Origin of the sequence: Streptomyces tyrfis (assembly GCF_037034285.1) — a bacterium.
GTDB lineage: Bacteria > Actinomycetota > Actinomycetes > Streptomycetales > Streptomycetaceae > Streptomyces.
On sequence record NZ_JBAGJZ010000041.1, the window covers coordinates 1 to 57,671 of the forward strand.

Below are 57,671 nucleotides of genomic sequence, written 5' to 3' on the forward strand. Positions count from 1 at the left end.
GACCTCGGACGGAGGCGACACCGGAGGCGGTGTCCCACCGGGCGGCGTGCCCGTCGCCGTGGCCGAGTTCTTGATCGAACCCGCGTCGACATCTGCCTGCGTCACCTCGTAGGAGGCCGTGCACGTCACACTCGCACCAGGGGCGAGGGAAGCGGTGCCAGCGGGGCAGACGACATCGGACAGCTTCCCGGACCCGGTGAACTCGCCCTCGTCCACCTTCACGTCCTTCAGCGTGACATTGCCGGTGTTCGTCACCACGAAGGCGTACTCGACCTTCTCACCGACGACCAGCTTGTCCGGCTGGCTGCTGGTGGCGGACTTCTTGACCGACACCGAAGGTGCTGGAGTCTGCGTAGGCACGGTCGCGGTCGAGGAAGCAGGTGGGCTGGTCGCACCGGTGTCGTTGGTCCCGGTCGCGGTCGCGGTATTCCTCACCGAACCGCCGTCCACATCCGCCTGAGTGACCGTGTGGGTCGCTGTGGACGTGCACGTGACCGAGGCACCTGGAGCCAGGCCCGGCGCCGGCGGCTTCGGGCAGGTCACGGTACCGAGCGCCGGATCGTTGACCGCGACCGACACAAGCGGTGTCGACCCGGTGTTGGTGACCGCGAACGAGTAGGCGATCGTGTCACCGAGTTTCGCTTGCTCCTGGTCGGCGGCCGGGGTAACCGTCGCGGTCTTCTTCAGCGACACCGAAGGTGCTGGGCACAGCACGCTCGGCCGAACCTGCGCGTCGAAACCTTCCGCTCCCGCACCGGACTTGACCTGCACGTCGATCGTGTTCAGGCCGGGCTGCCAGTTGTTCTTCAGCGTCGTCTTCGCGGCGTTCGCCGTCGTGAAGCCCGCGTAGTAATACATGCCGGTCTTCTGCCCGACGGGCGGCGGACCGGTCAACGTGGTTTGCGGCAGCCCTGTCGTCTGCTTGGACTGGGCGACACCGTTGACATACACCTCGGCCACGGCATTGTCGGCGAGGAAGTCCATGGACAGCGCGAACGCGGATGGACTGACAGACGGGGCGAGGTCGAACTGGTAGCGGTAGTACCAGTCACCGTTCTCGACGCCTTGGTCCGGTTTGGCCTTGGTCTGTTGTGAGATCCATTGCGCGTTGTTGTAGGGGCTGGGAGACCATATGGCTGGTGCCAGGCTGCCCACGTTGGCCGGGGCGAACGCTGCACCCGCAGGCGGAGGGGAGACCGAAGCAGTCGCTGGGAAGGGCCCAGCGACCTGCCAGTTCGCGTCCTTCGCGTTGTCAGCAAGGACGCCCCCGGTCGCAGCGTCGTAACCCGTGTTGAAGATATTCGGGTTTGTTGTACACGTGACAGTCGGCACCGCTGCCTGCGCAGGCGTCGGAGTCAACGCGGCGACGGTCAGGCCGAGCGCCGACGCCGTCAGCGCCAGCGCGCCCACTGCCGCTCCCGACCGGAGCCGCCGCGCCCGGTGTCGACCCGAGCGTCGAACTATTGCGGTCATTCAGCACCCCCCGGCGTCAGCCGCGATATGCCGCGGAGCGCGTGCGCACGTTGTGAAAGAGCCTTCTTCCGCCCCAGCGGTCCAGTGCCTGATCTGCGCGACGAAGACCGTCGGGTCGGCCGGGTCGAAGGGGTCACTGGCCGCCGCGTACGAGGCGGGGCGGTGAGCAGCGGGGGCGCGGCGGCGCTGAATCCCGTCAGCGTCGCCATGCCCACGAGTCCGGTGAGCGAGCGGCGCTTCCCGTGCTGCCCCCGGCGTACGGGTTTCACGTCCCGTGCGGGTTTGATGGCCATTCAGAATCCTCCCGGCTTCCGTCTGGGGCCGGGACGTCCATCCCCGTGCGCGCCCGCCGTCGTACCGGGCCTCGCATCGCCGTACGTCCCGGGGCGCGACGACGGCCACCGGGGTCGCCCAGCTCCCCGGGGCCCGCTCGTAACGACACGGAGCCGCCTGAGTCCATCCATTCCTGGCTACCTCTCCATATGAGACATCGAGCCATTCAATCCGTCAGATCCCCAGGGACACGGCACATGTGACGGTATGGGTACCTAAACCTAAGAAAGGAGTAAAGCACTCAACCAGCCATTCCGTACTAGTTGTCTTTTTCTGGGCAAATGCACTTCCTCGACCGCATTGGGCGCGGTCCGAGGTCACACGACCGGCGACGGGCCATCCGGGGAGGAGCTCTCGTAGACGGGCCGGTGACAGCCAGGACACGGCCGGCAGTCCTCGGGCTCATCCGTCGACGGCGCGTCGGGGCCGAGCAGCGGCACAATCCGGCTGAGGTTCTCCCCGGCTTCGGCCCACAGCGCCATCGGCCGCTCCGCGCGGCGCTCGAAGGCGACTTCCGGGTTGGCCCGCCCGCCACGAGACGGCGCCCGGCATAACCGCCGTCTTTCTCCTGCTCGCAGCCGTCGACCGGCCTCCCTCGAATGAGGTGACCCGTAGTGCCCGAGGTAGCAGTTGAAGGCCCAGACTCGAACCCGATCGGGGCACGGCCGCGCTCGCCTTCGCCGCGTTCCGGGAGTAGGGGCCTGAGGCCTCGACGTCCGCGACGAGGACATCGCCTGCCTCTCGCCGTTCGTCCGCCACCACATCAACGTGCTGGGCCGGGACTCCTGCCAACTTCCCGCCCTGTCCGGCGGTTGGCGTCCCCTGCGCGACCCGGACGCCACCGACGACAACGTGACGGTGGGGCAGGAGACTGGTCCGGTTTCCAGGGCTTTCCGGGGCATGTCCGCAGGTGCCGGCCCGCCCAGGAGCGCCGACGAAGACGGGTAGCACGACCCCTGCCCGTCTGCGACGGGTAGTTCCGGCCCCACCAGAACGCCGAGAAGTGGCTCCGCCAGGCGTTCGAGTGCCGGGCCGGTGGGTGGTCCGCGTACAAGCGCAGCCGGCGAGAAGAGGCCGTCAGAGGCTCGGGTGAACGGTCGTCCGCCCGTTCGGAGGGTGGGGCCAGAACTTTCCGTTCCTCCGGGGCCTGGACCCCGTTCAAGACACCCTGCCCAAGGCGAGAATGGCCAGTCCGCAGCAGAGGCGGTCGGGCCGGCACCCACGACTACGAGGTGGCCTCCGCGACGACGACATACAGCGTCACCGCGGCGAAGAAGGATCCCGTAGCGAGATGGTCAAGCCACCTCTGCGATGCCAGGGCGGGCAGGTAGCCCGCGGACACGGCGCGTTCGGTGTTGCGCTGAAGGCCGAGGACCTGGTCTGCGGCCTGGACATCGCGAAAGATCGAGGTGATCGGGACGACGGCCGGCACGGCGAATCCCGCATTCACCGCGAGCCCGGCCAGCTGACGGCCAATGATGCCGTTGCGTACGACCTTGTCCGTCACGTGGCGGGTGTAAGCACGTGAGACCTCGAGGTCGGGGTAGTCGATGGCCAGCGAATCCCAGTCGGGTTCGCCCATGACGAGTCTGCCGCCTGGGCGCAGGACACGCCGGGCCTCTGCAAGTGCCTGGGCCGGGTCCGCCACGTGCTGGAGCACGCGGTCGGTCCGGGCACGGTCGATGCTGCCGTCCTCGAACGGGAGCGTGTGGACGTCGCCCACCTCTACCTCGACCGCGGACAGATTTTCCGTACGCCTGCGTGCTTGCTCAACCATCTCCTGGCTGGAGTCGATGCCGATCACCCTGCCCGACGGGCTGACCGCCTTGGCGAGGGTGCTGAGATCTGTGCCCGGTCCGCAGCCCAGATCGAGTGCGGTCTCACCGGGCCGGGCATCCAGTGCGTCGAGCATGACGCTCTTGTAAGAACGCGCCGCTTCTGTCGCGGCCAGTTGGTCGAGGTAGCTGACCTCGTCAGGAACAGCGCTCTCGAACACGCGCCCGGACAGGCGGGCCATGGAGTGCGCCTCTCGCTCAAGCAGCTCCCGCCCGGCGGACGTGAGGCAGAACGGGCGTTGGCGGCCCCTTTTCTCCAAGGGCTTCACCAGCTGCTTCTCCTCCAGACGGGCCAAGGCTCCATAGAGGCTCCCGGGCCCGAGGCGGTGACCGGAGACCTGCTCGATGGCCGCGTTGATGGCGTACCCGTGCAGCGGTCCGTCGGTCAGCGCGCACAGCACGAGCATCTGGGCGTCGTTGGTGCGCATGGCTTCTCCAGCTGTGGTCGGCCTCCGGAATGCGTCCCCATAATGCTACACGGCGCGTAGTACGTGCAGCGTAGTATTCCGTAGCGGTGAAAACGACGGACGCCAACTGCGCGAGTGCCCGGCCTGGTTCCTTCGGTCCGGTACCACGGACGACGTCGGAGACCGCGACGGACCCAGCGGCGGACGTTCTCCGGCTTCTTGTGCCGGGGCTTCGCCAGCAGCACCAGCAGACTCGCGCCTTGCTCGCCGAGGTGGGTCAGAGCGGAGCGGCGGTACTCGTGCGCCGACGCCTCCCGCACCGCAGCCCTACGCCGCGCCCGAGCGGAACGCGCGGCGCGTGAGGCCGGAACGGCGGCCGCGGTCCCGCAGCCGGCGCCGCTGGGGAGGACCGCACGAGGGTGTGCGGGGTGTCAGGGGCGGCGGGCGAGGACGTCGTCGATGCGGGAGGCGTCGGCGACCCACGTTGCGGCGGCCGGTGCCATGAAGCCGAGCACGGTCTGGATGTCGTCCCGGCGCGCCGCGAGCGGCGGCGCCATCTGATAAGGAATCTGATAAGGAAGTGACATGCCGAAGTCGCGGAAGCGCCGCACAGCACGGCCCCGGGATCTGCGTAAGGATCTTCGCCGCCGCCTCGCGGACCCTTGAGCGAGCCGCGACCGAAGCGCCCCGGCTACGGACAGGTCTGGCCCGACGACGTCCTGATCGACGAGTTCGGTGAGGAAGGCGCAGCCTGGCTGCGGACCGAGCGTGGACTTGAGCGCGGCACCTGTCGCCGTTCGGGCATTCCAGCTGTCACCACCCTGGGGTTTTTTCGCTCTGGTTATTCACCAGCTTCTTATTCGCCAGCTTCGCTGGACCGGGGCTGCGACGGTGATCTCCGTGAGGCGGCTCCCGGGGGCGGGCTCCTTTTTGGGGCGCGGAGGAGATACGCGCGAAAGGGGACACTCCGTGACGCTGCGCTAAGGCCTGTTGCAGTGTGCTACAGGCAACGTGGCTGACCGTAGTTGGCCTGTGGAGGGAGATACGCCGGTAACTGACTCGCCGGAAGCAACTTTCGCGCCGAAACCCACGTCTGCCAGTGAGAACGGGACCGAACCCCACCGACCCATACATGAACGGAGCTTTCGGTGCTCATAGGACTGCTCACCGCCGTGGCAGCATCGATCTGTTATGGCACGGGCTCCGTCCTTCAGGCCGTCGGATCACGGAAGTCAGCCCGCCGGGAGGCCGCCGGGGGCAGCGTGACCCAGCACGGTGGCCCGAGCCTGTCGTCCACTGCGAAGGCGGCGATGACCTGGGAGTTCATCGTCGGGACCATCCTGGACTTCGTCGGCTTCGGGCTCGGCGCGCTGGCGGCGCGCCTCCTGCCGCTGTTCCTGTCGCAGACCGTGATCAGCGCCAACTTGGTGATCACGGCGGTGCTGAGCATCAAGCTTCTCGGCATCCGGCTCAACCGCGCCGAGTGGACCTCGATCGCTGTGGTCTGCTCCGCGCTGGTGCTTCTGGCGACGGCGGCGGGTCCGGAAGGCAGCGGCGACACCCCGATCTCCACACACTGGTGGCTGCTGGGGATCTCGCTGCTCCTGATCGTGGGCGGCACCGTGGTCGTACGCCTACTGGGGGCGCGCGCCGCGATCCTGGCCGGCCTGCTGTCCGGACTGGGCTTCGGCGCCCTCGGTGTCGGGGTCCGTGTGCTGAACGGCATCGACCCTTTCGACCTGGGAGCGCTGCTCTGCGACCCGGCGCTCTACGCGATCCTGGTGGCAGGCATCGGCGGCATGTACCTGCACACGGTCGCCCTGCAGATCGGCTCGGTCAACGGCGCCACCGCCGCGCTGGTCGTCGGCGAGACCGTCCTGCCGGGCATCATCGGCGTGCTGTGGCTCGGCGATGCCTCCCGTCCCGGCTTCGCCTGGGCGGCGATCACCGGGTTCGTGCTCGCCGTATCGGGCGCGGTGGCAGTGGCCTGGTTCGGGTCCCCGAAAGCGCACGGCAGCGGCCCTGCGGCGGCGCCCGTGACACCTGCCGAGGACGCCCGGACGCCCTCGGGGGCCTGACCCGGCACCAAATGCGCGAACTGCGCAGTCGCTTTCAGACGGTGCTGGTCGGTGCTGGGTTCTCGGGGAGTTGCCAGTTGCCGCCGCGGTCCTCCTTCGAGAGGCGCGCGGCGAGTTCGGGGATGTGCAGGAAGCAGGCCAGCGCAGTGGTGGCTTGGAAGGTGTCGATCGCGCGCTGGGTCATCGGCATGCCCAGGCGCAGCAGACGCGGGTTGACTTCGCCCTGGTCTCGTTGACGAAGGGACGCAGCATGCGGTCGTAGTTCGCCAGTGCGGTCGGCCGGTCGCCCGGGCGTCGGTTGATTTCCCCGGCCAGGACGTGGGCGCCGACCAGGTCGCCGGAGACGCCCATGCCGCTGTAGGGGGAGGCGCAGCGCCGACGCCCGGCGACGATTGGCACGACTGGTTCGCGGACAACACGCGCAGCTTCAGGCGCACCCTGCTGATGCGCCGGGACGGCGCACGGCTCCACGCCGGCAGCACCCCCACCGGCGACCTCGAACGGATCCGCCGCAAGATGGATTTCCTCGTGGCTTCCGGCGTCCCTGAGCGGGACGCGCAGATGGCGATGCTGGCCGCCGGCCGCTTCACGGTGGGCAGCGTCCTGGAAGAGCAGGCGGACACCGGCCCCGGTGACAGCGCGGATCTACCGGTCGACATGCCGGTGATCGATCACGAGTCGGCGTTCGAGGCGGGCCTCGCCCTCATCCTGAACGGCCTGGTGCACCGTACCGAGATGTAGAGAGTCGACTGGTCCCGCGGGTCAGGCGCCAGATGGGTGGGGAGATCCACCAACGGCTGTCCGATGCTGGAGAACACGGGGCCGGATATGCCGAGGCGGGCCCGTACGCGGAGGGCGGACGTGCCGCGTCCAAGGAGCCGGTTTTTGTTGAATGCGGCCCGCGCGTAGGTGAGTTTGGGCTTGTCGGCCGGGGGTTGCGGCGCTAACCCCCGGCCGTCGCATCGTGTGGCCCGACACCCGGACCCCCGTGCGTCAAGTCCTCGCGAATCCTCCTCCGCCCGCCCGCTGGCCGTCCCCGGCAGAGCGCGGGACGGAAATTCGCGAGAGCTCGACCAAGGCGCCTGCGGACCCGAATGTGTCTCCCCGTCACCACGCAACGCCTACAGAGGAGACGAGACACATGACCACCACGACGACCACGACGACCACAACGCCTACCGCCACCACGACGACCACGACCACGACCACGACGACTACGGACACACCGCCCGCCCCGTCCGTTCCCGGGACCCCGGCGACGCGGCGGTCCGACCGGGCCCTGCGGGCCGTGGTGCTCCTGCTTGGTGTGGGCTGCGTCGCCTGCGCGGTGCGCGAGCACCCGACGCTCACCGACCCGGTGACGACCGCGGCCGCGGTCGGTGCGGCGGCAATCGCAGCGGTCACGTGGCTGCGCCCTTCGTGACCCCGGCGGCCCGCCCGGCCTCGGGGGCCGGGCGGGCAGGCTCGGCTCCTCTCCGTCCCGGGCAGCCCTGAACTCAGTCCGGGCGAAGGCGGGGACGAACGTCGGCGCGTACGACATGTACGAATCCGTGCCGGGGCCCGTGCCGCGCCTCCCGCGCCCGCCCCGCGCTCCGCACCGCCGGGGAATACTCCTGCGCGAGCGCGGACAGCAGTACCACCACTGTCAGCTCGCCGAACAGCAGCGAGACCCGTCTGGAACTGCCACTCGGCTGGCCCACCACAGGCAACGCGACCGCGCGCACAACGAGTGGCCACCTCTGACCAACAACGACCCCAGTCCCTCCAAGAGCGGAACGCTCGAAGGCCGAGTCGGACACTGACCAACCTCAACAACCGGCGCCCGAAGAACAGGGGGCGGCCCCCTCGACGAGGCCGTGCTGCCCCACAGCCTCGCAGGCCGTATCCGTGGCGGGTGCCCGACTTCCCCCAGGGACCGGCCACCGCTTGACGGTTTGACTGCACGAGGCGTCTTCCCACCAGTCGGCGCACGCCGACAGGCGGTCCATGAGGTGCTGCTGTGCCGGGGCGAGTGGTGACCGGCTCTCCATGGCAAGTGGTAGACCCTCACCAGCCGCCCCGCCCTTCCCCGGCGCGGGGCGGCCGACGGAGTCAGGACCCTGCGGATGCCCTGCGGCAGTCATGGCCTTGCAGCCACAGGCTGCCCTCGGCCCAGCCGTTCCAGGAACCGACCCGGACCGGGCGGGCGGGGGTGTCGGGTACGCGAGCGCCCCGAAGGAGTCGCGGTGGTCGGTGCGCGTGAGCGGTGTCCCGCACGATCTCCCGGTCGTCCTCTGCTCGGTCAACGTGCAAACCCTTTGGTCGGAAGTCGCGGCGGTGCCGCTGTGGGCAAACCTGCGGCACCGCCCTGTCATCGTCAAGAGTGACCACGTCACTCACCGTCGCGTTCGCGTCAGTGTGGCTTGAGCGCGTCGTGCGTGTTTCTGTGCTGGATGGCGTTCCCGCAGCCCAGTGGTACATACCAAGTCGCGCGTGGGAGTCCTCACCGCCCTCTTCCGGACGAAATCTCCTCGTGTCGCGCGGGTCCGGGATCAGCTGGGTAGGGAGGAATCCGGTCGCTGACCCCACATGCCCCGACGAACCCGCACGGAGGAATCCGATGGCACTGCGCATACCCGGCCGGTACCTGGTCCTGGGATCCCTCCTCCTGCTCACGGCTGCGGGGTGCAGTTCCGGCGGCACCGACGCCTCCGGCGATCGAGGAGGAGACGAACTGACGGTGTGGCTGGCGGTCGACGCCAAGGAGAGCTGGCCGAAGCTGGTCGCCTCCGCCAACAGCCGGTTCGAGAAGGAGCACCCGGGGGTAGAGGTCGACGTCCAGTACCAGCAGTGGACGACGAAGAACCAGAAGCTCGATGCGGTCCTCGCCGGCCGGAACGTGCCCGACGTGGTGGAGATGGGCAACAGCGAGACCACCAACTACATCGTCAACGACACCTTCGCCCCGCTGGACCCGAAGGACTTCGAGCATTCCGGGGAGTGGCTGCCGGCGCTCGCCGACGCCTGCCGTCACGACGGCCGGACCTACTGTGTGCCGTACTACGCGGGCGCGCGGGTCGGCGTCTACCGCACCGACTACTTCCAGCAGGCGGGCATCACCCGGGCCCCGCGCACCTATCCCGAACTGATCGCGGGTCTCGACCGGTTGAAGGAGAAGTTCGGCCCGAAGGACCCCGGGTTCTCGGCGTTCTACATACCCGGGCGCTACTGGTCCGCCGCCATGGCCTTCGTCAAGGACGCCGGCGGCGAGATGGCGGTCGAGAAGGACGGCCGCTGGTACGGCGCCCTCTCCTCGCCGAAGTCGGTCGCCGGGCTCACCGTCTGGAAGAAGCTCCTGGACGACTACTACGTGGGGGACCGCGCCAAGGACAACGGTGACCAGCCGGCCGTCGTCGGGCAGGGCAAGGTCGGCGTCTTCTACGGAAACACCTGGGAGGCTCAGGCGGCCACCGACCCCAGGTCCGGCGGAGACCCCGGACTGAAGGGGAAGTTCGCCACCTTCGCCTTCCCCGGCCCGTCCGGGAAGCTGCTCCCGCCCTTCCTCGGCGGAAGCACCCTGGCCGTGCCCGCCAAGTCGGCGAACAAGGACCTCGCCACGGACTGGATCCGCATCTTCACCGACGAGAAGTCCCAGCGGCAGCTGATCGCCGCCAACACCCTGCCCAACAACACCCCCCAGCTCACCGAGGTCGCCGCCGACGGCGTCAACGGCCCGGCGGCCCAGGCGGCCACCCGTGGCTGGGTCACGCCCCTCGCCCCCGGCTGGACCTCGGTGGAGAAGTCCAACATCCTGCCGGAGATGCTGGAGCGCATCGCCACCGGCAAGGCGTCCGTCCAGGACGCCACGCGGGAGGCGGACCACCGGATCGACGCCGTGATCAATGAGCGCTGAGCCGGCCCGGCGCCGACTTCGCCCCCTGCTGCCCTACCTGCTGATCGCGCCGACGCTGCTGGCACTTCTGGTGGTCCTCGGCTATCCGCTGGTCGACATGACGACCCTGGCCTTCCAGGACATGACCCGCAGGGAATTGTTCAGCGGTGCGACGCCGCCCTGGGCCGGGCTGCGGCAGTTCCGGACGATCCTCGGCGACGAGTTCTTCTGGACGGTGGTGGCCCGCACCGTGCTGTTCACCGTTGTCTGCGTGACCCTGACGATGGCGCTCGGTCTGTTCACGGCCTTGCTGATGCGGCGGGCGTCGCCGTGGGTGCGGGCGGTGCTGGCCGGCATGCTCGTCGCCGTGTGGGCGATGCCGGTGATGGTGGCGTCGGCGATCTTCCGCTGGCTCTTCGACGCGGACTACGGCGTGGTCAACTGGCTGCTGTCGCAACTGCCCGGCGTGGACCTCGCCCGGCACAACTGGTTCACCGACCCCTGGCAGGGCTTCGCCGTGATCACCGCGGTCGTCGTCTGGGGTGCGCTGCCGTTCGCCGCCGTCACCCTGCAGGCGGCGCTCGCCCAGATCCCCCCGGAGATGGAGGAGGCGGCCCTTATCGACGGCGCGCGTCCCTCCCAGGTCCTGCGCCACATCACCTTGCCGGTCGTCAAGCCGGTGCTCGTGGTGGTCACCACCCTGATGGCCATCTGGGACTTCGGCGTCTTCAACCAGGTCTGGCTGATGCGCGGCGGGCAGCCCGAGCGTGAGTACTACTTGCTCGGCGTGTACTCGTTCATCGAGTCGTTCGCAGCCAACCGTTACAGCACCGGCGCGGCCATCGCCGTGGTCACCGTCGTCCTGCTGCTCGTCGGGGCCGTGGTCTACCTGCGGCAGATGCTGAAGCTGGGAGAGGCCGAATGAGAACGGGACAGCGACGAAGAACCCCGGCGGGACGGACCCGTCGCCGCTACGACGTCCTCGGTCTGGCCATGGCCGCCGTCGTCGGGTTCCCCGTCTACTGGATGGTCCTCACCGCGTTCCGGCCCGCGACCGAGATCCTCAGCCTGCCACCCGAGTTCTGGCCCCGGAATCCCACCCTCGCCAACTTCGCGCGGGCGATGGGCACGGAGACCTTCTGGCCCAACGTCCGTTCCAGTGTCGTCATCGGCGTCGGCACCGTCCTGGCCTCCCTGCTGGTCGGCACCCTCGCCGCATTCGCCCTGGCCCGTTTCCGCTTCGCCGGCCGCAAGGCGTTCGTCGTGGTCATCCTCACGGTCCAGATGATCCCGCTCGCGGCCCTCATCATCCCCGTCTACCTGCTGCTGAACGAAGCGGGCCTCACCGACAGCCTCGCCGGCGTCGTCCTCACCTACCTCGTCTTCACCCTGCCGTTCACGGTGTGGATGCTGCGTGGTTTCGTCGCGGCGGTCCCGGTGGAGCTCGAGGAGGCGGCGATGGTCGACGGCTGCGGAAGGATCGGCGCGTTCGTCCGCATCGTCCTGCCGCTGCTCGCCCCCGGTCTGGTGGCCACCTCGGTCTTCGCGATGGTCCAGGCGTGGAACGAGTACGTCCTCGTCTATGTCCTGCTGTCCACTCCGGAGAAACAGACCCTCAGCATCTGGCTGGTCTCCTTCCAGACCAGCTTCGGCACCGACTACGGCGGGCTGATGGCCGGAGCCACGCTCACCGCCCTGCCCGTCGTGGTCTTCTTCCTCGTGCTCCAGCGCAAGATCGCCGCAGGGCTGGCCACCGGAGCGGTCAAGGGCTGAGCCCCGGACCGCCCCCGGACGAGTTGCACCAGGGGTTGCATCCGCCGTTGGCCGCACCGGGGAGCCGGAGGGCGCACCGCCGGTACTGCCGGAGGCGTGAACCCCCTTTCCGCCGGTTCGCTCCGGGCGGCGCGGCGGTTCTGCCCGCCGTCCTGACTCCAGCACGTCCTTCAGGCGTCTTACCACCCCTTGTGCTGACGTCCAGTCACAAATATCCGGTATACGGCCTGTCCGCAGGACAGCACGGAGACCAGCATCAGGACGTCCGGTGCGCGGCGGCCCTTCCCCGACTACGTCCCGCGTCTGGAAGCCGCCCTCGCTACCGGTTGAAGGCCGCCCACCGGAACCCACTTGGACACCGACTCCGGCAAGGAGAACAACGACATGACCCGTCCCACCCGCAAGCGCCTCATCGCCGCCGTTCTCGCCACCGCCACCGCCACCGCCGCCGTCCTCGCGATCCCCACGGCCGCGGCGCACGCCACCACCACGGCCGAGGGCGTTGTCACGTTGGCTGACCGGCCTGGGATGGTCTTGGAGTTAGTCGTGCTGGGGAGGGGTTCGCTCGTGTCGTCCGCGCCGCCGTCGTACAAGGGGCACCGGTACCCGGTCGAGGTCATCGCGCACTGCGTGTGGTTGTGCTTCCGCTTCCCGCTCAGCTTCCGCGAGGTCGAGGAACTGATGCTCGAGCGCGGTGTGCTCGTCTCCCACGAGACCGTCCGCCGCTGGTGCGTGAAGTTCGGCCAGGCCTAGCCAAGGGCCTGCGCCGCCGGCGACCCCGGCCCGGCGACAAGTGGCATCTGGACGAGGTGGCAGGGACTCAAGAGGGAGACACTGCACGAGAGGTCGTTCTCGACGATGCGTCAGGCAAGGCTGGAGATCTTCCAGTGGCTGACCTACTACAACGCCCGCAGGCGACACAGCGCACTCAACTACCTCTCACCGGTGGACTTCGAACAACAGCATCTGCGAGCGGCTGAACTCTCAATCGCGGCATGAGCCCTTGTGTCCGCACTCCGGGGGACGCCTCAGCCGGGTGTGACACCCATGTGGCGGTCCGGGTTCAGGCTCAGGTTGGCTCATCAAGGTCCGGCTCTTCACTGAGCCGCTCGACGAGGAGCCAGGTCCGGATCCTTCCTTCACGACTGTCTTTGAGGGGCCGATCTCGTTGGCTGACGGACAGCTGGTCATCGGTGATCCAGTACCAAGATCCTGTCGACCACCCAGGTGGGCAGGCCGAGTAGGCCGCCGACGGCGGCGGCCTACTCGGGGTTGAGGCGTCCGACGTGGTCATCATGACCCGGCGCAACGACGGCGAACTGCAGCAGGTGCTCGACATGGCCGCCGAACTCGGCGTGCCGCGGGCCGGAACTGGCGCTGCCGTCGTACTCGGCACGCACCTCGTGGGGAACGTGGGGCGCTGCTTACGCGTGGTGCAGAGCCGAAAAACTCTCTGAAGGGAAAGTTGTCTTCTGGTCACCCAGCGTAAGAGCTCTGTAGGTCGCGGTTGCGGCCTCCTCAAGGTTCATGATGCGGCGGAACGCCATGCCGATGTCCTTGGCGTGCGCGGAGCAGCCGTGGTGGGACTGGATGACGCAGTTGTGCGTCTTCGCCTGCTCAGCTGTGGTGTCCGCGAGTTCGTCCGAACCGTTGGGGTTGTAGGGGACGGTGCCGATGGAGCGCACGTAGTACGCGTGGTCGAGGGACACGAGCCGGATCTTGTGACCGAGGGCATCGAGAAGGACGGTGTGTTGGGGATGGAGGTGTATCACGGCATTGACGTCCGGACGCTCCTGGTAGGTGCGCTGGTGCAGCTTCCATTCGCTGGAAGGGCGTTCGGCCCCGCCTGTGACGTCCCCGGCCAGGGTCATGCTCGTGAAGTCGTCCTTGCCGAGCCGGTCCAGCCAGGTGCCGGCGCCGGTGACGACGAAGGTGCCGCTGCCGGGCAGGCGCGCGGAGAGGTTGCCGCCGCTGGCCAGCACGAAGCCGCGTTCCACGGCCAGACGGCCTACCTCTGCGAGTTGGGTGAACAGGCCCTCGACTGTGGTGGGGTGTTTCATCGTTTTCCTCTGAGTATTTCAGGCCGTCACGGGTCTGGCGACGGGGCGGGTGAGGAGGGAGCGAGCGCTGTCGATGTCAGTTACCACGATGTTGACGAGCCCCGTCTCCAGCGCGGTGAACAAGGGAATGTGTTTCTCGATGCCGCCTGCGATCCCCACTCGGGTGGGGATCGCCCGCATGTGTTCCAAGGTCAGTCCGATGACACGCTTGTCGATCGGTCCGTCGACAGCTTCACCGTTCGCGTCGAAGAAGCGGGCGGAGGCGTCTCCGACAGCGCCGAGCTCCCGGAGAGTCGCGAACTCGGTCTCGGTGACCGAGCGGCGAAGAGCCTGGGCGACGCGGGCCGTGCTGCCGATGCCCACGACGAGAGCGTCGGCTGCGGCTGCGGCATCGAGAGTGCCCTGGACCTCGTCGAGCCCGCGGATGGCGGCGGCTGCCTCGGGGGTCGTCGCCAGTAGCGGGGCGGGTAGGTGGTATGCCGTGCCGCCGACGACGCGGGCGAGAGTGGTAGCCACCTCGTGTGGATTGGCTTCACTGGAGCGCCCGCCGCGGCTTCCCGCCAAGGGCACGACCTCGACGGCGCTGTCGGACTGATAACGCAGATGGGCGACGCTGGCCGCGACAGCCGTACTCATGCCGACCGCGACTCGCTGGACGTGCGGGAGGACCGAGGCGAGGGCCTCCGCCCCGGTCACGCCCAGCGACGAAGGTGACCGCTCCTCACCGGGCCCGAGGCTGGGGCACACCCACGCGCTCTGCAGGCCGAACCGGCGTACGAGGGCTGCCTCGATGTCGGCGAAGGGACGCTCGTCACTGTGAACGGTGATCTCAACGATGCCGGCGCGTCGGGCCTCGGCAAGGACTCTGGTCACCTTCACCCGGGACAGGCTGAGAAGCTCACCGATCTCGGCTTGGGTGAGACCGTGGTCGTAGTAGAGCCGGGCCGCCTTGCCGAGCAACGGATCGTGAGCATTTGTTCGCACGACTGCACCTCCGTTCATCATGATGCCCGGCCGCACTGCGGAGCGCAAGGCTGTCCGATGGATCTTCGATGGAGCACGGGCCGTTGCTGCCGCAAATCAGGAGGCTCTGCGCGAAGCCGGGAGAGTTGCCCGGCCCAGCCGCCCCGACGATGCACGAGACCGGTACTGCAGAGCCGCGCTCCGTGGGCGCCGGCGCCGGTGGTGCGCCGATGAATACGGGCGATGACGGAGCGGGCCGGCGCAAGCCGGTCGACTCCAAGGTGTGCGCCGTCACCCCCCGGGCGGCGTTCCCGGTCGCGGCCCACGACCCCTTCACCGGTACGGGTTGCCGCCTGTAAGCGTTCGCACCCGGCTGCGACGAAGGGGCACCACTCGCAATTTGGACATACTTGTCGAATACCGACAGGTGGTCGCCATACTCGCATCATGAAAGCGAAAGAAGCACCTTGACAGCGCGGGCGGCGGAGTCATGATGTTTGAGCACCGGTTCACCGAGTGTACAAATGTTCAGGCTCAAGGAGGAGTCTATGACGACGCAGGACGGCGTCGCGCAGCCGCAGAGCCGGTGGACGCATGCCCTTACGAACCAAGGAATCTCCCGGGTCCTGCTCTGGGGTTTCATCGCCCTCATGCTGTTCATGGTCGGCGACGGGATCGAACTCAGCTTCCTGTCGACCTACCTGGAGGAACGCGGGTTCAGTGGTGGTCAGGTCGCAGGGCTGTTCAGCGCTTACGGCATCGTCGTGGCGGTCGCCGCCTGGCTGGCCGGCGCACTGGCCGAGGCCTGGGGCCCGCGAAGGGTGATGCTCATCGGCGCGTGCCTGTGGATCGTGCTGGAACTCGCGTTCCTGACCCTCGGCGTCATGCAGGAGAACTACCCGGTGATGATCGCGACCTACGCGATTCGTGCCATCGGTTACCCGTTCTTCGCCTACGGATTTCTTGTCTGGGTCACCATGGAGACGCCCGATGCGGTCATGGGCAAAGCCGTCGGCTGGTACTGGTTCTTCAACGCCATGGGCCTGGGGGTCATCAGCGGGTACTTCGTGGCCGTCGCTGTCGAACCGCTGGGGGAACTGGCCACCCTGTGGTCGTCGCTGGTATTCGTCGCGGTCGCTGCCCTCATGATCGCAGTGCTGGTGAAGTCCCGGGCCGGCGCGCGCAGAGTCACCCGTGCGGAGACCATCGAGGGGCTCAAGCGCGGCATCACCATCATGAAGGAACGCCCGAAGGTCGGTGTCGGCGGCGCTGTCCGCCTCATCAACACGATCTCGTACTACTCGTTCGCCGTGTTCCTCAACGTGTACATGGTCAAGACGGTCGGCTTCAGCCAGTCGCAGTGGTCCTCGATCTGGGGCACCATGCTTGCGGCGAACGTGGCCGCGAACCTCATCTCCGGTTACGCCTCCGACCGGTTCGGCCGCATCAATGTCATCGCCTGGGGCGGCGGAGCTGCCACAGCGATCACCGTTCTCGGGTTCTACTACCTGCCGCAGGCGGTCGGTGCGAACTACGTCGTCGTCATGGCCCTGGGCATCGTCTACGGTCTCGCGCTGGGCATGTACGTCCCGCTGTCAGCCGTCGTCCCGCTCCTGGCTCCGCAGCACAAGGCGGCCGCAGTCGCGGTCCTGAATCTCGGTGCCGGCCTCAGCAACTTCGGGGGCCCGGCCGTGGCGGCGCTGGTCGGGCCGCTGGGTGTCGGGCCGGTTGTCTGGATTCTCGCGGCGCTCTACATCGTCGGGATCTTCCTCACCTTCCTCTTGCGTGAGGCGGGCGTCGAAGCCCCGGGGTACGGTCCACAGGTCGATCCAGCTCCCCCGGTGGCCACTCGGGTCGTCTCTGAATAACCCACGCAGACTGATCCGCTGGAGAACCCGAACGGGGAGAGTAGGTATCGATGAGAAGCCGAGTCCAGGCCGTGCTGGGCATCGACGCCGGCACGACGTCGGTGAAGTCCGTCGTCATCAGCACGACGGGTGACGTGCTCGGGGCCGCCAGATCGACGGTCCGTATCCGGCGGCCGCAACCGCACTACGCCGAGCAGGACATGGACGAGGTCTGGTCCGCTGTCGGGCAGACAGTCAGCGAGGCACTGGCCGAAGCCGGTGATGTCGAGCTGCTCGGGCTCAGCGTGACGGGCCAGGGCGACGGTGCGTGGCTCGTGGACGCCGGCGGACGTCCCGCCGGTCCAGCCGTACTGTGGCTGGACGGCAGAGCTGCCGAGCGGGTGGCTCGATGGGAGGCCGACGGGCGCGGGGAACTGGTCCGCTGCACGACGGGTTCGGCCCTGTTCCCGGGGGCCCTGCCCGTTCTCCTGGAAGAACTGCAGGACAGTGATCCCGGACTCCTCACCCGCGCGGCGACGCAGCTCAACTGCAAGGACTGGATCCGTTTCCAACTTACGGGAGTTGTGGGAACGGAGGCTTCCGAGGCCTCGCGCACCTACCTGGACGTTGCCACGGGGCGCTACTCTGAGGAGCTCATCGAAGGCCTGGGCCACGGCGGTTTCCGCCGGTTGTTGCCGCCCCTGTTCCCACCCGATGCGGTATGCGGCCGAGTGACGGAGAAAGCAGCGCGAGAGACCGGCCTGCCCGTCGGTCTGCCCGTCGCCACCGGCCTGGTCGACACACTGGCCGGCGGCGTCGGCCTGGGGGTCGTCGGGCCGGGCGAGGCGTACGCGATCCTCGGCACCACCGCGTTCGTCGGCGCCGTACAGGAGCAGGTCAGCGCGCCCGTCGACGTCCCGGTCATCACCCTCAACCTGGGGCAGGGCACGCAGGTCCTCGAATGCCTCGCCCCGATGAACGGCACCCCCAACCTCGACTGGGCGCGCGAGGCCACGGGCCTGGCCGGGCTGGAATGGTCACAGATCGAGGAACTCGTCACCGCCGTTCCGGCCGGGGCCGGGGGGGTGCTCTACCTGCCCTACGGGGGCGTAAGCGGTGAGCGAGCGCCCTTCGTGGACACCGCGGCCTCGGCGGCATGGCTGAACATCACCGTGCGCACCAGCCCGGGAGAACTGCTGCGCGCCGTGTACGAGGGCATCGCCCTGTCCCTGGGCGAATGCATGGACGTGCTGGGCATCAAGGCCGACGCGACGGTCCGGCTCTGCGGCGGTGGGGCGCAGTCGCCGGTCGTCTGTCAGATCGTCGCCGACGTGACCGGTCGCCGTATCGTCCGCTCCACTTTCGCCGAACTCGGCGCCCGCGGTGCGGGCGCGCTGGCCCTCGTTGCTGTCGGCGCGGCACCCGACCTTCCCGCCGCGCTGGCCCAGTTCGGCGACGACGCTCAGATCTTCGAGGCAGATCCCCGTCTGCGAGCCCTGCACGACGCCCAGGCCCGGGTGTTCCGCGACGTCCGCGACGCCGTGCGACGCCACTGGCCGGACCTGCGGGCGGTGCAGGCGGCCGCACACGCCGCCGACGCGAGCCCCGCGTCCGAACCCACGGCCGCCCTCCCCGCGGACGCACCCTCCGTAACCACCACCTGATCCCTGACTACGAAATCAAGGAAAATTCATGTCGAACCAGACCACCCACAGCGCCCGCCCGCTCCTGCTGGTCACCGCGCCCTTCGACCGAGCTCGAGCCGAGCTGCTCGAGGACGTCTTCGACGTCGAACTCGTCGAGCCCTCCCTGGCCGGCACATCGCTGGCGACCAGGGGACTCGACGAGCAGCTCGCCCGCGCGACCGCACTCGTGTGCGAGGTCGACGTCGTCGACGAAGCCACCTTGGACAAGGCACCTGAGCTGCGGGTCGTCGTGTCCTGCCGTGCAAACCCGGTCAACGTCGACGTGGAAGCGTGTACTGCACGCGAGATCGCCGTCCTGACTACCCCGGCCCGCAATGCCGACGTCACCGCGGATCTCGCCTTCACACTGCTTCTCATGACCGTTCGGCACACCGGCCGGGCCGAACGCTGGCTGCGCAGCGGTGCATGGAAGTCCGAGGACGTGTTCGAGCCCTACTCGACCTTTCGCGGGCTCGGGCTGTCCGGACGCACCCTCGGCATCCTCGGTGGTGGCGCCATCGGGCGCCGGATGATGCAGCGGGCCCGGGCCTTCGGCATGGATGTCGTCGTCTACGACCCGTTCCTCCCGTCCGACGCGTTCGGCGACCAGGCGCGCATCGTCGAACTCGACGAGGTGCTGTCCACGGCCGACATCGTCACCGTCCACGTCCCGCTGGCCGAGTCCACCATCGGGCTGATCGGTGACCGGGAGCTGCGGCTCATGCGTCCGGATGCCTACTTGGTGAATGCAGGGCGCGCCGCGGTGGTGGAGGAGGAAGCGCTCGTCAACGCGCTCGCCGAGGGGCGGATCGCCGGAGCCGGGCTCGACGTGTTCTGGACCGAGCCGGTCCCCGCCGACCATCCGCTGCTCAGCCTCGACAATGTCACCGTCACCCCTCACATCGGCGGCGCCTCCGACGACGTCGTGACCGAGCACTCCAAGATCGCCGAACGCGGCCTGCGCGCGTGGGTGGCGGGTGAGCGGCCCCCCGCGATCGCCAACCCCGCCGTGCTCGAGCCGACCACCGCACGCTAAGGCGCCCGCACCCGCTCACTTGCCGCAACGCAATGCCTCAGGAGGGCCAGACATGAGCGTCATCGAAGACGCCGGCACGACACCCGACCTCAGCCCGGCCGTTTCGGCTCTGCTCCAGGCCCCACCGCGGCTCCTCATCAACGGCGAGATGGTACCGGCTGACAAGGGCGGCACCATCCCCGTACTGAACCCCGCCACGGGCCGGCAGATCGCGACCGCAGCCGCGGCAGGAGTCACCGACGTGGACCGCGCCGTGCGGGCCGCGGCTGCCGCGATGGAACCCGGTTCGCCGTGGCGACGGATGTCCGCCCTCGACCGCGGCCGGATCATCGAGCGCTTCGCCGCTCTGCTCGAGGCCCACGCCGAAGAACTCGCCGACCTCGAGGCACTCGACGGCGGTAAGGTGCGCAGCTCCGCCCGCCAGAACGACGTGGAACTATCCATCAAGCACTTCGCGTACTTCGCGGGCTGGCCCAGCAAGATCGAGGGAAACACCATTCCGGTGTCCGTGCCCGACACCATGGTGCGGACCGAGCGGGAACCCGTTGGTGTCGTCGCGCAGATCATTCCGTGGAACTTCCCTCTTCTCATGGCGGCTTGGAAGATCGCGCCCGCCTTGGCCGCCGGGTGCGCGATCGTCCTCAAGCCTGCCGAGAACACCCCGCTCGTCGCGATCCGCCTGGGCCAACTGGGCCTCGAAGCCGGACTGCCCAACGGCGTTCTCAACATCCTCCCCGGCTACGGACCGGAAGCAGGCGAGGCACTCGTCGAACACCCACTCGTGGACAAGATCGCCTTCACGGGTTCCACCCGTGTCGGGATCCACCTGGCGCAGAAGGCGGCCGCACAGGTCAAGCGCGTAACGCTGGAACTCGGCGGGAAGAGTCCGAACATCATCTTCGCCGATTCTCCTGTCGAGGAGGCAGTGGCCGGCGCTGCATCGGCGATCTTCTCGAACTCCGGCCAGTCGTGCAGTGCCGGTTCACGCCTCTACGTCGAACGCTCCCGCTTCGACGACGTCGTGGGCGCCCTGTCCGAAAGGGCTGACAGCATGCGCGTCGGACCGGGGCTCGATCCGAGCACCGACCTCGGTCCGCTCATCAGTCGAACCCAGCTCGACCGAGTCCGCGGCTACATCGACGGCGCGCTCACCGGTGGCGCGACTGCCGCCGCCGGTGCAGTAGCCCTGGCTGGCGTCGACGCGGACGGATACTTCCTGCGTCCCACCGTTCTGACCGATGTCGACGACACAATGGCAGCGGTACGCGAGGAGATCTTCGGTCCCGTCGTCGTGGCCCAGCCCTTCGACTCCCTCGAGGAGATCGCGGCGCGCGGCAACGACTCACCCTACGGTCTCGCGGCCGGCATCTGGACACGTGACATCGCCCGCGCGAACCGCCTGGCGAAACTCCTCAGGGCGGGCACCGTCTACATCAACATGTACGGTGCCACTGATGCCGCAGCACCGTTCGGTGGATTCAAGACCTCAGGCTACGGCCGTGAGATGGGCCACGCGAACCTCGAATCATACCTCGAGACGAAGACGGTATGGACAAGCCTGTCGATGTGAGCGGCAACGTGCGGTCGACCCGGGTGCCGACCATGGTCCTCATGGACGACCGGCTGCGCCCTGGAGCCGTCGCACTGAACGTCACTCTCGGGGCGCTCGTCCAGGTGCTGGCACTGAGCACGTGGTACGCGACGTCAGCGGTGGCGCCGCAGCTGGCGCGGCACTGGAACCTCGACTCAGGCGAAGTCTCGTGGCTGACGAGCTGCGTCCTGCTCGGGTTCGCGGCCGGAGCGCTGGGACTGGGGCTGCTGCGCGTCGCCGACCGGGTACGCCCGGGCGTACTCCTGCCGCTGGGCTCGCTGATCGCTGCCGCGTGCACGGCGCTGCCTGCGGTTCTACCCATCGGATTCGCGCCGACCCTTGCTCTGCGCGTCCTCACGGGAATCGCTCTTGCGGCGGTGTATCCGCCGGGGATGAAGGCCGTCGCCTCATGGACCCTGGCCCGCCGCGGGTCGGCAGTCGCGCTGGTCGTGGCTTCCTTGACGTTGGGCAGCGCTCTTCCGCACGCACTCCGCACGCTGCCGTTGCCGGGCTGGCGAAGTGTCCTCCTCATCTCGGCGGTTGCCGCGACACTGGCAGCCGGGCTGGCGACGACGACTCGGACCGGCCCGCACACAAGCGAGACCGACACACTACGGATCGGTGCCGCCTGGCAGCTCTTCCGCAACAGGCGACAGCGGCTCGTCACCTTGGCGTATCTGGGCCATATGTGGGAGGTCTACGGCCTGTGGACATGGTCGGTCGCGTTGCTCGCCGCGTTGCCCGGTTCGGGGGGCCCTGTCCTCGGTGTCCCGGGATGGGGCCCGTTCCTGCTGATCGGCGTAGCCGGGGCCATCGGCTGCTTCGGCGCAGGTTCCGCAGCCGATCGGTGGGGCAGAGTCCATGTCACGACCGTAGTCGTCACCATCTCGGCCTGTTGCTGCCTCCTCGCACCAGCGTTGCCACTTCTTCCCGACATAGTGACTGCGGTGATGTTGATCGTTTGGGGGGCATCGGTGATCGGGGATTCACCGATGTACTCAGCGTTGCTTGCTGACTCCTCCGACCCGACCGCCGTGGGGACGGCCCTGACCGTGCAGATGGCGCTCGGATACTCTCTCGCGGCGGTACCGGTACTCCTGCTGCCGCACCTGGCCGCGCACGTCGGATGGCCCTGGGCCTTGCTCTCACTGGCGCCCGGACCACTGGCCAGTGCCTTGAGTCTCCGGAGACTGCAGAGGCTTGACCGGACCAGTTGAGGCCGGTGTGGTGTCTTGCCGTCCCCGCCGTCGGCCAGGACCGCGCCGTTCCACGGCGGAGGCGCTGATGCCCAGGTGAGCGGCGACCTCCGGATATCCCCAGAGCTGCTGGTCGTCGGCCATCGTGTCCTCCTCGTTCGTCGCTGATGAGCGTACGCAAGATCCGGATGGGCGGGCGTACGCCAAGACCGCCCCTGCCGGTCGGCGCGGGGCAGCCTTCTGCGGTTGCGGTCAGACCTCGGCGAGGCGGTTGGAGAGGTCGACCGCGACGAAAAGCTCCACCGGCTCGAAGCCGCGCACCGGTGCGCGCACGGCGACGTGCGCGCACCGGTGAACTCAGCCTCTGCGCACCGGAGCGCACCTCCCGCCCGGCCGCGATGCGGCGGGCACCCACCGGCCGCCCCTGAACCCGTTTCATGTGATCTGTCGCACATGCAGGGACCGTATAGCGCGCATTTAGGACTTCGGAGTGACCGTGGTCAAGGGGGCGCGTGATATGGGAGCGCGGCTCCGTCCAGCCCTCCCGGCGGCGGGACCGCACCCCGCACCGGGCCGCACCGCATGCCGCGAAGCGCACCACCAGGAGCGCGCGGCGCACCGCACCCCGCCGGATGGTGCGCGCACCGACCGCACCGGCGGCGCGCACCGCACCGGGTGCGCACCACCGCACCGGCGAAGCGCACCGAGCGCACCATGGCCGCGCACCACCGCACCGGAGTGGAGTCCACCGTGCGGAGTGGGCTCCACTCGGTGGACTCCACCGCACCCGGTGGCCGGACGGGGTGGACTCCACTCGATCCAGGGCACCGGGTGGGAGTGGATGGCGTCGCGGTGGGGGAGTGGACGCCATCCGGTCCACCGCCTACGGCGGGCCGTGCACCCCCCTTGTCCACCTCGCCACCTCCGACATCACTACCGAAAACGGGCGGCGCCCGGGGAGGAGAGATCTCCGTCCCTGGGCGGCGCCCCGGCCGGTCCGGATCAGGCCGCGACCGCCGGCCGCCCGGCGTAGGCGTCACCGTGGACGTCGGCGAGGAACTGGTGGACCTGGTCGACCTCCTGCACACACTCGATCAGGAACCCCGCCGCGATCCACGCGGAGGCGGTGCCGCCGCATGTGGCGCTGGTCACGGACAAACCCGCACGACAGGGGCCTAGTCGCGGAGGAATCGGACACCGGGTGTCGCTGACGGCTAGACGGAAGACAAGGGGGTGCTTCCGACGGTGGCTCCGACCCGTGCGCACATCCGCGTACGGGCCGGACGTTCACCGACCCGGCCCGCAGGCCGGGGGAAACCGAGGACACCGTGCCCGCTGATCTCACACTCGACCCCGCCCGCGAGCACCACGCCGCCCGTGACCGCCGGCCTTCCGAGGACGTCGAACAGGTCCCGCAGGCCCCCTCCATCGCCCCCTCCTCGGCTACTTCGCCCGCCGGGCGTATCTCCGCAGGTCAGCCTGAAGTCAAGGTCCGCCGACGCGTTCGACAACCCTCCTAGGTCGACACAGGTCTGGAAGCCGACCGGAGTGCGACGCAAGGAAGTGCTGAGGGCTCTGGGGATCTTCCAGCGGGCTACCGCCGATCAGCTCTGGCGGATGCTGCGCCCCGCCGACCGGCACGACCGGTGCACCAGGGACACCCTGAACGCGTTGAAGAAGACGGGCCTGGTCCGGGTGGAGACGCGACTGGAGTCGGGACACCAGCTGTGGGTGCTCACGGAGAAGGGCCACAAGGAAGCCAAGCTGCTGCTGCCGAAGAACGTGCGGATCTCCGCGCTGCGCAAGCTCCGGGTCGATGCCAAGGGCCGGCCGGTGAAGGACGACGGCTACGACGAACACGCCGCCGCCGTCACCTCGACCGCCGCGGTACTCACTGGGGCCGGGTACGGCACCCCGCTGTCCTGGCAGACGGAGATCGCCCACAAGCTCCCGTACGGGTACACCCAGTACGCCGATCTGACGATGCGCGCCCCGGGCGCCGGGGTGCCCGCGATGCTCCTGGAGGTCGACCGCGTCAACGAGCCCGTCGACGACCTGGTGGACAAGCTGCGCCGCTACACCGACTGGTTCGAGCTCCTGGCGCCAAAGGCCGACCCGATCAAGGAGAAGGCGGCCCGGGGAGCTGCGGTGCACGACTTCAGGCTGTGGTCGCGGATCTACCCGGCGATCGGGTGGGAGGGCTACCTGCCAGTGGCGTTCGTGTTCACGGGGAAGACCGCCGCGCAGCGCGAGAGCCGGATGCAGCGCCTGGAGCAGAGCGCCCGCCGCTACTTCGCCGGCACCCCGTACCCGTGGGCTCAGTTCACGGCCGTCGACTACCACCAGGCGGTGCCCGTGGTGGTCACCGAGCTGGAGCGGATCACCGCCGACCCGGCCGGGGCCGGGGGCAGGGTGTGGCGGCGGCTGGGCCGACAGGAGTGGCAGACGCTGAGCGAGGCCCTGGACAATCCCGACGGCGAGCGGCTGTACTAGGTTCAGCTCCGGGAGGCCCGTCGGCGGCAGGCGCAGCGCGAGGCCGCTCACCGGGAGGCGCAGCGGCCGGTGTGCACGCGGTGCGGCAACAAGTTCACCGTCGACCGCTGGCAGGAGACCGCACGGTTCTCGTGGCCCGGCGAGTGGGACCGGCTGTGCGGGCCGCGCGCGAAGGAGGTCACCGACCGCGCGGAGGCTGAGCGCGTCGCGCGCCGACAGGCGGAGGAAGCCGAACGCGCGGCGGGCGAAGCGGCGGCGGTGAAGCCGCGCAGCCGGTTCGGCATCGGGCGCCGCCGGTGGCCAGCCCCCCTCGGGCCGGGGTGGTTGTCGGTGGCGGCTGCGAGGCTGGCCGGATGAACGCCGATGACGAGCAGCCGCTGCGCGGCCGGGTGTACGGCTGTGACCACGACGACCCCCATCCCCACCCCGGGCCCGCTGCCGCACCAGACGTACGCCGCGCTTGTCGGCTGTCCGCTGGACGGGCTGCTGCTCGACATCACGGGCTGGCGGCCGGAAGTGATAGGCGACGGCGTCGCCCTGATGACCGAGCTGGGGCGGTGGCCCGGCGGCCGGGCGCTGTACGACCCGCGCCCTGACGACCCGCGCCCATCGGGCGGCCTGGGTGTGGTGTGCCGCTTCTACTACTCCGGCGACACGCCCTGACCCCGGCCGCCGGCCCCGGCGTCCGCCTGCCCTCGGTCAGTTGGCTGGCGGCCGCGAGGACCCGCAGGTCCTTCTGCAGTCCCTGCCGCTTGGTCGTGTCCATGGCATGGATCACGTCGTCAGTGATGTCATCGGCTCGGATAGCGTGCTGATGGAGGGCTTCGCAGAGACGGAAGTCGAGCTGTGCCCGGACTGCAGGGCGGGCCCGAGCCGGGAGAACGCCTGCGTCGGGGTCGGCCAGCCGATCCAGATGTGGCACACACCCGACTGCCCGCAGTGGCCCATCATGCAGATCGACTGGAAGGCAGGCTCCCAGCGCATCAAGGAGCAGGATGCGTGGGCCAAGGACGTCTTCCCGGCCGCGCATGAATGCCTGAAGCAGGCCGCCGCCGCGATGCCGCCGGACACTGCTGCCCAGCCGTTCGTCGCCGCGCTGACCGAGCCGGTCCAGGCGCAGGCCAACACCACCGGCTTCGTCGTCCTCCACGAGTGGGTGGAGATCCTGGAGCGGCACTTCCCGCCCCGACTGCCCGACCCCGACGACGTCGTCGAATAGCCCACGCCCTCACCACAAGGCAGCCTGCGGCCGTTGTCAGTGGGCGAGCAGAGAATCACCGGATGGCCCATGAACAGACGGAGGCCGGCGAGCCCGAGATCCTTGCTGTCTCCTTACGCACGTACCTGTCCGAGACCGGATTCTCCTTCAGCGGCCTGACCGGCAAGGAGGCGACCCAGTCCATCACCCGGGCGGTGGTGCAGTGGGTGGGAGCGTCAGGGTGGAGGTGCAGAACGGAGGCGCAGATGCGCTACATCGACCCGCCCCGCCTGAGGAGCGGAGGCTGCATTGCCTACTGGTCGCCGCCCTGGTCTGCCTACCTGGACCTTCGCATGATCCGCAAAGACGGCCCACCGATCGCCTGGAAATCGACCGCGCCGACGAGAGCACCGCCGTGGACAAGCTCCGAGACGAAGCACTCCGCGGGCGCCCCACGCTATGGATCCGCTGGCACGGAGCGCTGCGCGCCGAGCTCCCGGCCGGTGTGGCCCGTCTGCACCTGCCCGCGCGGTCCAGCAAATCACCGCTCCGGTACTCGCTGGCCCCGGTGACCGGCAACGAGGCGATCACCCTCGGTCCGCCCGTCACCCCCGAGGCCCGAGCGGACGCCCAGCGGTGGGACCAGCAGCGGATCGCGGACGAGAAACGTGCTGCTGCCCGCCCGCCCGCAGGAACCAGGCCCCACCCGCTGCTACTGGTGATCAGCACGCGGCTTGCGCGGGACTCCTAGTCCAGGCCGCGCCGCTGATCGGCTTCGGCGCGGGCAAGAAGAAGGTCTCCGTCGACCTGGACGCCGTCTCCCCGCACGTCCTGATCTCCGCAGGCACCGGCGGCGGCAAGTCGACCACCTGCGCTGCATCACCTGCCAGTTCATCCACAACGGCGCGCACGCGTTCGTCCTGGACTTCAAGCGGATCTCCCACACCTGGGCCCGCGGTGTGCCCGGCGTCACCTACTGCCGCGACATCGCCGACATCCACGACGCCCTGATCCGGCTCGCGCACGCGCCGACGCCGGGCGCAGCGACGCGAGCGGAGAGCGCCGGTCTTTTCCCCACCGCGTGCAGCTGCCTCCGGCCGACCTCGGGTGGGCGGGAATGGCCGCGTCGCTTGGCAATGCTGGTCAAGGCGCGCGTACGAGCTGTGTGCAAGGCGGGCCTGGCTCTGGGTGTGCCGGGCCGTGCTGCGTAGCGTGGGGAAACCTTGAAGGGTGTCCGTGACTTGCTGTCACGGACACCCCTCTCAGGTCCGGTTAGGTCCGGTTACCTCAGTTGTTGTGGCGTTGGCGCCTCCTGAGGGCGACGGCGAGGGAGAGGCCGCCGAGGATGAGCAGCGTGCCGAGCGCGGCCGCGGAGAGCACGGTGGCGCCGGTGCGGGCGAGGATCCCGGACGATTGCGGGGCGGGCTGGGGGTTGTTGGGGGGCGGGACGTTTCCGGACGGTGGGGTGTTGCCGGACGGGGGAACGTTGGTGGACTGCGGAGGAGTCTTCCCCGGCGGCACTGTGTGGTCGGTTTCGCAGCCCTTCTCGGTGTCGCAGGTGCCGTTCTTGTCGTCGGTGGTGACGACGTTGTGGAGCTGGCCGTCGCCGCCGCCGGTGACGGTCACGGAGTACGTGATGGTCGCCTTCTCGCCGGCGGGGAGGTCGCCCTTCCAGACGAGCTTGCCGTCCTTGACCTCAGCTGATCCGGTCGAGGCCTTCACGTCGTTGTTGTAGGTGGCGTCGTCGAGGACCTTGGACAGGTCGTCGGTGATGGTGGCGTCCTTGATGCTGGCCTTGCCGTGCTGGTTCACCGTGAGGGTGTAGGTGACCTTGTCACCGACCTGGACGGTGGAGCCGGTCTTCGGGTCGGAGGACTTGGAGAAGGTGTAGGCGCCGTAGGCGTGGTCGGTCTCGCAGCCCTTCTCGGTGTCGCAGGTGCCGTTCTTGTCGTCGGTGGTGACGACGTTGTGGAGCTGGCCGTCGCCGCCGCCGGTGACGGTCACGGAGTACGTGATGGTCGCCTTCTCGCCGGCGGGGAGGTCGCCCTTCCAGACGAGCTTGCCGTCCTTGACCTCAGCTGATCCGGTCGAGGCCTTCACGTCGTTGTTGTAGGTGGCGTCGTCGAGGACCTTGGACAGGTCGTCGGTGATGGTGGCGTCCTTGATGCTGGCCTTGCCGTGCTGGTTCACCGTGAGGGTGTAGGTGACCTTGTCACCGACCTGGACGGTGGAGCCGGTCTTCGGGTCGGAGGACTTGGAGAAGGTGTAGGCGCCGTAGGCGTGGTCGGTCTCGCAGCCCTTCTCGGTGTCGCAGGTGCCGTTCTTGTCGTCGGTGGTGACGACGTTGTGGAGCTGGCCGTCGCCGCCGCCGGTGACGGTCACGGAGTACGTGATGGTCGCCTTCTCGCCGGCGGGGAGGTCGCCCTTCCAGACGAGCTTGCCGTCCTTGACCTCAGCTGATCCGGTCGAGGCCTTCACGTCGTTGTTGTAGGTGGCGTCGTCGAGGACCTTGGACAGGTCGTCGGTCAACGCGATGCCGTGGACCGGGTACTTCGAGTCGTTGGCCACGGTCAGGTTGTAGGTGACCTTGTCACCGACCTGGACGGTGGAGCCGGATGGCGGGTCCGAGGTCTTCGACAGGGTCCACTCGCCCTGACGCGGATCGTTCTTGATCTTCCCCAGGTCGAGCAGGTAGGTGCCGCGGTCGACGCCAGCGGGATCGACGCTCACCTCGATCGGGTCCTTGAGGGGCAGGTACCCGGATGGTGTCGTGGTCTCGGTGAGCGTGTACGTGCCCCACGGGACACCGGTCAGGCGGAACTTCCCAGGCGCCGGGTCCTGATCGGCATCCGAACACCCCGCGTCGGTGCAGTCCGTGATCGTCCGGGGCCACCCGTCGGGTATCTTCTCACCGTCCTCGAGCACCGGGGCGAGGATCCACTCGGAGCCCGCGAGGAGGTCTCCGGTGCGGCTGTCAGTCTTCTGCCAGGCGATGTCCGGCAGGAGCTTCAGCCCGACGGCCGATGCCTCGGTCGGCAGGATCGGCTTTCCCGACGATGCTTCGACCCCGGCGACGGCGGTGTTGTTCCACGCGATGCCGTCGAGGCCGGCACTTGTGGTGGTGTTCGGGCCCGCTGCCTTGACGGCGAGCACGGTGTTCTCGGCGTCTCCAGGAGCGAAGACTCGGGACCCGAAGTCGATGCGCAGGGCAGTGACCGCTTCGTAGTCGCCGCCGGGCGGCGTGGCCGCCCAGTCGTTCTCGCAGCCGGCGGGTGCGCTGTCCACGGCGCCGCCGCCGGTGCCGGCGAGGTCGCCGCGGCAGGGGTTGGCGCTGGTGGAGTACCGCAAGGTCGCGCCTGTGGGCGCCTTGACCGGTTTGGTCAGGTGCACCGGGAACGCCGAACCCCGGGCGCCTTCGGCGCCGGGCAGGATCAGAGAGTCACCGACCTGCGGCAGCATGTCGTAGGCGACCACGTTGCGGATGTCCACCGATCCCGAGTTCGCGACACGGACGGTGTACTCGGCCTTGCCGGACAGGTCAGTGCTTCCAACACCGGGGGCGCCGATCGCATCAGCGTCGTGGACACCCTGCACCGTCTTGCTCGTGTTCACGCCGGGAACGGGGAGGACGTTGAAACTCGCGGAGGCCAGACACCCGACGGCGGCGGTGAGGTCGGTGGTCGGCCGCAGGTCTGCATCGACCATTTTTCCGAGCCCGCACTGCAGGTAGGTGTCCTGTACGCCCGGCCCGCCTTCGGCGCCGGTGAGAAGGTAGTCGTTCGTGTAGGCACCCGCGGGGACACCCTGCTTGACGCGGACCTGGAACCGCACGTAGGCGGTGCGGCCCAAGGTCGCGTTCGAGGTGACCTCGGCGTCCGGGAACGTCACGGTGACCCGTTGACGCCGTTCACCCAGGTAGTCGACCGTCTTGACTGCGATGTCCGGTTTGCCGAGCGCGGCTGCGAACGTCGCGTCTCCCGCGATCTGGAGCGAGTCCTCGACCATGGTGAGCGCGGCCGGGAGGTACTCGGACACGGTCGGGGTGAAGGTCGACGCGTCAAGGACTGCTTGGTCCGCGCTCCACCGCGACCGGTTCATCGCAAGATCGACGGTGAGCAGATCACCGGTCTGCGCCGAGGGGGTCGCGGGGCGGGAGCCTTCGGGGATCGCGGGATCGTACATCGACTTGACCGGTCGCAGCGTGAACGGGTTGGTCATGACCTGCCGGTAGCCGCAGATACCGGCGGCGCTGTCCGCCGTCTGTGGTTGGTACGGAAGGTACTGGCGTCCGCCTTCGAAGGTGATCACGTTCTTGACCGGGCAGTTCTCCACCGTGACATACCAGGGGTGGACGTCGGAGCGGTCCACGTCGAGGTTCGGGTTGTTGTACACCGTGTCAACGTTGCTGAACGGCACATGCTGGGAGGCACGGCCGTGGATGAAGAAGCTGCCACCACCGAACGGAGGGATCTCGGTGTCCACCTCGATCTTCGTGATCCACTCGCCTGCGGGCACCGGGGTGGGCGTACTGCCGTTGGTGCCGTCGCAGTAGCGTTTGGTGGTGTCACTCATCGACGAGCCCTCAGCGATCGTGCAGGATCCGGTACTGCCCGCGTTCGTCGTCCAGTTCACCTGCAACTCGGGAAGATACCGGTCCGCGGAGAACTGCAGATCCACGAACGCGGGGGTGGCGCAGTCGATGTCGTTGTCTTTGGTCGGCGAGGTCAGCGCGCAGGGCATCATGTCGGTGAATGTCCACCGGCCCGTGGTCGGCTCGGCCGAGGTGCCGCTCAGGGTATAGATGCTGTTGTTCTGGGTGTGCACGGTGCGGTAGAGGGGCGATCCGACCGCCCAGTCGTAGCCGGGCCTCTTCTCGACGCTCGCACCGGCGGCACCCTCGCGCAGGGCGTGCGAGGCGGAGCTGTCCGAAGAGAGCTTTTCGGAGGACTGGCCCCACGCGTTCGCGGTAGCCACGACCGAGTTCGTGACCGCGCTCGGGTCCGGGTCGGCGCTGAACTCTCCATTGGGGTAGATGATGGTCGCCTTCAGCGGCAAACCCGTCCAGCTCGTGCTGCCGGAGTACGGCACGCAGGCGTAGGGCGCGGCGTCGTTGATCGAGGAGCCCAGCCTCCAGGTGATGGTGTTCGTCGCCGCTTCGTACACGCCGCCGTGCGTGGCGCTCACGAACCGCGCCCCGGTGGGAAGAGTGTCGACCACGGTCAGGTTCTCAAGAGCCCGTGTTCCGGGCTCGGAGCAGACATCCGCCATCGTGCGGGCATACCCGTCGGAAGCACCCGATGAGGGGATCTGGGAGTCGTATCCCACCAGGATCGAATAGGTCACCTGCTGATCTACGTACGGGACGCTGGTCGGGGTGGACTTGACCTTGGAAACACCAAGGGAGATATCGGAGGTCACGGTCGTGGTCGCCGAATCCTTGACCGACGCCGTGCCAGTGGCCGCGAAGGTCACCTCCGGGGTGATCTTCGCCCCATCAGGCGTGACCGAGTTCGGCGGGGTGAGCGTGAAGGACACGGCGTCGGAGGTGCCAGTCGCCACGGTCGCCGGGAAGGTCCACACAAGCTTCCGGTCCGGGCCGGTACCGACGATCGTGGCCGCCCCGGGCACAACAACCCCGTTGATCTGCAGCGAACTCTGACTCGTCACCGTCAGAGGAACACCATCGGGAAACGCATCCGACGACGCCAGCGCCGTCGGTACCGGAACCGAGATCGTCGCGGCGTCACATGTGCCACTGCCGCTACACGTCCACTGCACCCGGAAAGACGCGCCCTGACCGGACTTCACCGTCTCCTGGACCGCCTCCACCGACACGTTCAGCGTGCCACCGGCGGCCTGGGCAGGCGTATGAACGAAGAGAACCGGCACAGCCAGTAGCAACGCGAGCACCGGCCTCAGCGCCGTACGCAGACAACCCCACCCCCCTTCGCGCGACATCATCCAAGGGCGTCGTCGCCCGGAGGTACGCGTGGCTATTCGCATCGAGGCCTCTCTCTCCCCTTTGTCCACCCCTGACCCTCGACCAGAGCGCAGCCACAGGAGTGGGCCTTGCCTCCAAAGCGAGGGCCTGCCCAGAGTGATCCGGCGTGCACTCCGGGCAAGCTATAGCACGTTCGTAGTGCTTATGGACGAAAATATGGAAATATCACCCGTATGGCGATCATTGGATACACGATCCTGCTCGTGACGACGCGTTCACCAACGGGCCCCGGCCTCGGCACATAGCGCTCCGGCAACGGTCGCCCGGGGCCGCCGTCTGCGGACTCGTCATGGCGCCCCCTGGAGCGGATGAGTCAGACCGCGGGAGGTGACCGCTTCCGCCCAGCAGTTCCTGCCGCTGCTGGACGACAGCATGCAGCTGTTGGACGACCGCGGCTTCGACACCGACGACTTCCTGGCCAAGGCCGCGGCCGCCGGTGCCCAACTGCTGGTCCGGCTCAAGGCAGCGCGCACCCCGGCCCGCTGGGCGCCGCTGCCCGACGGAACGCAACCTGACCCGGATCAGCGGGGCCCGGCTGCGGATCAACGACGCGCACACCGCCGTGACCACCGGCACCGTTCGGTCCTGCCCTTCCCCCAGCCGACGATGCCCGAGGACACCTGCCCGCTGTGCGGCCACTTGACGTGAAACTCGGGCAACTGCCCGCCCGTGTCGACAGCGCCCGTGGGGCTTGACTCCGGATCGTGAACATCCGGGATGGCGAGGCCGGTCCGGCCCGCCTCGTGACATGCTGTCAAGCAGGGCGACGCGCCCGGACAGAGATCATGACCAGGCTGATGTCGATGAAGGCCGGATCGTTGAAGGAGTCGATGCCGGCCTGCCACTCCTCCTCCGAGAGGAGTCCCGTGGATATCAGAGGATCGCGCATCTGGTTGATCATGAACGTCCAGTGGCGGTCACCCGCACCCCCCTGCCCGCACTGCATGATCCGGGCGGAGGCGGACAGGTCGGCCAGGCCGTTCCGCAGGGCGAGACCGGGCAGGGACCTCGCCCACCGCAAGTCCGCGCCGTGCATTCCCCAGAGCGTTCTGACGGCTCGGGTCATTTTGCTGAACTCCGGATAGGGCGACTCTCGATCATCGATGATCACGGGTTCCTCGGTCACAAGCCATCCACCAGGAGCGAGCCACTGAGCGGCGCGCCGATAGATCTCCTCCCGCTGGGGAAGGTGAACGAGCAGCGCACGTGTGTGGATCAGGTCGAAGGACTGCGGAGCGAAGTCGCACTCGAAGACGTCCTGCTCACTGATCGTGAGGTTGCGGAAGGCCCCCTGGTCGAGGAAGCGGGTGTCGAGGTCGACGGCGGTAGTGCGCCCCTCAGGACACATCCCGGCGAGCCAGTACGCGATCGATCCGGCGCCTGCCCCCAGCTCCAGACAGCGCCAGTTAGGCTGCACCGTGCAGTCGGTGAGCAGGCCGATGGTCTCGGGATCCAGCGCGTCCTCCAGGCGGCGAAGCCTCTCGAGTTCGCTGTGCACCTGATGCCCGATCGAACTCTCGTTGTACCCGTACGCGGGGTTTTGCAGCTGGTTGCTGGTCATCGTTCGGTGCTCCTTGCGTGTCGCGGCAGTCGGGTACGGCAATGCGGAAGTCATCTGATTCGGTGAGTCTGCGGTTGCGGATGAGTGCGCAGGCGATGCTGATGAAGGCGAGGAAGCGCTCAGCCTTGCGTCAGCTTCTGAGCGCGGAGAAGACGAGAGCCGGCAAGCGCCTGGCCTGCGGTGCGGCGACGAAGTGGGTGAGTCGTTCAAGAGTCGCGCGCCCGGTGCGACTCGTGGCGAAGTACGGCGGACGAGGTGAGAGCGACGGAGAACCGGCGAAGAGGCCACGTGGGGCCGGTGCGAAGGGTGCGCGGAGCACGGTCTTCTCAATCTCTCGCAACATGAAGGCGTTGTGCACGAATCCGGTGCCGCTGCCGACCGACTGCCGGGTGTGGCCGGGGTAGGAGCCCCAGGGGGTGTATCCGAGTAGGTACCCCACCCCTGGCCAGCAGTTGATGCCCAGGGTCCCGTAGCGCAGCGCGGCGACGGCGTCCCGGACCGCGGGGAATGCCGTCCTTTCCGTCCGTGGGTGGACGAGGACTGTGGCGCCCAGTGTCCCGGGCAGGACGTCGTTGGCGAAGTCGATCGCGCGGCGGAGAAACTTGCGCGGACTGTCGCCAGGAAGCTCGACCACCCCCAGGGCGCCGGCGAAGATCTCGGCCGTGATGAGCGGATCGTTCTGGTCGTGCAGTTCCGATACCAGGACGAGGCCTGTGGCACCGAGGATCTCGGCCTCCGGGTGACGGGCCAGGACTTCCGCCAGCCGGTTCTCGGTGCCGGGGTAGTAGCCGGCACGCGTCGGAAGCGCACGTGCGAGAAGGCGGATCTCGTCCAGCAGCCGCTGGGATCCGGTCCAGCCGGACGGCACGATGAGAACCTGACTGGCGACGCAGTTGTGGCCCGAGTTGTTCATCTTGCTGGTGACGATGTGCTCGGCCTGGAAACGAAAGTCTGCGTCACTCCAGTCTCCGGGTACGACGATGACGGGGCTGACTCCGCCCAGTTCGCTGGTGAAAGGCTTGGTGACCAAGGGAGTGTCTTCGCAGCGCCGCTGCTCGGCCAGACCGTCAGTGCCCCACACAATGGCGTCGTGGGTGCGGTCGCTTCCTGTCACATGAATGGAGTCCACACCCGGATGTGTGGCGAGGTACGCGCCCTCCGCCTCGCCTCCGTCGACGAACCGCAGCCAGTCGCGCTCGACGAACTCGCTGAAGATCTGCTCGAGGTGGGGCCGAAGGTAGGCGTTGACCGGGTGTGTCTTCGCCACGGGGACCTGACCATCGGTGTAGAGCTTGTGGAGAACGTCGAGCACGGTGATGGAGGCGACATTGCCGCCTCCGAGTACCAATGCGACGCCAGGCGGGCTCGCACCGCCACGGTATTCCTTTGCCGCGCCAGCCCGAACACTCTCGGGCGTGGCGCCCTCCTGTATCCGCACCTCGGCACGATGCCCGTTGAGCAGGATTCGGTCCCACCCCGTGGCGGGGAAGACATCGACCGCGACGCGTCCGTCACGGATGCGCACCGCGTGGGACTCCACCGGGTCCCTTCCCTTTGCTATACGACGCAGCACCTCAAGGCGGGCGTTGATGCCCTGGAGCAGGGCCCAAGGGCCGCCGGCCCAGTCCTCGGCCGCCCACGAGGAGTCCGGGGCGTAGCCCTTCGCGCGGGCTGCCATTGCGACCATGTCCGAGGCCACACCGAGGACCCTCGGTACGAGTCGTTCGAGCAGGGCGATGCGTTCCTCGAGTGGCGTGGCAGTCCATGAAGGGGCGTTTCGTCGCAGTGCGTGCACGGCCTCGTCCATGGCGGCCGCGCCCGGAACAGTCCTATCCACGACAGGCCGCCTCCCGGGCGCGCACCCGTTTTGCCACATACCCATGCCCGGCCGGAGTTCGCACGGGGAGCAGTATCATTTCCCCTCCTTGCACGACGTTTCCAGGAATTTCTGGATCTCTCCGCTCAATTCTTCCGGGCATTCGAGAGGCAGGAGATGGCCGGCGCGAGGGATCATGGCCGTCCGGGCGGACGGGAGCTCTTCCGAGAGCAGCCTCATGTATGTACGCGAAGCGATTCTGTCACTCTCCCCGGCCACTATCAGGACCGGAACCCTCCTCATGGCGGCGAGATTCGGCAGCGAGAACCTGGAGAGCAGTCCGAGCATGGTACTCAGCGTGTACGGCGGAGTGCTCGAAAGCATGGCCGAGAACTTGTATCGAGCACCCTTGGAAGCGTCAGCCCCGTAGAGGGGCCACCGCCAAGTACTGATCACCTTTATTACCCTCATCGCACCGCGTGCCATCAATCGGCCAAAATATCCGCGGCGCTCATTCCTCAGAGCGATTCTTGGCAGAGAAGGCAGAGCACGTTCCAGGAGGCGTCCTGGATACCCGCTCACCGAGCAGCGGAGATCCAGGCGGGATGCACTGACCAGGACCACGCCGACGATCTTCGAATCCGAACCGAACAGCGTCGGTTCAAGAGCGGCAAGCCTGAGGATGGCGGCACCTCCGGCCGAGTGCCCGACGAGAATCACAGGACCCGTCAGGGGGGAACTCCGGATGACGGCACCGAGATCTCCCGCGAGCCGATCGAGTGTGAGCTCCTCGTTTCCCAATGGGTTTTTCCCGTGTCCACGTTGGTCATAGGCGTACGACTCGTACCGGGCAAGGAGGCTGCGGACTTCACCCCAGTATGTTCCGTCAGCACCCAGTCCATGAACGAAAAGCAGGGAAGGTTTCGGAGTCATGAGCCAATCTCGCTTCCTGATCCGGATTTGCCGGATTCGCGGTATTGTCGGATGTCGAAGTCTGAAAGCTGAATTCTTGACAGCATTTTATGATGTGCCCTCACCGTCCAGGGCCAGACCATCAGACTCCCCTGGGAGTCGTGGTACCAGGATGCGCACCCGGACGAGAAGACCGTACCGGGCATGCCACTCCGCAGAAGTTCGTTGAATTTGTCCGAGGCTTCCTCGGTGGGTGAAATCTCCGCAACGGCACCGGATTCGAAGAGTTCGATCCAGTGGAGGACGTAATCTGACTGCGTCTCGGCGATGCGCATGACTGACTCGCTTGAGAACGGACTGTTCGGGCCGACGAGCATGAAGAAATTCGGGAAGCCCGGCAGTGCGACCGTCTTATACGCCTTGGGGCCGTCGGACCAGAAATCTTCAAGCGTTCTTCCGGATTTTCCGACTATTTTCATCGAACGCATGAAGGTATCTGCACGGAACCCCGTCGCGAAAACGATGACATCTATTTCCCTCTCTACGCCGTCACGGGTCAAGATCCCCCGTTCTGTGATCCTCTCGATCTCCTCACCGATTACTGTGACGTTGTCCTGCTGCACGACCCGGTAGAACCCGGAAGCCGCCACCAACCGCTTGCACATCGGGTTGTCGGGAGGCGTGAGAAGTCGCCGGAGCTCCCTGGAACGGACCCGCCTGAGGGACAATCGGCAGACCCCCGCGATCAGTTTCCGTTGCCAACCCGCTCTGACCACTGCCGCACTTATTGTTCCTTGGAAGAAAACCCGCCAGAAGCGATCTGCGAGCCAGCTGAAGCCCGGCACCACACGATGAAGTCTCTTCGTGATCGCGGAGTACCGTTGCGCGGGCTTCGGGAAGACCCACTGCGCGGTGCGCTGGAACAGATAGAGGTGCTCGGTCTCCGCGGCAAGTGCGCAGGTCATCTGCGTTCCTGTCGCTCCCGTGCCGATGATCGCGACGCGCTTCCCTCGCGTGTCCACCCCGCTCTCCCACTGAGCGGAGTGCGTCATGACCCCCCGGTAGGCGCTCTTCCCCTCCAACTCGGGCAGAGCCGGCTGCACGAGCAGCCCTGTGGCACATATCAGGAAGTCCCAACGCGACTCCACACCCCGGGACGTCCTTACTCTCCACTCCCCTGCGGTGAACCGGGCCTCTACTACCTCTTCCCCTAGTCTCAGATGAGGGCCGATCCCGTACATTTCCACCACCCTATTGAGGTATGAGAAGATCTCATCTCCTCGGGCGAAATAGGAATCCCAGTCAGGGTTCGGCGCGAACGAGAAGGAGTAGATCCTGCTCGGGACATCACATGAAACACCCGGATAGACGTTTTCTCGCCACACTCCTCCCACGGCCTCTCCTCTGTCGTATACGACAAAGTCGTCGATTCCGGCCCGCTTGAGCTTGGTTGCGAGGCAGATCCCGGAGACCCCGGCGCCGATGATCGCAATCCGGGCCTTTCGCCGGCCTCTCGTCACTTTCGCCCTCCGTCGTCGCGCGCTGACACGGTCAGTGATGTCGACAGCAGTTCCCGAGTCTGCTCCAGCACGGTTTGACGAGTCGCCTGTCGGATTCCGAACCACCGAGCGGCCTCACGAACATGGGGGTGCGGCTCGAACAGCAGCGACAATCCTGCGCGGTTCAGCACCTCGATGTCCGGCCAGGAGTTCCCCAGCGCATACGCGACACTCCAGTCCACTGCCCTGGGCTGTACCGCCTCCTCCAGTACAGCCCTTTTCCCTCCCGGCAGCGCAGGAGCCAGTTCTATATGGCCGGTGTACTGGCCCTCAGCGCGGACGAGTCGAGTTCCGCTCCCGGCATGGACGCCGAGGTCCCGGGCGACCAGACGCACGATCTCGTCCGGACTCCCGGAGACGAGAAGCGTGCGATACCCGGCCAGATGAAGTGTGTCGATCAGTGGCTTCGCATGGGGATATATGGATGTCTTCTCGCGCCGCCACACCTCCTCCGCCAGCTCCTGTATCGCAGACTCAGGCAGGCCGGCCAGCGTTTGTGCGTATTTTTCGTAGAGCGCGTACATGCTCGCGACGGAGCTGTGGGCATCCTGGTAAAGCCGTTCGAGGTCCTTCATCGCCACGGGGTTTATGAGCTTCGCGGCACGTTGGGATCCGAGCATGGACATCCCCAGCGCGGCGGGCGTGAGTGTGCCGTCCATATCCAGTAGCGCGATCTTCATCAGACTTCCCACTTCCTGATGCGGCGGCCCCTCGGCATCGAATAGTCACGCCTCGACTCACCGCTGAGCTGGGCGAGCCGCCTCAGCTTTTCCGGCGCGAGCGCGTGAAGGGCCGCGACGTACGGCACGTAGGCGGGGACGTTCACCACAGGACGTGGTCGGACCAGGGACTTGGCGATACTCCGTGCAACCTGCTCCGGTGTCGCCGCCGGGAAGATGTCGCTGAGCCGCGACATTCTCCGGGAAGACACGTGACGGAAGAAATTCGTACCAGCCACCGCTCCGGGGCGCACTACCGTCACATCGACGGAGGTGTGGGCGAGTTCCAGGCGCAGTATCTGGCTGTACGCCTCCGCTGCCGCCTTGGCCGCGGCATACGCTGCAGCGGGGCCGCGGACGTAGACGCTCCCTGCCAGAGAGCCCATCGTAATGATCTGCCCGCCCTCGCCGGCAAGCATCAAAGGAACCACCGCGCGGGTCGCATGAACCATGGCGTCAAAGCTGGTCCGCATGGTGCGTTCGATGTCGTCGTCACTCATGTCGGCGTCGTCCACCCAGCGGCTGTACGCCGCATTGTTCACGAGTATGTCAACACGCCCATGGCGGCTGTGCGAAGCGGATATCCATGCCTCCAGGGCGTGCCGGTCGGTTACGTCCACCTGCTCGAAGTGGAAGGACCCGAGTGGTGCCGTGGAGCGCACGGCCTCGATGTCGCTCCTCGATATGTCACAGACATGAACAATCGCGCCATGCTCGGCCAGCAGGCGTGCCACGGCCCAACCGATGCCTTGGGCTCCTCCGGTAACGAGGCAGACCGCGCTGGCCAGACGGTCACGCAGGATCTTGTTCTGTCGGGATGTCATCTCCACTCCTTCAGTCAGACCTTGGCGACGGGCGTTCAGGTTCCGGGCAGCCGCGGTCCTCCCGGCCTGCCGGTGGTTGTGGCTCAACCCGGCCGTCGACCGGAGACGGGGCCGGTACGGGTCGTCGGCTCCGCGAAGGGATTTGGTATGCGCTTGACGATCTTTCTGGCCTGGACGGTACTTGTCAAGCGAAATGAGATGTTTATTCGATCATGGGCGATTTGGTAATAGATGCCCGTGTTTGGTGGGGTCGTTGGTCCAGACCTGGACGGCTATCTCGGGTGGTTTCGACCGTCAGACAAAGCGTTCCGGGTGGCGTTCACAAGCCTCGGCGAGGACGATGGCCCGCTGGTCCCTCACTCCCCAGGCGGCACTGAAGTGGAGGGCCGAGGCGGGGGCATGCAGGCCGATCCCGGAGTGCCGGTGCTCGTGATTGCAGTAGCTCGAACGCGTTTGTAGGTGCTGTCACGCTGTTGGGTTGCAGGTGCCTGACGGCGCGTCGTGGCCTGGTGGGGCCTCGGTCAGGTAGTCGTCGGCGGTCAGGCCGGGGTCGGCCAGGATGCCGAGGGCCGCGGCGTGCAGGGCCGCGCTGTCCTGGGGGGCCGAGGTGGCGGTGTAGATCGGGTCGCCGCCCGTCTCTATTCGGGCAAGAGTGTTGACGGATGCGGTCCGGCGGAGATGAACCCGCGAAGCCGAGAAGTCGGCAACCCGTGAGCCTGCCGCCGCAACCGCCCTCCTCTGGACACGGTGTGGATCCCCCTCCATAACCCGGACATCGTCGGCTTCGACGACGAAGGGGTCTGGGTCTCGCGCACCTCGACAACGGCCGGTTCGCGCAGGCCCGACTGGTATGCCGCAGGTTCGGGTACAACGACGCAAACGCTGGCGTGTCGGCCGCCCCCTTCGTCACCGACACCACCGATGACGGACGCGTCATCGTCGGCCTCGGCAGCCCGGGAATGTACGTGGCCCGAAACTTCTTCCGCCACTTCAGGACCCGATAGCCCTCCGCGGCCGCGTCACGAGCACCCCCGCGAACGGTATGCAGGAACCCGTCATCTCCGTGCAGGTCCGGATCTGCCTTCAACCTTCGCCTCGCGGTGACACGCCGGGCGGTACCGGGCCGACGCGGCGCCCAGCACGTGACCATCCCGTCCCTCGTCCCCCAGCAACCCCCGACACAACCCGCTACCGCCTGCCTGACACTCGCACATCGCGCTACCACGGACCATCCGGGACCTTTCCCCTCCTGCGGCGGGAAATGATCTTCAGAAGTGCGGGAACAGCAGCCTCAAATTCGATCCATAGCGGCTGGTCAGAGAATTGTGTCGGTTGACCACCACCAAGAAGACCCCAGTTCGTCTGGGGTCTTCTGCTGTTCCGAAGGTCTGTACGGGGCGTCCGGGCGTGGTTGCCGGAGGGGGGCGTCAGCTTCGGGTGGCGTACACGATGAGGTTGTCCACCGGGTGTCCCTGGGGGTCGAAGGCGCCGTCGCAGGTGATGAGGCGCAGAGCGCGTTGCCCGGTGGCGCCGTAGACCTTGTCCGTCGGGAACGCCTTCTTGCTGACGGTCTCCGTGCCGGTGACCCGGAAGTGGAGTTCGGCGCCGCGGTCGTTGCGGATCGCGATGTCCGCGCCCTTGGCGATCTTCTTCAGGTCGTGGAAGACGGCCTTCCCGAAGCGGGTGTCGTTGTGCCCGATGAGCACGGCGGCGCCGCGGTCGCCGGGGGACGGGTTGCCGGTGTACCAGCCGACGGTCATGCCCTGCTCGGCGGGCGGCACCTCCACGGTGCCGTCCGCGTTGAGGCCCAGCCGCATCACGTCGCTGTCCACCCCGATCGACGGGATGCTCAGATGGGTGGGACGGGCGGGGGCGCCCGGCTTCTCCGGCCCGTTCGCGTCGTCCGGGGCCGCGCCGTCGGCGGAGCCGGACGGTTGCCGGGCGGCCTGCGCGGCGCTCCCGTCGCTCCGGGCATCCGACGGGGCGTCCGCGCTCCCGGCGGAGCAGCCGGCGAGGGCGAGGCAGACCAGCACCGGAAGCGCGGCGCGCCGCAACGGCACGGGAGTGGGGAACATGGGGGCTCCAGGGCGGGAGAGGGGGGAGGGGAGGGTGTGAGGCGGGGGCGTCGACCGTCGCGGGGCGGCGCCACCGGTGTCGCGGCCCCGGGACCGGCGCCCTGTGGCGCCGGTCCCGGGGTGCGTTCTTCGTGACGCGCGGTCAGCCGCCGGGCGGGTCGGGCCGTGCGGGTCGGTCACCGGGCACGGCATGACACGGGGCGGTCAGGCGGCGCGTGCTGACGGCGCGTCGGCACGGGCGGCCGCGCACGGCCGTCCGCACGACGCGCCGGTGCCGGCGTGCGGCGGTCTCAGCGGCCCGGCTGGGCGGCGGTGCGCCGACGCAGTACGAGCGTGCCCGCGCCCGCCACCAGAAGGGCGGCCGCGGCCGACCCGGCCAGGACGGCGGTGTTGTCGTCGGAGGCGGCGACCGGCTGTTCGCCGGCGGCGACTCCGCCGCGCGGGGTGGTGCCGCGGGGCACCGGCGAGGGGTCGCCGAGCACGACCTTCCCGATGGGCTTGGACGCGTCCCTGATCAGGACCGGTTCCTCGGGCGTGCCCTTGCCGGCCGGGGTGCTGGTGACGGAGGCCACGGGCGTCGGCGTGTCGGCGAACGCGGCGGCGGACGGGACGAGTACCGCACCGGCCGCGACGGCGGCCAGAACGGCGGTACGCAGGATCGAGCGATGGCGCATACGGATGACTCCATTCCAGATCGGCCCCGGTGGCGTCCGGAGCGGGTCCGCACCGAACTGCCGGGGCACGACGACAGGCTGGCGTGGAGTTGTGAAGAAGCTGTCAGACCGGTGTCCTGATCGGATCAGGTCCGCCGCGTGTCCTTCCGCGGCGCGCCGGCCGCTCCCGTCGCCGCGTCCGTGTCGGCGCCCATGCCGCCGCCTGTATCGGCGCCCGGGTCCGGGTCCGGCGGGTCGGCCGGCAGGCGCAGTGCGAAGACCGACCCCCGTCCCTCGGCGCTCTTCACCGCGACGGATCCGCCGTGCGCCTCGACGAGTTTCCGCACGATCGCCAGGCCCAGCCCGCTGCCGCCGGTGCGGCGGCTGCGGGACTTCTCGGCGCGCCAGAAGCGGTCGAAGACATACGGCAGATCATCGGCCGCGATGCCGCTGCCCGTGTCGGCGACCTCCACCACCACGCGGTCCCCGGACTCGGAGACGTACGCGCGCAGGGTGACGCGGCCGCCCGCCGGGGTATGACGCACCGCGTTGGAGACCAGGTTGCCGACGGCCTGCCGCAGCCGGACCGGATCGGCCGTCAGCCGGGGCACGGGGGCGTCCGCGGCCGTCTTCCGGACCGTCAGGGCGACTCCGGCGGTCTCGGCCCGGCCCTGGTGGGCCGCGGCGACCTGGTCCAGCACGTCCTCGGCGCGTACCGGCTCGGGGTGCAGCCGCAGCACGCCCGCGTCGGCGTCGGCCAGGTCCTGGAGGTCGTCGATGATGTGCTGCAACTGCACGGCCTCCGTGTGGAGCGAGGCGATGAACGCCGGATCGGGCTCCGCCAGACCGTCCTGCGCCGCCTCCAGCCAGCCCCGGATGTTGCTCAGCGGGGTACGCAGCTCGTGGGCGACGTCGCTGACCATGTCCTTGCGCTGCTCCTCCAGCCGGGCGCGGTGCGCCGCCATGTCGTTGAAGGCCGCGGCGAGCCGCCCGATCTCGTTGCCGTCGGTGACCAGCACCGGCGCGGACTCCTCTCCGTCCCGCATCCGCTGCGCGGCGCCGGTCAGGTCCCGCAGCGGACGCACCAGCCGGGCGCCGGCGAGCATCGTGGCGCCGACCGTGAGCGCCAGGACGAGGGCCGCGGCGCCCGCGATCTTCGCGGTGTTCGCCGGGGAGAGCGCGAAGCCGGGCACGGTCGTGCTGTCCTCGTCGCCGATGAACAGCATCGCGGGCGAGGCCACATGGGAACTGAGCTGCTCCCGGCGGGCCGAGCCCACACAGGAGGCCGTGGCGCGCTCGTCGTCGTCGGTGCGCATGGTCGGGACGGGGGCGGCCGTCGTGTCGCCGCCCCGGATGACCAGCGTCGGTTCCGAGGCCTCCGCCCAGGACAGGTCCAGGTTGAGCCGCACGCTCGTCCGGCCCTGCCGTTTCAGACAGGCGTCGGCGAGCCGGTTGAGCGCGGCCAGCGCCTTCCGCTCGGTCGCGGTCGGCCGGTCCAGGCCGTCGGGCACGCACCGCGTGCCGTGCGTCTGCTCCGGATCGGCGCCGACCACCTCCACGCGCGGGCGACCGCTGGGCCCCTGGACCACGTCCGCCGCCACCCCCTGCCGGCTCAGGCACGCCGCCCTCCGCTCGGCGATCCGCTGCAACGCGGCGCGTTCGGACGCGGGCAGCCGGAACGGGCCGACCGCGCGCGGATCGACCCGGTCGGCCGCGGCGCCCGCCGGGGTCACCGGCTGCGACAGCGCCGTGTCCACGGACAGCGGGTCGACGATCGCCGACGCCTGGGGCGGCAGCGCGGGCGCGGACGCCGGCGTGGCGGAGTCCGCGAGCGGCGCGCGCTGCTCCGTGGTGAGCGCGATCCGCCGGCCGGTCCGCCGGGCCAGGTCGCGCACCGTGTCCTCGACGCCGTCCCAGGCGGGGTGGGTGGCCGCGTATCCCAGCAGAGTGTTGTAGATCCCGGCGTCGGCGGTGAGGTTGCGCCCCTGCTCCTGCCGGATGGCGCCGGACGTGGTCTGCACGGCGAGCCACGCGGTCGCGGCCACCGAACAGGCCGCCACCAGCGCTGACACGGTCAGCAGTCGGCCGAACAGGCTCTTGCGGAGCGGCAGTCGGTCCGGCCGCTCGCGGCGGCCCGCCGCCTCCCGCGCAGGGCGGCCCGGCACGGCGGGCTTCTGGCTACGACGGCGCACGCGACGTGCCCCTCGCCGGGTCGGTCAGCTTGTAGCCCACCCCGAAGACGGTGAGCAGTCGGGCGGGGCGGCGCGGCACGTGCTCGATCTTCTTCCGCAGGTTCATGATGTGCACGTCGACGGTCCGGAAGCTGATGTACCGGTCGAAGCCGTGGAGTTCCTCCAGGAGCCGCTGCCGGGAGAAGACCCGCTCCGGTTCGGCGGCCATGGCGGAGAGGATCCGGAACTCGCCGCGGGTGCACTCCACGGGCCGTCCCTCGACCGACACCTCGTGCCGGACCGGATCGACCGTCAGGGCGCCGACCCTGAGCACCTCGTCCGCGACCACGTCGGCGGCGACCGCCCCCCGGCGGCTGCGCCGCAGCAGCGTCCGTACCCGCGCCATCAGCTCGCGCGGGCTGTACGGCTTGGTCATGTAGTCGTCCGCGCCGAGGTCCAGACCCAGCAGCAGATCGTCCTCGGTGCTGCGGGCGGTCAGCATCAGCACCGGCAGCTCCCGGTGCTCGGCGCGGAGCACGCGGACCACGTCCAGTCCGTCCGCCCGGGGCATCATCACATCGAGCACCAGCAGATCGGGCTCCCGGTGACGGACCTCGGCGAGGGCGGCGAGCCCGTCCCCGACGACCGTCACCGAGTGGCCCTCGTGTTCGAGATAGCGGCGTATGAGCTCCGCCTGCTTCTCGTCGTCCTCCGCGACCATGACGTTTGCGCACACGCGGACGATCGTAGACGAGCGCCGACGCCCTCCCTCGGTCCCTCGCACGCCCCGGCCGGGGTCCGCGGTCCGGTCGGCACGTGCCGGGTCCCGCGACGCCGCAGGTATTTGTCAGACCACCCCCTAGCCGCGAAGCGCTATCGCGCGGACGCGACCACCGGATAGTGGTCGGAGAGGTTCGTGTACGTGTAGCTCCTGCCCCAGCTGGACACGGTCCAGGGCGCGGTCTGTTCCTTGACCACGGTGTTGGTCCACCCGGACGGCCTGACGTGCCCGGCGCGGTGCAGCACGTGGTCGAGGTCCTCGCGGGGGTCGTCCGGGTAGCGGTCGGCGGCGATCGAGTTCTCGGCGGTGTCGAACGAGTACGGGTGGCCGGTACGGGCGTCGGCCCCGGCCAGCCCCGCGTCGGCGAGCACGGACGCGTACTCGGCGGAGCGCGAGTCGACGTTGAAGTCACCGGCCACGATGACCTGTTCGGAGGCCGGGATGCGCTTGGCGTCGAGGAAGGCGTCGATCTGCCTGAACTGCAGGCTGCGCTTGGCGGCGGCCTCACCCGCCCCGCACCCGGGGTCGGTCGACTGGGTATGCGTCCCCACCACGTGCACCGGGGTGCCGTTGACGTTCAACTCCACATAGGCGAAGCCCTTGTTGGACCACCAGTCGCTGCCGCACGCGTCCTTGTAGACGAACTGCTCCTTGCGGACGACGGGCCACTTGCTCAGCACGGTGACGCCGCCGTCCTCCGGAGCGACGGCCGAGTACGACCCGCCGGTCGCGTCCCAGCCGCTCCTGCTCCGGCCCACCACGGGCGTCTGGTACGGATACTGCGCGGAGGCGTTGCGCAGCAGGGCGTCGGAGGCCGAGTTGTCGAACGCCTCCTGGAGCACCACGACGTCGTTGCCCTGGAAGAACGACGCCTTCGGTGTCTCCGCGGCCCGGTGGTCCTGCCCCCAGTTGGGGTAGAGCGTCTTGCTGAAGATGAACGCGTTGTACGTGAGGACGCGCAGCGACGGGGTGTCCGCCGCCGCTGCCTGCGGGGCGTTCGCGGTCAGCGCGGCGGCGGCCAGCGCGGTGGCCAGGGCCACACCGGAGGCACGGCGGATCGTGGGGTTCGGCACGGGTTCTCCCGGATGCGGAAGGGGGGTGGACGATTGCCGCCGCCCATCCAAGCAGGGCGAGTTACTCGTGGGTAGACAGTGGGCGCCGGGAGTCTTGCCACAGCCCCACGAACGGATGGCGGCGGGCGACGGGAGGCGATCGGGGGCGTCCCGGGCCCGCCGTGCCGGTCCGACGGGCGGTCACCGGGCCGTCCCCTGCCGGGCCGTCGGGCGTCCCGTGCTCCGCCACCTCCGCCGGGCCGCCGGGCCGCTGGGCGTCCCGTGCTCCGCCACCTCCGCCGGGCCGCTGGGTCGCTGGGCGTCCCGTGCACCGCCCCTCCGTTCCTCCGCCCCTCCGCCGGGCCGCCGCGGCGCGGACATCACGGCGGACTCCGGGGGATGTCCGGCCGGGTGACGCTAACGTTGAGCCGCACGGTGACAGCGGCGGTGCCGGGGAGGGCGCACCGCGCGGAACACCGGGAACGAGGAGTGCTCGACATGCTGGATCCCACGTCGGTGGCGGCGATCTCGGCGGTACTCGGTGCGATCGGCTCCGGAATGGCCAACGAGGCCGGAAAATGGGCCTGGGAGTCGACCGGCGGCGTCGTCCGCAGAATCGTCGGCCGGGAGGTCACCGCCCCCGTCGCCGCGGACGAACGCGACGACGTCGCGCTCATGGTGCACGAGCGCATCCGCACGGACCCGCGGCTCGCCGCCCGCTGGGCCGCCCTCACCGCACGGCTGCCCGACGGCCCGCGCCCGGTCGGGGCCGCGGGGTCCCATCTCCCCGCCTCCACCCGGTTCTTCACGGACCGCAAGGAGGCGATGAGGCAGCTCCACCGCGAGGCGTCCCGCCGGGCCGACGGGCGACCCCGGGTGGCCCTGGTGCACGGCCCCGACGGCATGGGCTCCAGCACCCTGGCCGCCCACTTCGGTTCGCGGCACGGCCGCCTCTTCCCGGACGGCCGGATCTACGCCGACCTGGGCGGCGGCGGGGCCGGGAGCGCCCGCGACATCGGCGCCGTGCTGCGCGTCCTGCTCCGCCAGCTCGGCGTGCCGGACGGGGACATGCCGCCCGCGACCGACCGCCTCGGCGAGTTCTTCCGGCACTGCGTGTCGGACCGGAGGCTCCTGGTCGTGCTGGACCACGCGCATTCCGCGGCACAGGTCAGGCCCTTCCTCGCCTCGGCGCCGGGGGTCTTCACCATCGTGGTCGCCAGGACCCCGTTCCCCGGTCTGGACGCTCTGCGGGTGCCCGTGGGCCCGCTGACCGACAAGGACGCGGTGCGGCTGCTCACCGAGATCACCGACAAGTCCGCCGTCGCCGCCGCCCGGGCCGCGCTGCCCTCGCTGCTGGCCCGATGCGGCGGATCCCCGTACGCGCTGCGGGCGGCGGCGGGCAGGCTCAGGACGTCCGTGCCGCCCGTGCCCTCCGCCCGGGCCGACGGCGACCCGGTGCAGGGGGCGGCGGAGGACGGCTACCGGTTGCTGGACCCCGCGGCCGCCCGGCTGTACCGGCTGATGGCGCTGCGCGGCTGGCCCGCCTTCGACGCCGCAGTGGCCGCCCGGACCGCCGGCCTGGACCCGGCCGCCGTCCCCGCTCTCCTCGACGGCCTCGCCGACGGGATGCTGCTGGAACGCGCCCTGGGCGCGAACGGCGACTGGCGCTACCACTACCGCCCCGGCGTCCGCGCCCACGCCGAGGCCGCGGCGATCCGGGAGGACGGAATCGCGGCCTGCTCCGCCGCCCTCACCCGCACCCTGCTGGCCTACGCCGACCGCGCGTCGGCCGCCGCCCACCAGGCGCTCCCCGAGAGCTGGCGCGTCCCGGCCCCCGCCGGCGACCGGGCCGGGCAGCAGCGGTACGAGGACCGGGGCGCCGCGCTCGAAGCGCTCCTCGCGGACCTGGGCAACCTGGTCGAGGCCGTCCGCTGCGCCGAGGAGTCGGGCGCCCCGGACATCGCCGTGCGCCTGTGCCGGGCCCTGTGGCCGACGCAGCTCAAGGCCGGACACCATGAGACGCTGCTGCCGGCCCTGCGCATCGGCGCCCGGCTGGCCGACGCCCATCTGCCGGACGGCGCCGACGCCGGAGCGCTGCACGCGCAACTCGCGCACACCCTCACCGAGTTGGGTCGGTGGGACGAGGCGGAGGCGGCGGCGTCCGCGGCGGCGCGGGCCGAGAAGTCGGCCGGCCACAAGCGGGGCCATGCCTCGGCCGTGGAGTCCCTGGGCCTGCTGAGGCTGCGTCAGTGGCGTTACCAGGAGGCGTACGAGTGCTTCGAGGAGGCCGGCGCCGTCCTGGACACGATGGACGCCCGGGACGAGGGCGTGGCCGATCTGCCGCGCGCCCGGGCCCTGCTGGAACGCCACCGCGGGCGGGCCCTGCGCGGGCTCGGGCGGGGCGAGGAGGCCCGGCGGCACCTGGAGACCGCGCTGAGCCGCTTCCGCGACAGCGGCGACACGTACAACACCGCCCGGGCGCTCACCGACCTCGCCGAGACCTGGCTGGAGGAGGACGACACCGACGCGGCGCTGCCCCTGATCGACGAGGCGATCGGGATCCTCGACGGACAGCGCGCCGAGTACCACGTGTCCCATCTCCGGCGGATGCGGGCGGGCTGCCTCGCCGGCTGAGCCGTCCCCCTCCTCACCCGCCGTGCTCCGGGGCGGGCAGCGGAGCGATCCGCACCCGATGCGACCGGTCGCCCGTCCACACGGTGAGCCCGTCGGACACCGCCCGTGCGAGCCGCCGCGCGGGCGGGGCCGCGTCGGGGCCCTCCGAGGCCAGCCAGGCGTGCAGGGCGGACGCGTACACGGCGGGATCCACGCCGGACGCCCCCGCCGCCCCGCCGCCCGGCTCGGCCGTCATCAGGAGCGGTTCCCCGTCGCGCACGCGCGCCACGCACGTGGACGGCCCGGTCGTGTAGGCCGCGACCGAGCACCCCTGGTGGCGGCGCAGCACCTCGGCGGTCCAGAGCGACGGCGACCCGAAGCGCGGGTCGTCGGGCGCGCCGTCCCGGAACACGACGTCGGCCAGGTCCAGTTGGTCCACGTCCCGGGTGTCCTCGTGCAGCGCGACATGGAGTTCCCCGCCGCGCTCCCGGCCCGGCACCGGGCGCGTGCCGGTCCGGCGGCTGATCGCGACCTCTCCCGGCCCCAGCACCCATGACCGCACGTGGAGGGGGACGGTGACCGTCGCCGGCTCGTGCCCCGGCAACGGCAGCGGCTTCAACGAGGCCGGACGGCCGGGCTCCGGCGCCCCCAGCATCGAGTAGAACAGCCGCCGCAGCCGTGCCGCGGACTCGCCCGGCACCGACGTGGTGAACTCGGCGGGCCCGGACAGCGGCCGGTGATCCCGGAGCAACGCCTCGATCTGCGCGACGAGCGACGCCCCGGGGTCGAGCTTCGGCGCCTCCCGCATGAAGGCGGAGATCGGCGCGTCCGGATCGAGGGCGGCGAGCGGCGCCGCGGCCAGCAGCACCGGAGTGCCCAGCGCGGCCGCGTAGAAGGTGACCGAGCCGTGGTCCCCGATCACCGCGTCGGCGGCCAGCAGGGCCTGCCGCCACCCCTCCAGCGGGTCGATCAGCGAGAGCCCGGCACGCCGGGCGCGGTCCAGCCAGGAACGCACCTGGCCGGGCCCGTGGCCGTGCCAGATGTTGGGGTGCAGCACGGCGGCGAACCGGTACTCGTCCACGGGGAACTCGGCGGCGACCCGGTCCAGGAGCGCCGCGACCACATCGCCGCCCGTCCCGTCGCCCGTCTCGTCGCCGTCGCCGAACAGCGAGTCGGAGTTCCAGGTCGAGTTGAGCAGCACCAGCCGCTGACCCGGCCGCACCCCGAGCGCCCGGCGGAAGCGCTCGCGGCGCGGCCGGGCGGCGAGCACGCGGTCGAAGCAGGGGTCACCGGCGAGCACGGCCGTCGGCGCCGCCTCCGGGCAGGCCAGGCGCAGGCGTTCGTACTGCTCGGGGTGGGAGAGCACGAGCGCGTCCGCGATCGGCGCGCCTCGCGAGAGCAGCCACTCCGGAGCGAGCCCGAAGACCCCGGCGGGCGCCCCCGACCCGGCGGCGTCCGGCGTGGCCAGCCGCTTGGTGTAGCCGACGCCGTGGGAGAGGACGGCTAACGTGCCGGAGAAGGCGTCCAGCCGGCCGCCGAAGCTGGCCGACACCGTCAGATCCACCCGGGTCTCGACCGCCTGCTCCCACGGCAGGACGGGCACCCCCGTGTCCGCCAGCAGCTCCGCCGTGCCGGCCATGAACGCCGAGGAGCCCGTGCAGGTGGCCAGCAACTGGACCCGCAGGTCGTCGTCGAACAGGGGCAGCACGTCGAGCAGCCGGGTCGCGGCGGTCACGTTGTGCACGACGAGGAGGACCCGCAGGCACTTCCCCCGGGTGACCCACCGCTCCGCGTCGTCCCCCACCGGCACCCGCACCCGCCGGGCCCGCCCGCACTCGGTCATCCGCGCACCGCTCATCCGCTCCGCTCACTCACTCCGGGTCGCCCACGCGAGGGGCCACGATAGTCAACCGGCGACGCCGGAACGGCACGGAGGCGCGCGCGGCCCTGCCGGACGGCCCGCGCGGGACGGGGCGGCGTCCCGCGCGGGCCCGGACTCCGGTGCGGGCGCGGGCGTCTGGCCGCCCGTCAGCGCGTCGCGTCCGCCAGCGCGCGGTCGGCGGCGGCGCGCGACTCGTGCCACAGCGTGGTGAGCGGCTCCCACACATGGACCCCGCCGGGCATGCCCACCGAGGACGCGGAGAACGTCACGCCCACATGGGACGGATCGGCCGCCACGGAGAGGCTCCTGACGACGTGTCCCTCGACGGCCCTCGGATCGGCCGTGCGCACCGCGGCGTACGCGGTCCCGCCGCGGGCGATGACGTAGGGGCCGCTGTCGGCGGGCGGAACGGGCTGCGCGGAGCCGTCCAGGCCCCGGAAGGTGACCGTGGGGATCCGGTCCACCGCGCAGGCCCGCCCGCCGTGGTTGGCGACGCTGAGCCGGGCGACGTTCCGCCGGCCGCCGGGGGCGGCCCGCACGTCGAGGTCCTTCTCCCGGCAGACACCGGTGCGGCGCGCGTCGGCGGCCGGCGCGGCGCCGGCCGCAGCCGACACCGAGGGGGCCGATGCCAGGGCGCCCGCGGCCAGGACGGGGACGAGAGCGGAGCGGAGGCGCATGGTGGTTCTCCCGGAAGGTCGATGGCCTGTGGATGCGGCCGGGCGGCCCGGCGACCGGGCACGGCCGCCACCGTCAGTGTGACCCGCGCCACCCGGCTTCCGCGACGGGGCGTGCCGCGCGATCCCGCGGTCGGTACCCGTACCCCGTACCCATATCCGCGTCCGTGCGCCCGCTCCTCCCTCGGCGAGGACTCAGCGGGCCCGGACCGTGGCGGTCATCTCACGGTCCGGTTGCAGGGTCAGCCCGGGGACCGGGGTGACGACACCGGGGTCCACCTCCAGGTCGAAACGGCGTGCCAGCACGGCCAGGACCAGCACCGCCTCGACCATCGCGAACCGCGTGCCCAGGCAGGCCCGGGGGCCGCCGCCGAACGGGAACCAGGCGTACTCCGCGATCTCGTCGCCGTGGTCGGCGTCCCAGCGCTCGGGGCGGAACTCCTCGGGCCGAGGGAACCAGCGCTCGTCCCGGTGCGTGGCCCACTGGCTGGCCCACACCCTGGTGCCCTCCGGCAGCGGGACGCCGCCGATGCTCGCCCCCGCCTTGGCGACCCCGGTGACCAGCCAGATCGTCGGGTAGACGCGCAGGGTCTCCTTGATCACCGACTGGGTGTACGGCAGTCGGGCATAGTCGTCGAACTCCGGCTCCCGGCCGTCGAGCACCCGGTCCAGCTCCTCGGTCAGCGCCTCCCGCACCCGGGGGTTGCGGGACAGCAGGTACCAGGCCCACACCAGCGTCGAGCTGGTCGTCTCGTGGCCCGCGAGGTAGAGCGTGACCGTCTCGTCGCGGATCTCCCGGTCCGTGAGGCGCGCCCCCGTCTCGTCGACCGCGGTCAGCAGCCGGCTGAGCAGGTCGGGGCGTTCGTCCCCGCCGTCGCGACGGCAGTCGACGACCCGGCGCACCTCGGCGTCGATGACCGCGGCGGCCCTTCTGATCCTGGCCCGGCCCGGGGTCGGCACCCAGTCGGGCAGCACCGCGCCGATCCCGGCGAACTCCTTGCCGATCTCGTGCTGGGCCACGTCCATCGCCCGGCCCATCGCGTCGGCGTCCGCGGCGGTGTCGACGCCGAAGATGGTCCGGACCGCGATCCGCTGGGTCAGCGCCGCCATCGCGCGCTTGACGTCGACGCGTTCGCCGTCCGACCAGGAGTCCGCCAGCTCCGCCGCGCTGCCCGCCATGGTCGCCGCGTACGAACGGACCTGCTTGGGGCGTACGGAGGGCTGGACCAGCGACCGCTTGCGCCGCCAGTCGGCGCCCCGGGCGATGATCACGCCGTTGCCCACCACCGTGCGGAAGGCGATGCCGAGCGCGGGCTGGTCGAAGCTGCGTTCCGTCTCGGCGAGCAGTTCGCCGATGTACCGCGGGTCCGCGACGTACACGCACCGGTTGGGGCCGAACCGCCAGGCGACCATGTCCCCGTGGTCGCGCAGCCGCTCGAAGAAGGCGAGGGGGTCCCTGCTGAAGCGCGGCAGGTTTCCGAGGAGCGGCAGCCCCCTCGGTCCGGGGACGATCGTGCGGCCTCGCGACGCGGCGCCGACGGCCGGTCCGGTCTCCGTGGACATGTGAGGTCTCCGCTCCCTTGTGACGCGCCCGGCCCGTGCCGGGCCGGCCGGACGGCGGGGGCGGGCGCACGACATGCGCATGCCCGATGGTCGTCCCGCGTGGTCATCTTCCGTGTGCGGCACGTGAGTTGTCGAGGGCGGGGAGCCGGCGGCGCGGGGGAGCGGGACGGGAGGGAGGCGGCGTGCCGGGGCGCCGCTCGCGCCGTACGGGTACGACGACGGCCCCCGGTCCGGCGTGGAGCCGGTCCGGGGGCCGTGCGGAGGCCCGGGGCGGGCGCCCGCCCGGCGGTACGGGCCGGGCGACGCCCCGCGTTCGGGCGGCCGCCGCCGCGGTCGGCGGTCAGGCGCCCGGCGGGAAGGCGTTCGGCGGGACCCGGGACGGGCGGCCGGAGCCACGGGTGAGGGAGTAGCCGAAGACGGCCGCGAGCGCGCCCAGCACCCCGCCGCCGACGGTCCACAGCCAGCGGTCGGTCCACCAGCCGGAGGCCCAGCCGTCCTCGGGCTCGCTGCCGAGCGAGACCCGGGCCGGCGCGGAGCCGCCGTTGGCGGCCGAGGAGCCCGACGCCTGCTCGACGGAGGACGCCCCGGGGACCAGCGGTTCGGCCAGCCTGCCGTCCACGTCCGCCGACCCGCCCTTGTCGACCGAGCCGACCTCGATCTCGGTCCGCACCGGAAGGCCGAGGTCCGCCGAGGGCAGGTCGACGACCGTGAGGCGTACGTAGTAGCTGCCCGGCAGCGGGTCGTCGGCCCACGGCTCGGACCACGCGCGGACCGTCCGCAGCACACAGGTGAGCTCGACCGACGACGCGTCGGGCGCCGCCTTCCCGGTCTGGCGCCCGTACATGCAGGCCTGGCGGCGCCGCAGCCCGTCGTACACGTCCACCTGCCAGGTCGACGCGCCGTGCCGGGCGGCGCTCTCCGGCAGGGTGACCTTGGCCTTCACCGTGGCCCGCTGCCCGGCGTCGGCGGGGAACACCCAGTACAGGTAGTCGCCCGTGGAGGCGTCGGCGGTGGCGCGCTGGTTCTGCTGGATCGCCGTCGCCGTGCGGAAGGTGGTGCCGGCCTCCGTGGGGCCGGCCGCGCCGTCCGCCGCGCTCGGGCTCGGGTCCGCCGACGGGTCGTCCGCCGCGGCGGCCCCCGCCGGCGTCAGCAGGGCGAGCCCGGTCAGCAGCGCACCCGCGAGTGCGCGAGTCGTACGCCTCATCAGTTGGTCCTCCAGACGGCGATGCGCCAGCGCGAGATCCAGCCCGTCACCAGTCCCGCGAGCAGCCCGGTGAGCGCCAGGACGCCCAGCAGCCACCAGCCGTGGCCGAGTCCGAACGCGGCGACGTCGGCCGCGTCGTCCGGAGCGTCCACCAGGTCCACGGTCAGCTCGACCGGCATGCCCGGCTCGGTCTTCACCGAGGCCGGAGCCGAGAAGGAGTTGCCGAGCTGGAGGCAGACCGTCTCGGCCGGGGGCTCGGCGCCGTCCTCGGCGGCGTCCTGCTCGGGCTTCGGGTAACGCAGCCCGGACGAGATCGCGTCGGTGCGGCCGGTGCCCGACTCCGACCCCCGGACGATCTCCCGCCCGTGCGTCGTCACGGCCCGCAGCAGCACGCCGTAGTCGTTGTTCACGGCACGGTCGGCGGAGACGCTGACCGAGGCCCGCAGCTCCTGACCGGGCCGCACGTCCACCCGGTACCAGCGGTGCTCGCCGATCCGCTGCCGGTCCGTGTACAGACCCGCCTTGAGCTCGGGCGCCTTGGAGCAGCGGTCCGCGCCCTCGGTCGCCACCGGAGTGACCGTCGGCTCGGCGGCCCGGTCGACCAACTGCTTGACGCGGCCGGAGAGTTCGTCGGCGTGCTGGACCGCGGTGTAGGTGCCGCCGGTGGCCTCGGCGATGCAGGTCAGCTGCTCGCGGATCTTCGTGTTCGGCACCAGGCCCAGGGTGTCGATGACCAGGTGGATGCCGCTGGCCGCGATGCCGCGCGCCACCTCGCACGGGTCCAGCGGACCGCAGGTGTCCTCGCCGTCCGTGATCAGCACGATCCGCCGGGTGGTGTCCCCGCCCTTGAGGTCGTCGACGGCGCCCTGCAGGGCCGGGCCGATCGGGGTCCAGCCGGTGGGGGCCAGGGTGGCCACCGCGGTCTTCGCCTCGGTGCGGTCCAACGGGCCGACCGGGTAGAGCTGCCGGGTGTCCTTGCACCCGACCTGCCGGTCGTCGCCGGGGTAGTTGGCGCCGAGCGTCCGGATGCCGAGCTCGACCTGCTCCGGAACCGCGTCCAGGACGTCGTTGAACGCCTGCTTCGCCGCGGCCATGCGGGACTGGCCGTCGATGTCGCGGGTCCGCATGGAACCGCTGACGTCGAGCACCAGCTCGACCTTCGGGGGCGCCTTGGTGGGGGTTTCGTCGGCCGCGGCGGGAAGTGCCGTACCGAGCCCGGCGGTCAGGGTGGCGAGCAGAATGCCCACCCCGACCGTCAGCCTTCTTCTTGTGATCATCGCCGGATACTATTGAAGATCGCTTCGCTTCCCCAAACCGGTGCGGAGGGGCCCCGGGAGCGCCCTGCTCCGTCGTGCGCGGAGCGGCCGGCCGGTGGCGCACGGCTCCCGCGACGGCCGCCGGGGGCAAGGGAGTTGCACCCGCACGGGTCCGGGGCGGAGGGGTGCGCGGCAGCTGGTTTCCGCTCTCCGCGCACTCCCGGGCAACGCCCGGCCCGCGGCGGCCGTTCCCCCCCCGTACTCCCGGCGACGCCCGGCTCACGCCGGCCGGGTTCCGCCCCACAGCGGGCCCGCCGCCCGCTCCAGCACCGACCCGACGCGTTCCCAGGTGGCCGAGTCGCGCGCGACGGCCGGCAGCCGGACGCCCTCGCCCGCGCCCCAGGCGGTGGCGATCGCGACCGGGTCCTCGCCCGTCGCCGCGCCGGCGGCCAGCGCGGCCGCGCCCAGGGCCACCGGTTCGCCCGGGGCGGGCACGACCAACGGCCGTCCGGACAGCCGCCGTACCGTCTCCACCCACCTGCGCCCCCGGGCGCCGCCGCCGATCAGACGCAGCGGCCGGGCCGCCACCGCGGGGTCGGCCGGGTCGAGGCCGCAGGCGCGCAGGAGTTCGTCCAGGGCCCGCAGGACGGCGACCACCGCGCCCTCGTAGGCGGCGCCCAGGAGCCGGCGCGGAGTGGTGTCGTGCCGGAGCCCGGTGAACAGACCGGAGGCGGCGGGCAGATCGGGGGTGCGTTCGCCGTCGAGAAAGGGCAGGCACACCGCCTCGCCCCCGGGCTCCGCGTCCTCACGGTCCAGCCCCAGCAGGGCGGCGACCTTGTCGACGGCGAGCGTGCAGTTGAGGGTGCAGGCCAGGGGGAGGTACGTGCCGTCCGTCGCCGCGAAACCGGAGAGCGCCGGTGACGCGGGCCGGGACCGGGAGGCCGCGAAGACCGTGCCCGAGGTGCCGAGGCTGAGCACCGGATGGTCCAGCAGCCCGGCTCCGCCCAGCCCCAGACCCACCGCGGCGCCCATGTTGTCCCCGCTGCCCGCGGCCACGGCGATCCCGGCGGGCAGGCCCAGCGCGTCGGCCGCTCCGGTGGTCAGCGAGCCGACGCGCGTCCCGCCGGTCGCGGCCACCTCCGGCAGCGACGCCGAGTCGAGGCCGAGGAGCCGGAGAATCCCGGGATCGTACGCACCGGTCGCGGTGGAGTACCAGCCGGTGCCCGAGGCGTCCCCCGGGTCGGTGGCCGCGACGCCCGAGAGGCGCTCGGTGAGGAAGTCGTGGGGGAGGCGCACGGCGGCGGCCGCGGCCGCGTTCCACGGCTCGTTCTCCCGCAGCCACCGCCACTTCGAGGCGGTGACCGAGGCCACCGGCACCGACCCGGTCCGCGCGGTCCACGCGCCGGGGCCGCCCAGCGCCGCCGTGAGGGCGGCGGCCTGCGGGGCGGAGCGGGTGTCGTTCCACAGCATCGCCGGACGCAGCGGACGCCCCGTCCGGTCGAGGACGACCAGACCGTGCTGCTGTCCGCAGACCGCGATGCCGGTCACGGCCGAGGCGGGGACCCGGGACTCCCGCAGCGCGTCGCCGACCGCCCGGCACAGCGCCCGCCACCACGTCTCCGGGTCGCTCTCGCGGGCCCCGGCCCCGCCGGAGACCGGGTGCGGCGCACGGCCGACGGCGAGCGGGCGTCCGGTGTCCGCGTCGGCGAGGACGGCCTTGGCCGACTGGGTGGAGCTGTCCACGCCGATGACGACGGCACGCGACATGGGCGGCCTCCTTCTGCTCCCGCGACGGGCGGCTGACGCGCGCGCCGGGCGGTTTTGATCGTAGGGAAGACGAAAGGCCGGGTCGAGCCCGGGACAGGGGGCGCTTGCGCCGCGCAGCAGCCGGGGCGGTCCGGTGGCGGGAGCGCGACGGGCCGCGGGGTTACGGCGCGGCGGGCGCGCGTGCATCATCAGTCATCGCTGTGAACAAATCCAGGCCGGGCCCGGACCCGGCCCGGGCCCCGACGGCACCGAAGGCGGCCAGACGATGACGACGGAACGCTTCACGCCCACCCCCGAGGACAGGTTCACCTTCGGTCTGTGGACGGTGGGCTGGCGGGGACGGGACCCGTTCGGCGACGCCACCCGGCCCGCGATCGACCCGGCCGAGTCCGTGCGGCGGCTCGCGGAACTCGGCGCGTACGGAGTGACGTTCCACGACGACGACCTCGTCCCGCCCGGGGCGTCGGACACCGAGCGGGAGGGGATCGTCAGGCGGTTCCGGCGGGCGCTGGACGCGGCCGGGCTCGTGGTCCCCATGGCGACGACGAACCTCTTCACCCATCCGGTGTTCAAGGACGGCGCGTTCACCGCCAACGACCGCGACGTACGCCGCTACGCGCTGCGCAAGACCCTGCGCAACATAGATCTGGCCGTCGAACTCGGCGCCACCACCTATGTGGCCTGGGGCGGCCGGGAGGGGGCGGAGTCCGGAGCGGCCAAGGACGTCCGGGCCGCTCTCGACCGGATGA

General features: G+C 70.1%; 43 protein-coding genes and 5 pseudogenes (1 of these 48 running past the window's edge). 23 read left to right on the plus strand and 25 right to left on the minus strand.

Annotation, left to right across the window (positions count from 1 at the left end):
• The 3 genes from WA762_RS26575 to WA762_RS26590 form a co-directional block, all read right to left on the minus strand.
• Positions 1-1,410, minus strand: a 1,410-nt coding sequence (locus tag WA762_RS26575; RefSeq protein WP_443080683.1) for a DUF7507 domain-containing protein, incomplete at its 3' end; no start/stop codon positions are given.
• Positions 1,411-3,031: 1,621 nt separating this feature from the next.
• Positions 3,032-4,069: a methyltransferase domain-containing protein gene (locus WA762_RS26580; protein WP_335938958.1), complete on the minus strand. Its 1,038-nt coding sequence runs from the start codon at positions 4,067-4,069 to the stop codon at positions 3,032-3,034.
• A 410-nt stretch (positions 4,070-4,479) separates the two neighbouring features.
• Positions 4,480-4,635, minus strand: coding sequence for a hypothetical protein (locus tag WA762_RS26590; RefSeq protein ID WP_335938960.1), 156 nt, complete (start codon positions 4,633-4,635; stop codon positions 4,480-4,482).
• A gap of 561 nt (positions 4,636-5,196) precedes the next feature.
• Here WA762_RS26590 and WA762_RS26595 point away from each other — a divergent pair.
• Positions 5,197-6,126 carry a DMT family protein gene (locus WA762_RS26595; RefSeq protein ID WP_335938962.1) on the plus strand — a complete coding sequence of 310 codons (930 nt, stop codon included), beginning with the start codon at positions 5,197-5,199 and terminating at the stop codon, positions 6,124-6,126.
• 34 nt (positions 6,127-6,160) lie between these two features.
• Here the strand turns inward: WA762_RS26595 and WA762_RS26600 are convergent, their stop codons facing one another.
• The gene (locus tag WA762_RS26600) at positions 6,161-6,316 is read right to left on the minus strand and encodes a hypothetical protein (protein ID WP_335938964.1); all 156 of its coding nucleotides are present in this window, start codon (positions 6,314-6,316) and stop codon (positions 6,161-6,163) included.
• A 128-nt stretch (positions 6,317-6,444) separates the two neighbouring features.
• Here WA762_RS26600 and WA762_RS26605 point away from each other — a divergent pair, with 128 nt between their 5' ends.
• The 8 genes and pseudogenes from WA762_RS26605 to WA762_RS26640 all read left to right on the plus strand — a co-directional run bounded on the left by WA762_RS26605 (position 6,445) and on the right by WA762_RS26640 (position 13,227).
• A complete protein-coding gene (locus WA762_RS26605) occupies positions 6,445-6,867 on the plus strand; it encodes a TetR/AcrR family transcriptional regulator C-terminal domain-containing protein (RefSeq protein WP_335938966.1) in 423 nt (140 codons plus the stop codon).
• Positions 6,868-7,267: 400 nt separating this feature from the next.
• Positions 7,268-7,549 (plus strand): hypothetical protein, encoded by a 282-nt coding sequence (locus tag WA762_RS26610; RefSeq protein ID WP_335938968.1) that lies wholly within the window; start codon positions 7,268-7,270, stop codon positions 7,547-7,549.
• 1,176 nt (positions 7,550-8,725) lie between these two features.
• Entirely contained in the window at positions 8,726-10,018 is a 1,293-nt protein-coding gene (locus tag WA762_RS26615; protein ID WP_335938970.1) for an extracellular solute-binding protein, read from the plus strand.
• Positions 10,008-10,922 (plus strand): carbohydrate ABC transporter permease, encoded by a 915-nt coding sequence (locus WA762_RS26620; protein WP_335938971.1) that lies wholly within the window; start codon positions 10,008-10,010, stop codon positions 10,920-10,922. Before WA762_RS26615 ends, WA762_RS26620 begins: the two co-directional genes overlap by 11 nt.
• Positions 10,919-11,770 carry a carbohydrate ABC transporter permease gene (locus WA762_RS26625; RefSeq protein ID WP_391674012.1) on the plus strand — a complete coding sequence of 284 codons (852 nt, stop codon included), beginning with the start codon at positions 10,919-10,921 and terminating at the stop codon, positions 11,768-11,770. The genes WA762_RS26620 and WA762_RS26625 overlap by 4 nt, the downstream gene beginning before the upstream one ends.
• 567 nt (positions 11,771-12,337) lie before the next feature.
• Positions 12,338-12,582 (plus strand): annotated as a pseudogene (locus WA762_RS26630) (IS6 family transposase); the annotation flags it as partial.
• Positions 12,581-12,769 (plus strand): annotated as a pseudogene (locus WA762_RS26635) (IS3 family transposase); the annotation flags it as partial. The pseudogenes WA762_RS26630 and WA762_RS26635, both read left to right, overlap by 2 nt.
• A gap of 287 nt (positions 12,770-13,056) precedes the next feature.
• On the plus strand, positions 13,057-13,227 hold the full coding sequence (locus WA762_RS26640; RefSeq protein ID WP_335938972.1) for a hypothetical protein: 171 nt from the start codon (positions 13,057-13,059) through the stop codon (positions 13,225-13,227).
• Here WA762_RS26640 and WA762_RS26645 read toward each other — a convergent pair.
• Positions 13,195-13,830: a class II aldolase/adducin family protein gene (locus tag WA762_RS26645; RefSeq protein ID WP_335938973.1), complete on the minus strand. Its 636-nt coding sequence runs from the start codon at positions 13,828-13,830 to the stop codon at positions 13,195-13,197. The two genes, WA762_RS26640 and WA762_RS26645, sit on opposite strands and share 33 nt — an antisense overlap.
• Positions 13,831-13,848: 18 nt before the next feature.
• Positions 13,849-14,814, minus strand: coding sequence for a sugar-binding transcriptional regulator (locus WA762_RS26650; protein WP_335938974.1), 966 nt, complete (start codon positions 14,812-14,814; stop codon positions 13,849-13,851).
• 209 nt (positions 14,815-15,023) lie between these two features.
• Between WA762_RS26650 and WA762_RS26655 the strand changes: the two genes are divergently transcribed.
• The 6 genes from WA762_RS26655 to WA762_RS26680 all read left to right on the plus strand — a co-directional run bounded on the left by WA762_RS26655 (position 15,024) and on the right by WA762_RS26680 (position 22,169).
• Positions 15,024-15,152, plus strand: coding sequence for a hypothetical protein (locus tag WA762_RS26655; protein WP_335938976.1), 129 nt, complete (start codon positions 15,024-15,026; stop codon positions 15,150-15,152).
• A gap of 189 nt (positions 15,153-15,341) precedes the next feature.
• Entirely contained in the window at positions 15,342-16,661 is a 1,320-nt protein-coding gene (locus WA762_RS26660; RefSeq protein ID WP_335938977.1) for an MFS transporter, read from the plus strand.
• Between the two features lie 50 nt (positions 16,662-16,711).
• Complete coding sequence (locus WA762_RS26665) at positions 16,712-18,304, plus strand: FGGY-family carbohydrate kinase (protein WP_335938979.1); 1,593 nt, start codon at positions 16,712-16,714, stop codon at positions 18,302-18,304.
• Between the two features lie 28 nt (positions 18,305-18,332).
• A complete protein-coding gene (locus WA762_RS26670) occupies positions 18,333-19,361 on the plus strand; it encodes an NAD(P)-dependent oxidoreductase (RefSeq protein WP_335938981.1) in 1,029 nt (342 codons plus the stop codon).
• Positions 19,362-19,413: 52 nt separating this feature from the next.
• Positions 19,414-20,931 carry an aldehyde dehydrogenase family protein gene (locus WA762_RS26675; protein WP_335938984.1) on the plus strand — a complete coding sequence of 506 codons (1,518 nt, stop codon included), beginning with the start codon at positions 19,414-19,416 and terminating at the stop codon, positions 20,929-20,931.
• Entirely contained in the window at positions 20,910-22,169 is a 1,260-nt protein-coding gene (locus WA762_RS26680; RefSeq protein WP_335938985.1) for an MFS transporter, read from the plus strand. The genes WA762_RS26675 and WA762_RS26680 overlap by 22 nt, the downstream gene beginning before the upstream one ends.
• Before the next feature lie 981 nt (positions 22,170-23,150).
• On the opposite strand, the gene WA762_RS26685 is transcribed toward WA762_RS26680, so the two are convergent.
• On the minus strand, positions 23,151-23,300 hold the full coding sequence (locus WA762_RS26685) for a hypothetical protein (protein ID WP_335938987.1): 150 nt from the start codon (positions 23,298-23,300) through the stop codon (positions 23,151-23,153).
• Positions 23,301-23,696: 396 nt separating this feature from the next.
• Between WA762_RS26685 and WA762_RS26690 the strand changes: the two genes are divergently transcribed.
• The 4 genes and pseudogenes from WA762_RS26690 (at position 23,697) to WA762_RS26705 (ending at position 26,590) form a co-directional block, all read left to right on the plus strand.
• Positions 23,697-24,641: a replication-relaxation family protein gene (locus WA762_RS26690; protein ID WP_335938988.1), complete on the plus strand. Its 945-nt coding sequence runs from the start codon at positions 23,697-23,699 to the stop codon at positions 24,639-24,641.
• Positions 24,642-24,994: 353 nt separating this feature from the next.
• Positions 24,995-25,304: pseudogene (locus WA762_RS26695) on the plus strand (hypothetical protein).
• Between the two features lie 106 nt (positions 25,305-25,410).
• On the plus strand, positions 25,411-25,860 hold the full coding sequence (locus tag WA762_RS26700; protein ID WP_335938989.1) for a hypothetical protein: 450 nt from the start codon (positions 25,411-25,413) through the stop codon (positions 25,858-25,860).
• Positions 25,861-26,254: 394 nt separating this feature from the next.
• Complete coding sequence (locus tag WA762_RS26705; protein WP_335938990.1) at positions 26,255-26,590, plus strand: hypothetical protein; 336 nt, start codon at positions 26,255-26,257, stop codon at positions 26,588-26,590.
• Between the two features lie 536 nt (positions 26,591-27,126).
• On the opposite strand, the gene WA762_RS26710 is transcribed toward WA762_RS26705, so the two are convergent.
• A complete protein-coding gene (locus WA762_RS26710) occupies positions 27,127-31,749 on the minus strand; it encodes a DUF7927 domain-containing protein (RefSeq protein ID WP_335938992.1) in 4,623 nt (1,540 codons plus the stop codon).
• A 427-nt stretch (positions 31,750-32,176) separates the two neighbouring features.
• Here WA762_RS26710 and WA762_RS26715 point away from each other — a divergent pair.
• A pseudogene (locus WA762_RS26715) lies at positions 32,177-32,411 on the plus strand (IS4-like element ISSav1 family transposase); the annotation flags it as partial.
• Positions 32,412-32,594: 183 nt separating this feature from the next.
• On the opposite strand, the gene WA762_RS26720 reads toward WA762_RS26715, so the two are convergent.
• From WA762_RS26720 to WA762_RS26745, 6 genes are all read right to left on the minus strand, one after another.
• Positions 32,595-33,401, minus strand: a complete 807-nt coding sequence (locus WA762_RS26720) for a methyltransferase domain-containing protein (protein WP_335938994.1) — start codon at positions 33,399-33,401, stop codon at positions 32,595-32,597.
• A gap of 130 nt (positions 33,402-33,531) precedes the next feature.
• A complete protein-coding gene (locus WA762_RS26725) occupies positions 33,532-35,208 on the minus strand; it encodes an aldehyde dehydrogenase family protein (RefSeq protein ID WP_335938995.1) in 1,677 nt (558 codons plus the stop codon).
• 105 nt (positions 35,209-35,313) lie between these two features.
• Positions 35,314-36,150 carry an alpha/beta fold hydrolase gene (locus WA762_RS26730; RefSeq protein WP_335938996.1) on the minus strand — a complete coding sequence of 279 codons (837 nt, stop codon included), beginning with the start codon at positions 36,148-36,150 and terminating at the stop codon, positions 35,314-35,316.
• Complete coding sequence (locus tag WA762_RS26735) at positions 36,147-37,649, minus strand: flavin-containing monooxygenase (protein WP_335938998.1); 1,503 nt, start codon at positions 37,647-37,649, stop codon at positions 36,147-36,149. Before WA762_RS26735 ends, WA762_RS26730 begins: the two co-directional genes overlap by 4 nt.
• On the minus strand, positions 37,646-38,368 hold the full coding sequence (locus tag WA762_RS26740) for an HAD family hydrolase (protein WP_335938999.1): 723 nt from the start codon (positions 38,366-38,368) through the stop codon (positions 37,646-37,648). Before WA762_RS26740 ends, WA762_RS26735 begins: the two co-directional genes overlap by 4 nt.
• Complete coding sequence (locus WA762_RS26745) at positions 38,368-39,231, minus strand: SDR family NAD(P)-dependent oxidoreductase (protein ID WP_335939001.1); 864 nt, start codon at positions 39,229-39,231, stop codon at positions 38,368-38,370. Before WA762_RS26745 ends, WA762_RS26740 begins: the two co-directional genes overlap by 1 nt.
• Positions 39,232-39,999: 768 nt before the next feature.
• Between WA762_RS26745 and WA762_RS26750 the strand changes: the two are divergent.
• A pseudogene (locus tag WA762_RS26750) lies at positions 40,000-40,235 on the plus strand (hypothetical protein); the annotation flags it as partial.
• A gap of 423 nt (positions 40,236-40,658) precedes the next feature.
• Here the strand turns inward: WA762_RS26750 and WA762_RS26755 are convergent.
• From WA762_RS26755 to sph, 5 genes are all read right to left on the minus strand, one after another.
• Positions 40,659-41,306 (minus strand): class F sortase, encoded by a 648-nt coding sequence (locus WA762_RS26755; protein WP_335939002.1) that lies wholly within the window; start codon positions 41,304-41,306, stop codon positions 40,659-40,661.
• A 290-nt stretch (positions 41,307-41,596) separates the two neighbouring features.
• Positions 41,597-41,980, minus strand: coding sequence for a sortase-dependent protein (locus WA762_RS26760; RefSeq protein ID WP_335939004.1), 384 nt, complete (start codon positions 41,978-41,980; stop codon positions 41,597-41,599).
• A 125-nt stretch (positions 41,981-42,105) separates the two neighbouring features.
• Complete coding sequence (locus tag WA762_RS26765; RefSeq protein ID WP_443080684.1) at positions 42,106-44,070, minus strand: sensor histidine kinase; 1,965 nt, start codon at positions 44,068-44,070, stop codon at positions 42,106-42,108.
• A gap of 67 nt (positions 44,071-44,137) precedes the next feature.
• Complete coding sequence (locus WA762_RS26770; RefSeq protein ID WP_335939043.1) at positions 44,138-44,851, minus strand: response regulator transcription factor; 714 nt, start codon at positions 44,849-44,851, stop codon at positions 44,138-44,140.
• Positions 44,852-45,003: 152 nt separating this feature from the next.
• Positions 45,004-45,984, minus strand: coding sequence for a sphingomyelin phosphodiesterase (sph, locus tag WA762_RS26775; RefSeq protein ID WP_335939006.1), 981 nt, complete (start codon positions 45,982-45,984; stop codon positions 45,004-45,006).
• 477 nt (positions 45,985-46,461) lie between these two features.
• Between sph and WA762_RS26780 the strand changes: the two genes are divergently transcribed.
• Entirely contained in the window at positions 46,462-48,597 is a 2,136-nt protein-coding gene (locus tag WA762_RS26780; protein ID WP_335939008.1) for a tetratricopeptide repeat protein, read from the plus strand.
• A gap of 13 nt (positions 48,598-48,610) precedes the next feature.
• Here the strand turns inward: WA762_RS26780 and WA762_RS26785 are convergent, their stop codons facing one another.
• The 6 genes from WA762_RS26785 to xylB form a co-directional block, all read right to left on the minus strand.
• On the minus strand, positions 48,611-50,434 hold the full coding sequence (locus WA762_RS26785) for a hypothetical protein (protein ID WP_335939010.1): 1,824 nt from the start codon (positions 50,432-50,434) through the stop codon (positions 48,611-48,613).
• Positions 50,435-50,604: 170 nt separating this feature from the next.
• A complete protein-coding gene (locus WA762_RS26790; RefSeq protein ID WP_335939012.1) occupies positions 50,605-51,135 on the minus strand; it encodes a DUF4232 domain-containing protein in 531 nt (176 codons plus the stop codon).
• Positions 51,136-51,327: 192 nt separating this feature from the next.
• Positions 51,328-52,695 (minus strand): cytochrome P450, encoded by a 1,368-nt coding sequence (locus WA762_RS26795; RefSeq protein ID WP_335939014.1) that lies wholly within the window; start codon positions 52,693-52,695, stop codon positions 51,328-51,330.
• A 340-nt stretch (positions 52,696-53,035) separates the two neighbouring features.
• Positions 53,036-53,899: a hypothetical protein gene (locus WA762_RS26800; RefSeq protein WP_335939015.1), complete on the minus strand. Its 864-nt coding sequence runs from the start codon at positions 53,897-53,899 to the stop codon at positions 53,036-53,038.
• On the minus strand, positions 53,899-55,176 hold the full coding sequence (locus tag WA762_RS26805) for a VWA domain-containing protein (RefSeq protein ID WP_335939018.1): 1,278 nt from the start codon (positions 55,174-55,176) through the stop codon (positions 53,899-53,901). The genes WA762_RS26800 and WA762_RS26805 overlap by 1 nt, the downstream gene beginning before the upstream one ends.
• A gap of 258 nt (positions 55,177-55,434) precedes the next feature.
• Positions 55,435-56,922 carry a xylulokinase gene (gene xylB / locus WA762_RS26810; protein WP_335939019.1) on the minus strand — a complete coding sequence of 496 codons (1,488 nt, stop codon included), beginning with the start codon at positions 56,920-56,922 and terminating at the stop codon, positions 55,435-55,437.
• A 265-nt stretch (positions 56,923-57,187) separates the two neighbouring features.
• Between xylB and xylA the strand changes: the two genes are divergently transcribed.
• A protein-coding gene (gene xylA, locus WA762_RS26815; RefSeq protein ID WP_335939020.1) for a xylose isomerase crosses the window boundary here: on the plus strand, positions 57,188-57,671 show its beginning. Its footprint extends 689 nt past the window's final position; only the first 484 of its 1,173 coding nucleotides appear in the window; the start codon lies at positions 57,188-57,190; its stop codon lies off the right edge, out of view.

Coding starts and splice junctions, on each gene's coding strand:
- WA762_RS26770 (WP_335939043.1), bottom strand. CDS start 44,851: ATGGTCGCGGAGGACGACGAGAAGCAGGCGGAGCTCATACGCCGCTAT.
- WA762_RS26590 (WP_335938960.1), bottom strand. CDS start 4,635: ATGTCACTTCCTTATCAGATTCCTTATCAGATGGCGCCGCCGCTCGCG.
- WA762_RS26675 (WP_335938984.1), top strand. CDS start 19,414: ATGAGCGTCATCGAAGACGCCGGCACGACACCCGACCTCAGCCCGGCC.
- WA762_RS26760 (WP_335939004.1), bottom strand. CDS start 41,980: ATGCGCCATCGCTCGATCCTGCGTACCGCCGTTCTGGCCGCCGTCGCG.
- WA762_RS26680 (WP_335938985.1), top strand. CDS start 20,910: ATGGACAAGCCTGTCGATGTGAGCGGCAACGTGCGGTCGACCCGGGTG.
- WA762_RS26600 (WP_335938964.1), bottom strand. CDS start 6,316: ATGCCGATGACCCAGCGCGCGATCGACACCTTCCAAGCCACCACTGCG.
- xylB (WP_335939019.1), bottom strand. CDS start 56,922: ATGTCGCGTGCCGTCGTCATCGGCGTGGACAGCTCCACCCAGTCGGCC.
- WA762_RS26745 (WP_335939001.1), bottom strand. CDS start 39,231: ATGACATCCCGACAGAACAAGATCCTGCGTGACCGTCTGGCCAGCGCG.
- WA762_RS26730 (WP_335938996.1), bottom strand. CDS start 36,150: ATGACTCCGAAACCTTCCCTGCTTTTCGTTCATGGACTGGGTGCTGAC.
- WA762_RS26660 (WP_335938977.1), top strand. CDS start 15,342: ATGACGACGCAGGACGGCGTCGCGCAGCCGCAGAGCCGGTGGACGCAT.
- WA762_RS26725 (WP_335938995.1), bottom strand. CDS start 35,208: ATGGACGAGGCCGTGCACGCACTGCGACGAAACGCCCCTTCATGGACT.
- WA762_RS26805 (WP_335939018.1), bottom strand. CDS start 55,176: ATGATCACAAGAAGAAGGCTGACGGTCGGGGTGGGCATTCTGCTCGCC.
- WA762_RS26620 (WP_335938971.1), top strand. CDS start 10,008: ATGAGCGCTGAGCCGGCCCGGCGCCGACTTCGCCCCCTGCTGCCCTAC.
- WA762_RS26670 (WP_335938981.1), top strand. CDS start 18,333: ATGTCGAACCAGACCACCCACAGCGCCCGCCCGCTCCTGCTGGTCACC.
- WA762_RS26780 (WP_335939008.1), top strand. CDS start 46,462: ATGCTGGATCCCACGTCGGTGGCGGCGATCTCGGCGGTACTCGGTGCG.
- WA762_RS26625 (WP_391674012.1), top strand. CDS start 10,919: ATGAGAACGGGACAGCGACGAAGAACCCCGGCGGGACGGACCCGTCGC.
- WA762_RS26645 (WP_335938973.1), bottom strand. CDS start 13,830: ATGAAACACCCCACCACAGTCGAGGGCCTGTTCACCCAACTCGCAGAG.
- WA762_RS26755 (WP_335939002.1), bottom strand. CDS start 41,306: ATGTTCCCCACTCCCGTGCCGTTGCGGCGCGCCGCGCTTCCGGTGCTG.
- WA762_RS26610 (WP_335938968.1), top strand. CDS start 7,268: ATGACCACCACGACGACCACGACGACCACAACGCCTACCGCCACCACG.
- WA762_RS26665 (WP_335938979.1), top strand. CDS start 16,712: ATGAGAAGCCGAGTCCAGGCCGTGCTGGGCATCGACGCCGGCACGACG.
- WA762_RS26615 (WP_335938970.1), top strand. CDS start 8,726: ATGGCACTGCGCATACCCGGCCGGTACCTGGTCCTGGGATCCCTCCTC.
- WA762_RS26655 (WP_335938976.1), top strand. CDS start 15,024: ATGAATACGGGCGATGACGGAGCGGGCCGGCGCAAGCCGGTCGACTCC.
- WA762_RS26790 (WP_335939012.1), bottom strand. CDS start 51,135: ATGCGCCTCCGCTCCGCTCTCGTCCCCGTCCTGGCCGCGGGCGCCCTG.
- WA762_RS26785 (WP_335939010.1), bottom strand. CDS start 50,434: ATGAGCGGTGCGCGGATGACCGAGTGCGGGCGGGCCCGGCGGGTGCGG.
- WA762_RS26800 (WP_335939015.1), bottom strand. CDS start 53,899: ATGAGGCGTACGACTCGCGCACTCGCGGGTGCGCTGCTGACCGGGCTC.
- WA762_RS26740 (WP_335938999.1), bottom strand. CDS start 38,368: ATGAAGATCGCGCTACTGGATATGGACGGCACACTCACGCCCGCCGCG.
- WA762_RS26720 (WP_335938994.1), bottom strand. CDS start 33,401: ATGACCAGCAACCAGCTGCAAAACCCCGCGTACGGGTACAACGAGAGT.
- WA762_RS26700 (WP_335938989.1), top strand. CDS start 25,411: ATGGATCACGTCGTCAGTGATGTCATCGGCTCGGATAGCGTGCTGATG.
- WA762_RS26795 (WP_335939014.1), bottom strand. CDS start 52,695: ATGTCCACGGAGACCGGACCGGCCGTCGGCGCCGCGTCGCGAGGCCGC.
- WA762_RS26580 (WP_335938958.1), bottom strand. CDS start 4,069: ATGCGCACCAACGACGCCCAGATGCTCGTGCTGTGCGCGCTGACCGAC.